At 68.9% G+C, this 55,820-nt stretch carries 55 protein-coding genes and 1 riboswitch (2 of these 56 cut by a window edge); of the genes, 36 read left to right on the top strand and 19 right to left on the bottom strand.

Translation table 11 applies throughout. The annotated features are described in order from the left end of the window. Together FB475_RS34175 and FB475_RS34170 are read right to left on the bottom strand one after the other, a co-directional pair. On the bottom strand, window positions 1-348 hold the 5' end (the start) of the coding sequence (locus FB475_RS34175; protein ID WP_141862275.1) for a hypothetical protein. It extends 504 nt beyond the left edge of the window; 348 of the gene's 852 nt are visible here — the first part of the coding sequence; it begins with the start codon at window positions 346-348; its stop codon lies beyond the left edge, outside the window. Window positions 349-358: 10 nt separating this feature from the next. Next, window positions 359-1,438 (bottom strand): fatty acid desaturase family protein, encoded by a 1,080-nt coding sequence (locus FB475_RS34170; protein ID WP_141862273.1) that lies wholly within the window; start codon window positions 1,436-1,438, stop codon window positions 359-361. Window positions 1,439-1,649: 211 nt separating this feature from the next. Between FB475_RS34170 and FB475_RS34165 the strand changes: the two genes are divergently transcribed. Then, window positions 1,650-3,170: an alkaline phosphatase D family protein gene (locus FB475_RS34165; RefSeq protein WP_141862271.1), complete on the top strand. Its 1,521-nt coding sequence runs from the start codon at window positions 1,650-1,652 to the stop codon at window positions 3,168-3,170. A gap of 18 nt (window positions 3,171-3,188) precedes the next feature. Here FB475_RS34165 and FB475_RS34160 read toward each other — a convergent pair whose 3' ends face one another. The 3 genes from FB475_RS34160 to FB475_RS34150 are packed head-to-tail and all read right to left on the bottom strand — an operon-like array spanning window position 3,189 to window position 6,418. Further along, window positions 3,189-3,875, bottom strand: a complete 687-nt coding sequence (locus FB475_RS34160) for a maleylpyruvate isomerase family mycothiol-dependent enzyme (RefSeq protein ID WP_141862269.1) — start codon at window positions 3,873-3,875, stop codon at window positions 3,189-3,191. Next, complete coding sequence (locus FB475_RS34155; protein ID WP_238332615.1) at window positions 3,872-4,585, bottom strand: mycothiol-dependent nitroreductase Rv2466c family protein; 714 nt, start codon at window positions 4,583-4,585, stop codon at window positions 3,872-3,874. Before FB475_RS34155 ends, FB475_RS34160 begins: the two co-directional genes overlap by 4 nt. A 48-nt stretch (window positions 4,586-4,633) precedes the next feature. Continuing rightward, window positions 4,634-6,418: a helix-turn-helix transcriptional regulator gene (locus tag FB475_RS34150; RefSeq protein WP_185759562.1), complete on the bottom strand. Its 1,785-nt coding sequence runs from the start codon at window positions 6,416-6,418 to the stop codon at window positions 4,634-4,636. Between the two features lie 40 nt (window positions 6,419-6,458). Between FB475_RS34150 and FB475_RS34145 the strand changes: the two genes are divergently transcribed. After that, window positions 6,459-8,513 (top strand): prolyl oligopeptidase family serine peptidase, encoded by a 2,055-nt coding sequence (locus FB475_RS34145; protein ID WP_141862264.1) that lies wholly within the window; start codon window positions 6,459-6,461, stop codon window positions 8,511-8,513. A gap of 13 nt (window positions 8,514-8,526) precedes the next feature. Here the strand turns inward: FB475_RS34145 and FB475_RS34140 are convergent, their stop codons facing one another. After that, a complete protein-coding gene (locus FB475_RS34140) occupies window positions 8,527-9,891 on the bottom strand; it encodes an aminotransferase class V-fold PLP-dependent enzyme (protein ID WP_141862263.1) in 1,365 nt (454 codons plus the stop codon). A gap of 16 nt (window positions 9,892-9,907) precedes the next feature. Then, window positions 9,908-10,021, bottom strand: a riboswitch (SAM riboswitch). Between the two features lie 96 nt (window positions 10,022-10,117). Between FB475_RS34140 and FB475_RS34135 the strand changes: the two genes are divergently transcribed. The 10 genes from FB475_RS34135 (at window position 10,118) to FB475_RS34090 (ending at window position 18,995) form a co-directional block, all read left to right on the top strand. Then, the gene (locus FB475_RS34135) at window positions 10,118-10,486 is read left to right on the top strand and encodes a VOC family protein (protein WP_141862261.1); all 369 of its coding nucleotides are present in this window, start codon (window positions 10,118-10,120) and stop codon (window positions 10,484-10,486) included. Between the two features lie 25 nt (window positions 10,487-10,511). Next, window positions 10,512-11,042: a DinB family protein gene (locus FB475_RS34130; protein WP_141862259.1), complete on the top strand. Its 531-nt coding sequence runs from the start codon at window positions 10,512-10,514 to the stop codon at window positions 11,040-11,042. A 103-nt stretch (window positions 11,043-11,145) separates the two neighbouring features. Beyond that, on the top strand, window positions 11,146-11,376 hold the full coding sequence (locus FB475_RS34125) for a hypothetical protein (RefSeq protein WP_141862256.1): 231 nt from the start codon (window positions 11,146-11,148) through the stop codon (window positions 11,374-11,376). Between the two features lie 51 nt (window positions 11,377-11,427). Then, window positions 11,428-14,055, top strand: coding sequence for an FtsK/SpoIIIE family DNA translocase (locus FB475_RS34120; RefSeq protein WP_185759561.1), 2,628 nt, complete (start codon window positions 11,428-11,430; stop codon window positions 14,053-14,055). Window positions 14,056-14,059: 4 nt separating this feature from the next. Beyond that, complete coding sequence (locus FB475_RS34115) at window positions 14,060-14,626, top strand: hypothetical protein (RefSeq protein WP_141862254.1); 567 nt, start codon at window positions 14,060-14,062, stop codon at window positions 14,624-14,626. A gap of 108 nt (window positions 14,627-14,734) precedes the next feature. Then, complete coding sequence (locus FB475_RS34110) at window positions 14,735-15,496, top strand: helix-turn-helix domain-containing protein (RefSeq protein ID WP_238332614.1); 762 nt, start codon at window positions 14,735-14,737, stop codon at window positions 15,494-15,496. Between the two features lie 119 nt (window positions 15,497-15,615). Further along, window positions 15,616-17,376: a MiaB/RimO family radical SAM methylthiotransferase gene (locus FB475_RS34105; RefSeq protein ID WP_141862250.1), complete on the top strand. Its 1,761-nt coding sequence runs from the start codon at window positions 15,616-15,618 to the stop codon at window positions 17,374-17,376. Further along, on the top strand, window positions 17,373-17,996 hold the full coding sequence (gene pgsA / locus FB475_RS34100) for a CDP-diacylglycerol--glycerol-3-phosphate 3-phosphatidyltransferase (protein WP_141862248.1): 624 nt from the start codon (window positions 17,373-17,375) through the stop codon (window positions 17,994-17,996). Before FB475_RS34105 ends, pgsA begins: the two co-directional genes overlap by 4 nt. Window positions 17,997-18,046: 50 nt before the next feature. Further along, on the top strand, window positions 18,047-18,541 hold the full coding sequence (locus FB475_RS34095) for a CinA family protein (RefSeq protein ID WP_141863120.1): 495 nt from the start codon (window positions 18,047-18,049) through the stop codon (window positions 18,539-18,541). 163 nt (window positions 18,542-18,704) lie between these two features. Beyond that, a complete protein-coding gene (locus FB475_RS34090; protein ID WP_141862246.1) occupies window positions 18,705-18,995 on the top strand; it encodes a helix-turn-helix domain-containing protein in 291 nt (96 codons plus the stop codon). Between the two features lie 8 nt (window positions 18,996-19,003). Here the strand turns inward: FB475_RS34090 and FB475_RS34085 are convergent, their stop codons facing one another. The 3 genes from FB475_RS34085 to FB475_RS34075 all read right to left on the bottom strand — a co-directional run bounded on the left by FB475_RS34085 (window position 19,004) and on the right by FB475_RS34075 (window position 25,016). Continuing rightward, window positions 19,004-19,465, bottom strand: a complete 462-nt coding sequence (locus FB475_RS34085; RefSeq protein WP_141862244.1) for a DUF4262 domain-containing protein — start codon at window positions 19,463-19,465, stop codon at window positions 19,004-19,006. A 123-nt stretch (window positions 19,466-19,588) separates the two neighbouring features. After that, window positions 19,589-20,374, bottom strand: coding sequence for an Fpg/Nei family DNA glycosylase (locus FB475_RS34080; protein ID WP_141862242.1), 786 nt, complete (start codon window positions 20,372-20,374; stop codon window positions 19,589-19,591). A gap of 4 nt (window positions 20,375-20,378) precedes the next feature. Then, window positions 20,379-25,016, bottom strand: coding sequence for an ATP-dependent helicase (locus tag FB475_RS34075; RefSeq protein ID WP_141862240.1), 4,638 nt, complete (start codon window positions 25,014-25,016; stop codon window positions 20,379-20,381). A 120-nt stretch (window positions 25,017-25,136) separates the two neighbouring features. On the opposite strand from FB475_RS34075, the gene FB475_RS34070 reads away from it, so the two are divergent. Both FB475_RS34070 and FB475_RS34065 read left to right on the top strand, forming a co-directional pair. Further along, a complete protein-coding gene (locus FB475_RS34070; RefSeq protein ID WP_141862238.1) occupies window positions 25,137-26,291 on the top strand; it encodes an LppM family (lipo)protein in 1,155 nt (384 codons plus the stop codon). Beyond that, a complete protein-coding gene (locus FB475_RS34065) occupies window positions 26,288-26,482 on the top strand; it encodes a DUF3046 domain-containing protein (RefSeq protein WP_141862236.1) in 195 nt (64 codons plus the stop codon). The genes FB475_RS34070 and FB475_RS34065 overlap by 4 nt, the downstream gene beginning before the upstream one ends. Window positions 26,483-26,516: 34 nt before the next feature. Here FB475_RS34065 and FB475_RS34060 read toward each other — a convergent pair whose 3' ends face one another. Together FB475_RS34060 and FB475_RS34055 are read right to left on the bottom strand one after the other, a co-directional pair. Then, window positions 26,517-27,077, bottom strand: coding sequence for a GrpB family protein (locus tag FB475_RS34060; protein WP_141862234.1), 561 nt, complete (start codon window positions 27,075-27,077; stop codon window positions 26,517-26,519). 40 nt (window positions 27,078-27,117) lie between these two features. Beyond that, window positions 27,118-27,909 (bottom strand): hypothetical protein, encoded by a 792-nt coding sequence (locus FB475_RS34055; protein WP_141862231.1) that lies wholly within the window; start codon window positions 27,907-27,909, stop codon window positions 27,118-27,120. A 251-nt stretch (window positions 27,910-28,160) separates the two neighbouring features. Here FB475_RS34055 and recA point away from each other — a divergent pair, with 251 nt between their 5' ends. The 6 genes from recA to FB475_RS34025 all read left to right on the top strand — a co-directional run bounded on the left by recA (window position 28,161) and on the right by FB475_RS34025 (window position 36,321). Next, a complete protein-coding gene (gene recA, locus FB475_RS34050; protein ID WP_141862229.1) occupies window positions 28,161-29,228 on the top strand; it encodes a recombinase RecA in 1,068 nt (355 codons plus the stop codon). A 1,591-nt stretch (window positions 29,229-30,819) separates the two neighbouring features. Beyond that, on the top strand, window positions 30,820-31,314 hold the full coding sequence (locus tag FB475_RS34045) for a regulatory protein RecX (protein WP_238332613.1): 495 nt from the start codon (window positions 30,820-30,822) through the stop codon (window positions 31,312-31,314). A gap of 280 nt (window positions 31,315-31,594) precedes the next feature. After that, window positions 31,595-31,987 (top strand): MmcQ/YjbR family DNA-binding protein, encoded by a 393-nt coding sequence (locus tag FB475_RS34040; RefSeq protein WP_141862227.1) that lies wholly within the window; start codon window positions 31,595-31,597, stop codon window positions 31,985-31,987. Window positions 31,988-32,144: 157 nt separating this feature from the next. Then, complete coding sequence (locus FB475_RS34035; protein WP_141862225.1) at window positions 32,145-32,486, top strand: antitoxin; 342 nt, start codon at window positions 32,145-32,147, stop codon at window positions 32,484-32,486. Window positions 32,487-34,185: 1,699 nt separating this feature from the next. Further along, a complete protein-coding gene (gene rny, locus FB475_RS34030) occupies window positions 34,186-35,826 on the top strand; it encodes a ribonuclease Y (protein ID WP_141862223.1) in 1,641 nt (546 codons plus the stop codon). A gap of 3 nt (window positions 35,827-35,829) precedes the next feature. Further along, window positions 35,830-36,321 (top strand): GNAT family N-acetyltransferase, encoded by a 492-nt coding sequence (locus FB475_RS34025; RefSeq protein WP_202878677.1) that lies wholly within the window; start codon window positions 35,830-35,832, stop codon window positions 36,319-36,321. Here FB475_RS34025 and FB475_RS34020 read toward each other — a convergent pair. The 4 genes from FB475_RS34020 to FB475_RS34005 all read right to left on the bottom strand — a co-directional run bounded on the left by FB475_RS34020 (window position 36,300) and on the right by FB475_RS34005 (window position 39,168). Next, on the bottom strand, window positions 36,300-36,602 hold the full coding sequence (locus tag FB475_RS34020) for a DUF6458 family protein (protein ID WP_185759560.1): 303 nt from the start codon (window positions 36,600-36,602) through the stop codon (window positions 36,300-36,302). The two genes, FB475_RS34025 and FB475_RS34020, sit on opposite strands and share 22 nt — an antisense overlap. A 67-nt stretch (window positions 36,603-36,669) precedes the next feature. Beyond that, entirely contained in the window at window positions 36,670-37,833 is a 1,164-nt protein-coding gene (locus FB475_RS34015; protein ID WP_141862221.1) for an acyl-CoA dehydrogenase family protein, read from the bottom strand. 45 nt (window positions 37,834-37,878) lie between these two features. Beyond that, window positions 37,879-38,454, bottom strand: coding sequence for a DUF1707 SHOCT-like domain-containing protein (locus tag FB475_RS34010; protein WP_141862219.1), 576 nt, complete (start codon window positions 38,452-38,454; stop codon window positions 37,879-37,881). A 21-nt stretch (window positions 38,455-38,475) separates the two neighbouring features. Then, on the bottom strand, window positions 38,476-39,168 hold the full coding sequence (locus FB475_RS34005; RefSeq protein ID WP_141862215.1) for a type 1 glutamine amidotransferase: 693 nt from the start codon (window positions 39,166-39,168) through the stop codon (window positions 38,476-38,478). An 86-nt stretch (window positions 39,169-39,254) separates the two neighbouring features. Between FB475_RS34005 and FB475_RS34000 the strand changes: the two genes are divergently transcribed. From FB475_RS34000 to trxA, 9 genes are all read left to right on the top strand, one after another. Next, complete coding sequence (locus FB475_RS34000; RefSeq protein ID WP_141862213.1) at window positions 39,255-40,088, top strand: FHA domain-containing protein; 834 nt, start codon at window positions 39,255-39,257, stop codon at window positions 40,086-40,088. Window positions 40,089-40,133: 45 nt separating this feature from the next. Next, a complete protein-coding gene (dxr, locus tag FB475_RS33995; protein WP_141862211.1) occupies window positions 40,134-41,345 on the top strand; it encodes a 1-deoxy-D-xylulose-5-phosphate reductoisomerase in 1,212 nt (403 codons plus the stop codon). Continuing rightward, on the top strand, window positions 41,342-42,649 hold the full coding sequence (locus FB475_RS33990) for a M50 family metallopeptidase (RefSeq protein ID WP_141862209.1): 1,308 nt from the start codon (window positions 41,342-41,344) through the stop codon (window positions 42,647-42,649). Before dxr ends, FB475_RS33990 begins: the two co-directional genes overlap by 4 nt. Window positions 42,650-42,663: 14 nt before the next feature. Continuing rightward, window positions 42,664-43,815, top strand: a complete 1,152-nt coding sequence (gene ispG, locus FB475_RS33985; RefSeq protein ID WP_141862207.1) for a flavodoxin-dependent (E)-4-hydroxy-3-methylbut-2-enyl-diphosphate synthase — start codon at window positions 42,664-42,666, stop codon at window positions 43,813-43,815. Between the two features lie 88 nt (window positions 43,816-43,903). Next, on the top strand, window positions 43,904-44,158 hold the full coding sequence (locus tag FB475_RS33980; protein ID WP_141862205.1) for a DUF2191 domain-containing protein: 255 nt from the start codon (window positions 43,904-43,906) through the stop codon (window positions 44,156-44,158). Beyond that, window positions 44,158-44,577: a PIN domain nuclease gene (locus tag FB475_RS33975; RefSeq protein WP_202878676.1), complete on the top strand. Its 420-nt coding sequence runs from the start codon at window positions 44,158-44,160 to the stop codon at window positions 44,575-44,577. The genes FB475_RS33980 and FB475_RS33975 overlap by 1 nt, the downstream gene beginning before the upstream one ends. 2 nt (window positions 44,578-44,579) lie before the next feature. Then, window positions 44,580-45,128 carry a nucleosidase gene (locus FB475_RS33970; protein ID WP_141862201.1) on the top strand — a complete coding sequence of 183 codons (549 nt, stop codon included), beginning with the start codon at window positions 44,580-44,582 and terminating at the stop codon, window positions 45,126-45,128. Window positions 45,129-45,178: 50 nt separating this feature from the next. After that, complete coding sequence (locus FB475_RS33965; protein WP_141862199.1) at window positions 45,179-45,544, top strand: MerR family transcriptional regulator; 366 nt, start codon at window positions 45,179-45,181, stop codon at window positions 45,542-45,544. Next, window positions 45,541-45,876, top strand: coding sequence for a thioredoxin (gene trxA, locus FB475_RS33960; protein WP_141862196.1), 336 nt, complete (start codon window positions 45,541-45,543; stop codon window positions 45,874-45,876). The genes FB475_RS33965 and trxA overlap by 4 nt, the downstream gene beginning before the upstream one ends. Here the strand turns inward: trxA and FB475_RS33955 are convergent. Together FB475_RS33955 and FB475_RS33950 are read right to left on the bottom strand one after the other, a co-directional pair. Further along, complete coding sequence (locus FB475_RS33955; RefSeq protein WP_141862194.1) at window positions 45,859-46,236, bottom strand: nuclear transport factor 2 family protein; 378 nt, start codon at window positions 46,234-46,236, stop codon at window positions 45,859-45,861. The genes trxA and FB475_RS33955 overlap by 18 nt on opposite strands. 37 nt (window positions 46,237-46,273) lie before the next feature. Further along, window positions 46,274-46,636: a VOC family protein gene (locus FB475_RS33950; RefSeq protein ID WP_141862192.1), complete on the bottom strand. Its 363-nt coding sequence runs from the start codon at window positions 46,634-46,636 to the stop codon at window positions 46,274-46,276. Between the two features lie 49 nt (window positions 46,637-46,685). Between FB475_RS33950 and FB475_RS33945 the strand changes: the two genes are divergently transcribed. Genes FB475_RS33945 through FB475_RS33920 form a run of 6 tightly spaced genes read left to right on the top strand, consistent with a single transcriptional unit; the run spans window position 46,686 to window position 52,629 of the window. Further along, window positions 46,686-46,850: a ribbon-helix-helix domain-containing protein gene (locus FB475_RS33945; protein ID WP_141862190.1), complete on the top strand. Its 165-nt coding sequence runs from the start codon at window positions 46,686-46,688 to the stop codon at window positions 46,848-46,850. Continuing rightward, window positions 46,847-47,479, top strand: a complete 633-nt coding sequence (locus tag FB475_RS33940) for a VOC family protein (protein WP_141862188.1) — start codon at window positions 46,847-46,849, stop codon at window positions 47,477-47,479. The genes FB475_RS33945 and FB475_RS33940 overlap by 4 nt, the downstream gene beginning before the upstream one ends. A 49-nt stretch (window positions 47,480-47,528) precedes the next feature. Then, window positions 47,529-48,785 carry an MFS transporter gene (locus tag FB475_RS33935; RefSeq protein ID WP_185759559.1) on the top strand — a complete coding sequence of 419 codons (1,257 nt, stop codon included), beginning with the start codon at window positions 47,529-47,531 and terminating at the stop codon, window positions 48,783-48,785. A gap of 49 nt (window positions 48,786-48,834) precedes the next feature. After that, window positions 48,835-49,659 (top strand): GNAT family N-acetyltransferase, encoded by an 825-nt coding sequence (locus FB475_RS33930; RefSeq protein ID WP_141862184.1) that lies wholly within the window; start codon window positions 48,835-48,837, stop codon window positions 49,657-49,659. Window positions 49,660-49,713: 54 nt separating this feature from the next. Then, the gene (locus FB475_RS33925; RefSeq protein WP_141862182.1) at window positions 49,714-50,808 is read left to right on the top strand and encodes a M14 family zinc carboxypeptidase; all 1,095 of its coding nucleotides are present in this window, start codon (window positions 49,714-49,716) and stop codon (window positions 50,806-50,808) included. 57 nt (window positions 50,809-50,865) lie between these two features. Further along, on the top strand, window positions 50,866-52,629 hold the full coding sequence (locus FB475_RS33920) for a proline--tRNA ligase (RefSeq protein ID WP_141862180.1): 1,764 nt from the start codon (window positions 50,866-50,868) through the stop codon (window positions 52,627-52,629). Here the strand turns inward: FB475_RS33920 and FB475_RS33915 are convergent. After that, the gene (locus FB475_RS33915) at window positions 52,626-53,756 is read right to left on the bottom strand and encodes a DUF11 domain-containing protein (RefSeq protein WP_141862178.1); all 1,131 of its coding nucleotides are present in this window, start codon (window positions 53,754-53,756) and stop codon (window positions 52,626-52,628) included. The two genes, FB475_RS33920 and FB475_RS33915, sit on opposite strands and share 4 nt — an antisense overlap. Window positions 53,757-53,918: 162 nt before the next feature. Between FB475_RS33915 and FB475_RS33910 the strand changes: the two genes are divergently transcribed. Then, window positions 53,919-55,274 carry an FAD-binding oxidoreductase gene (locus FB475_RS33910; protein ID WP_141862176.1) on the top strand — a complete coding sequence of 452 codons (1,356 nt, stop codon included), beginning with the start codon at window positions 53,919-53,921 and terminating at the stop codon, window positions 55,272-55,274. Here FB475_RS33910 and FB475_RS33905 read toward each other — a convergent pair. Then, window positions 55,238-55,820 carry the end of an RNA polymerase sigma factor gene (locus FB475_RS33905; protein WP_141862174.1) on the bottom strand. The gene runs 653 nt beyond the window's last position, so 583 of the gene's 1,236 nt are visible here — the last part of the coding sequence; the start codon falls outside the window, past its right edge; the stop codon is at window positions 55,238-55,240. The two genes, FB475_RS33910 and FB475_RS33905, sit on opposite strands and share 37 nt — an antisense overlap.

Below are 55,820 nucleotides of genomic sequence, written 5' to 3'. Positions count from 1 at the left end.
CTCGGAGCCCGCCGACAGCCCGAGCAGGCCGAGTCCGAGGCAAACGACGCCAACCGCGAGCCACTCCGTCCGTCCGAGCCGAACACCGAGGGCACGGGCAGCGACCGCGGTCACCGCCAGGCTGGCTGCCAGCGCGGACTGAACGACGAAGAGCGGCAGCACCTGTAGTGCAGCGACTTGCATGCCGAAGCCGACCAGGTCCAGACCCATGCCCACCAGGAAACGCGGCTTGAGTACGACAGCTTCGGCGCCCGCGTCGGGTGAGCTGCCCGCGGCCGACGCCTGCAGGACAGACGCCAGGCCGTACGCAACGGCCGCCGCCAACGCCCCTGCGAGACCCCACCACATGAGCTCCAGCCTATGCCCGGAACTGCCCCATCAATGGACACTGGAACGGGTCGCGGGCTCGGAGGCCGACGTTGTTCAGGTAGTCGACGACGATTCGGTACGACGTGAACAGGCCGACCTCGGTGTACTTCACGCCGTGGAGCTCGCAGTACTCGCGGACGATCGGCTGGACCTTCCGCAGTGTCGGGCGGGGCATGCTCGGGAACAGGTGGTGCTCGATCTGGTAGTTCAGCCCGCCCATCGCGAAGTCGGTGAACACCCCGCCGCGGATGTTCCGCGACATCAGTACCTGGCGGCGGAGGAAGTCGAGCCGCAGCGTCTTCGGGACCAAGGGCATGCCCTTGTGGTTCGGCGCGAACGAGCCGCCGAGACAGATCCCGAAGATCGCGAGCTGCAGCCCGAGGAACGCCCCGGCCTTGCCGATCGGCAGCACCAGCAACAGCACGGTCAGATACCCGGCGATCCGGCTCAGCACGATGGCCGCCTCGATCCGCTCGACGGTGCTCGCGCCTCGGCGGAACAGGTGCTGGAGGCTCGCGACGTACAGGCTCAGGCCCTCCAGCGTGAGCAAGGGAAAGAACAGCCAGCCCTGGCGACCGGTCAACCAGGCCTGGAAGCCTTTTCGGCGGCCGGCCTGCTCGGGTGTGAACGCGATCACCCCGATGTCGAGGTCCGGGTCCTTGCCCAGCTGGTTCGGCGCGCCGTGGTGCCGGCTGTGCTTGGAGCGCCACCAAGCGGCGCTGATGCCGACCAGACCACCGGCGAGCAGACGCGCTGTCCAGTCGTTCCAATGGGCCGAGTCGAAGATCTGCCGGTGTGCGCTGTCGTGGCTGAGGAAGGCGACCTGCGTCAGCACCAGGGCGAAGGCACCCGCCATCAGCAGTTGGAGCCAGGAGTTGCCGAGCAGGCCGACTCCGACCCAGACGGCGGCGAACGCCGTCAGCACCAGGCCGATGCGGACGAAGTAGTACCCGCGGCGCCGCTTGAGCAGGCCGAGCTCGCGGACGGTGCGGAGAAGCTCGGTGTAGAGATGAGCGTGCCGCTCTTGCGGCCGCAGCGGATCATGATCTTCCGCGACAAGGGATGACAAGTCGAACGCCCCAATTCAGGAATGCATCGATCGATGCGCCACCAGTGCGGGGCAGCGCCACGAATGAGTGGCTGACGTTCCCAACGGAACCACGCCAGCTGCTCGTACGCAAGGCGGCCGCGGGTCGCCGTGATCGGACGGCACGGCTGAGTTGAGGCTGAGTTCGCCCGGCGGCCACCTCACCGTCATCCGTGGAGCGCACCTTCGGGTCATGAAACTGAGTCGCCGCCAACTCCTCGCCGCCACCACCGCCGCCGGTGCGTCGCTCGCCGTTCCCGGTGTGGCGTCCGCAGCGCCGAATCTTGTCCGCCGTGACCGGGCCGCGTTGCCCTCCGGGGTCGCGAGCGCCGACGTGACGCCGAACTCGGCGGTCGTGTGGGCGCGCGCCGACCGGCCGGGCCGGCTCGTCGTGCAACTGACCAGCCACGGCCGCTTCGACCGGGCGATCAGCCTGCGCGGCCCGAAGACCGACGCCGGCGACGACTTCACCGCGCGGCTCCCGCTGCGCGGCCTCCGCCCGGGCCAGCGGTACGACTACCGGCTCGGCTTCGAGGATGGAGGAGGCCGGATCGGCGAGACCCTCGACGGGTCGTTCCACACCCCCGGCCGCAACCGCGCGGTGTCGTTCGTGTTCACCGGCGACACCGCGGGCCAGGGGTACGGCATCAACCCGGACCTCGGCGGGATGATCGCGTACAAGGCGATGCACGACACCCGGCCGGACTTCTTCCTGCACTCCGGCGACAACATCTACGCCGACGGCCCGATCCAGGCCGAGCTGAAGGTTGCCGACGGCACCGTTTGGAAGAACGTGGTGACCGAGGAGGTCTCGAAGGTCGCCGAGACGCTGGCCGAGTACCGCGGCCGGTACAAGTACAACCTGCTCGACGACAACGTCCGCGCGCTGTACGCCGACGTACCGCTGGTCGCGCAGTGGGACGACCACGAGACGCTGAACAACTGGTATCCGGGGGAGATCCTCACCGACTCGCGGTACGTCGAACGCCGCGTGGACGTGCTCGCCGCGCGGGCGAAGAAGGCGTTCCTGGAGTACCTGCCGATGGAGCACGTCGCGGGCCGGGACCGGATCTACCGCAAGGTCAGCCACGGGCCGCTGCTCGACGTGTTCTGCCTCGACATGCGCACGTACCGGGGCGCGAACCCGGTGCCGTCGACGGCCGGGCCGGTCGCGATGCTCGGCGCCGAGCAGGCCGCCTGGCTGGTCCGTGAGGCGGCCGCGTCCCGGGCGACCTGGAAGGTGATCGCCAGCGACATGCCGCTCGGCCTGCTGGTACCGGACGGCGACCTGATCGAGGCCGTAGCCAACGGCCGGCCCGGCGCGCCGGGCAGTCGCGAACACGAGATCGCCTGGGTGCTGAGCCAGTTCAAGAAGCACCGCGTGCGGAACGCGATCTGGCTGACCGCGGACGTGCACTACGCGGCGGCGCACCACTACGACCCGGCGCGGGCGGCGTACACCGACTTCGACCCGTTCTGGGAGATCGTGGCCGGCCCGATCAACGCCGGGACGTTCGGCCCGAACACGCTCGACAGCACGTTCGGCCCGGAGGTCGTGTGGTCGAAGGCGGCGGACTTCCCCAGCCAGTCACCGGCAGCCGGCAACCAGTTCTTCGGGCACACCCGGATCGACCCACGCACCGGCGTCTTCACGGTGTCGCTGCGGAACCTGTTCGGCCAGGTCCTGTGGACCAAGGACATCACCCCGGCCTGAGGTCGAGGCCAGTCGGACTCACCGGCTCCGGCGCCTGCGCGGGATGCCGCCCACCGGAGCCGGTGAGGACGACGTGTTGTGCAGGACCTGTACGCCGGGGCCGTCGAGCTGCGGCAGTACGACGGTGCGCCCGGTCAGGAGCAGCAGCAACGCGAGGATCGGCCCGCGTAGCTCGGGGCCTTGGCCGACGCTCCAGGCGATGTCGGTCGCCTGCAGGTTCAGGCCGTCGTACGGGAGTTGGTTGAAGACCTTCGACAGCCTGGTGCCGCGGCAGTCCCACACCCGTTGCGCGGCGACGGCGGCAAGTTGTTGCGGGACGTGCAGCGAACGGCCGATCGGTACGGCGATGTCCTGGCCGTGCACGACGATGTCGATCAGCGTCTCCTGCGCGGTGACGCCGACGTTGTGCCGGCGCGAACCGGCCATCGCGCGGATCTCGGCGATCAGTTGCGCGGTCGGTTGCCGGCTCTTGGCGCGGGTCGAGGCGTGGATCGTCCGGTTGACACCTCCCGGGTGCTTGAGCGCGAGTTTCAGCCCGTCACCGAGGGTCAGTTGCTGCAACGTGAGGTGCGCGGCGACGTCGCGGACGGTCCAGCCGTCGCAGAGCGAGCGGTGCGACCAGTCGTCGTCGATGAGCGTTTCGAGCAGGTCGGCGGTGCGCAGGCGCTGCGCGTCGATCGCGGCCCAGAGTTCGTCGTCGTTCATGCCTCTCCCTTGATCGGACGGTAGCGCACATCGGGCGGCGTGGCCCGGGTTCGTTTGAGCTCGAAGAAGTCCGGTGCGCCGGCGAGCAGCCGTACGCCGTCGAACAGCCTGAGCGCGTCGTCGCCGCGGGGGACCGCGTTGAGCACGGGCCCGAAGAAGGCGGTCCCGTCGACGTGGATGACCGGCGTACCGCCGTCGATGCCGACCGGCCGGGTGCCTTCGTCGTGACTGCGCCGGAGCGCTTCGTCGTACTCGGTGGTGTCGGCCGCTGCTATGAGTTCGGTCGGCAGGCCGGCTTCGTGGAGCGCTGTCCCGCAGGCGTCGTGGTATTCCTCCGGCGTCGGGTAGCGCCATTCGTCGAAGATCAGCTCGCCGAACGCCGCATGCCAGGTCCGGAAGGCGTCGTGGCCGTGAGTCTCGACGATCGCGGTCGCGACCCGAGACGGGCCGACGGTTGTCGTGTACTTGCCTTCGTTGAGCAGTTCGAGGCTCATCACGTGATAGCGGACGTCGATCTCGCGGTGCTCGCTCACCTCACGGAGCCAGCACGCGGCCACCCAGGTGTACGGGCAGATCGGGTCGACGTACAGGTGCACGCCGGGCGTCGTGCGGGCGTCCTTCGTGCGCTGGTTGAAGCCGGCCCGCGGCTCGATGCCTATGCGTTCGGTGAAGTAGGTCGTGGTGACCCGCTCCCAGAGGTCGTCCGTCATGCTCCCAGCGTCGGCTCAGCCGGTGCCGCACCGCATCGTGCGAATTGCTCATTGGCTACTCATCCAGGCCGCGATCTGCGCCCGGTTGGCGAAGTCGAGCTTGGTGAGGATGTGCTGCACATGGTTCTGGGCGGTCCGCTCGGAGATCACGAGTGCGTTGGCGATCTCCCGGTTGCTCATCCCGGCGGCGACGAGCTTGGCGACCTCGTATTCGCGGTGGCTCAGCTTCGACGGCTGCAGCCGCGCGACCCAGGGCGTCATGCCGAGCGTTCGCGCGAGTGGCAGTGTCTCAGCAGCGAGAGCCTTTGCTCGTGCGCTGTGACCTGCCTGCTGGTACGCCGTGGTCAGCAGGCACGCCGACTCGACCGCAAACCCGGGCGCTCCGATCGCACGGCACAACTGTTCGGCCTCGGTCAGCTCTGCGATCGCGGCGTCCCAGTCGCCGAGTGCGGCGGCGCAGATGCCGAGGGACAGTTCGACCGGGCCGAGGAAGTTCGTCCCGCCGGCACCGCCGACGACGTACCGGCCGCGGCGGCTATCCAGTTCGGCGCGGAGTTCGCGGACGTCCTCGGTCGCGCCGACCGCGGCGGCGACCCGTGCGGCGATTGCCTCCAGCAACAATTCTGCAGCGCGCATCCGGGGCCAGGAACCGGGGCGCCCGCAGCGCTGGTACACCGTCGCGGCCTCGTCGATCCGGCCGGCGTCGGCCAGTACGAACGCACGGACGAGCCGGGCGCCGAAGTCCCAGCGAACGTCCGTCCCGAACTGCCAGGCTTCGGTCGAGAGCAGCTCCGCGGTGTGGCCACAGTGGTGACCGATGAGCATCTTGGTCGCGATCTCCGCGCCGTGGACGGCGGGGTGGCCGATTTCGCGGAAGCCGTGCAGGGCTTGGTCGAGCAGGGCCGCCGCGTGGTCGAACTCGGCGCGTGCCAGTGCGAGCGACGTACGGGTCATCAGTACATGCCAGTGACCCTGCGGTTCGTTGAGGCGTCCGGCGCAGCTGTCGATCCGGGCGATCTCGGTGGCGATCGCGGTGAGGTCACCTGTGTACCAGAGCGCGTCGACCCGCCAGAGGCGGCCGCGGAGCTCGACGTCCGCGCGGCCGGTCGACGTACCGAGCTCGATCATCCGGTCCGCGGTGGCCGCCAGCTCCTCCACGTCGTCCGGCCCGCTGGTCGCCAGCTGACGTGCGGTGAGGACCTCTGTGTCGTCGGGTGCTTCTTGCAGCGCGGCCTCGCTCGTTGCCAACGCTTCGGCCCAGCGGCCGAGGTACGTAGCCGCCTGACTCTGCCGCGCCAGCAGCCGCGCGCTCCGTTCATGTGCCAGCGCTTCGGTGCACCACTGGTGAATGTCCCCGTCCCAGGTGGACTCTCCGATGGGCTCCAGCGTCAGTGCAGCCTCAGTCAGCAGCCCGTGGTCCTGTGAGCTCCGCGCGTACGCAACAGCCGCCGTAGTGGCCGCATGCGCCGTCTTGAGCTCGCCTGTCCGCACTGCGGCCTTAGCGAGCCTCAGCCGCAACCGTGCACGTTCGCCCGGGTCCGGTGTGACAGCGACAGCGGCCGACCAGTGCTCTACGTCGTCCAGAGCAGCCGCTGCCCGGCGGCGCAGGTCTGCGCGAGCCGCGAGGGGCAGCGCGGCCTCAGCGTCCCGCCGTACCGTCTCGCTCGGGAACCAGGCCTCACCGCAGTCCGGTGCCAGGACCAGGGCGCCTTCGCGGACCAGTGCATCGACCGCGGCCAGGAACTCGTCGGAGGGCAGGCCGACGAGCTCCCGGAGTACGTCGAGACGCACCCGCTCACCCACCACCGCAGCCGCGCCCAGCAGGTCGGTCATCACGCTCGCAGTGTGACCGCCGATTGCATAAGTTGTCAGCATGACCTACCCGGAAAGCCGCCGCGACGATGTGGTCGAGACGTTGCATGGGCACCAGATCGCCGACCCCTACCGCTGGCTGGAAGACCCTGACTCCGCCGACACCCAGGACTGGGTCGACCGGCAGAACGCGTTCACCGAGGCCGAGCTGTCGGGTTACCCGGAGCGGGCCTGGTTCCAGCAGACCATGTCCGCGATCCTGGCCCGGCCGCGCGCCGGGGTCCCGGCCCGGAAGGCCGGCTGGTACTTCGTCGGCCGCAACGACGGAACGCAGGCGCAGGACGTCATCTACGTGGCCGAGTCGCTCGAGGCGCTGCTCGCCGGCGGCCGGGTGCTGATCGACCCGAACCAGCTGTCCGAGGCGGGTACGGACTCGCTCGGCAGCTACACGGTCAGCCCGGACGGCAAGTACTTCGCGTACGGCATCAACGAGAGCGGCAGCGACTGGACGACGTTCCGGCTGCTCGACATCGCCAGTGGTCAGCCGGTCGACGACGTGGTGACACAGTCCAAGTTCAGCGAGGCCGTGTGGCTGCCGGACAGCTCCGGGTACCTCTACCTGCACTACCCGGTCTCCGACGGCAGCGAGGGCACCGAGACCAGCGGACTGAGCAGTGGCCGGCTGACGCTACACAAGATCGGTACGCCGCAGTCCGAGGATCAGCTCGTGCTGCACTTCGAGGACAACAACACCTTCATCACGACCGACGTCACCGACGACGACCGGTACGTCGTTGCCTCGATCACTCGAGGCACCGATCCCGCGACGAAGCTGTGGCTGCTCCCGATCACGTCGGACGGTCTCGGCGAGCCGGTCAAGGTCGTCGACGAGTTCGAGGACGAGATCGTCTTCGTTCGGATGTCCGGCGACCAGCTCGTGCTGCAGACGGATCGCGACGCCTCCCGCGGTCGCGTCGTCCTCTCGACGCTCGACGGGGTCTTCACCGACCTGGTGCCTGAGGGATCGGCCACGCTGCAGTCGGTCCGGCCGACGGAGCACGGGTTCGTCACGCTGTCGCTCGTCGACGCGCAGTCGGTGCTGACCGTCTACGCCCTCGACGGCTCCGGCGCGCAGCCGGTGGACATCTCCGACGGCGCTGTGGTGGGCCTGAACGCCTCGGCGAAGAACGCGGACGTCTTCGTCGGCCTGTCGACGGTGACGGAGCCCACGCTGTCGTACGTCGTCTCCTCCTCGACCGGCACGGCCCGAGCCCTGCCGTCGCTGGTCCGCGGCTCCAGCGACTTCACCCCGCCCGCGGTGGCCGTCGAGCGGCGCGTGGAACCTGGCCGCGAGGTCCCGTACTTCGTCATCACCCGCTCCGACCTGGACTTCAGCGAACCCCGTCCCACGCTCATGTGGGGGTACGGCGGCTTCCGCATCCCTATCCAGACCGACTACCGTCCCGGCTGGCCCGCCTGGTTGGCGGCCGGGGGAGTGCTGGTCATCACGAACCTCCGCGGCGGCGGCGAGTACGGCAGCGAGTGGCACGACGCCGGCCGGCTCAAGAACAAGCAGAACGTCTTCGACGACTTCATCGCGATCGCCGAGCACCTGGTTTCGACCGGCGTGACGACGCCCGATCAACTGGCGGCGCACGGCCGCAGCAACGGTGGACTGCTGATCGGAGCGGTGATGACCCAGCGGCCGGACCTGTTCAAGGTCGCACTGCCCGGGGTGGGCGTGCTGGACATGCTCCGCTTCCACAAGTTCACCGTCGGCGCGGCATGGGTCTCCGACTTCGGCTCCCCGGACGACCCGGACCAGTTCGAGGACCTGCTGGCCTACTCGCCACTGCATCGGGTCTCCGAGGGGACGGCGTACCCGGCAACGCTCGTCGTCACCGGCGACCACGACGACCGGGTCGTACCGCTGCACAGCCACAAGTACATTGCCGCCCTGCAGCACGCACAGTCCGGGCCCGCGCCGATCCTGACCCGGGTAGAGGTCAACACCGGCCACGGCTTCGGCAAGCCCGCCGCCATGATCGCCGCCGAGTGGGCCGACCTACTGGCGTTCGCTGCTCACCATGTAGGTCTCGTACCTCCTGAGCAGTAGGAAGCGCTGCCGACTACCAGATGCGCGGGGCCTGGAGGTCGCGGGGGTCGTCGGAGGGCTGACAGCCGTGGGCGGTTTCTGCGTACTCCGTGCGCGGGCCGGTCGTGGCCAGTGTGCGGACGGCGTTGACGAGGCGGTCGACGTGCTCGCGCGTCGTACCGAGGCCGAGGCTGGCGCGGACCGCCGTACCGTGCTCGGGGGCGTTGCCGAGGAGGTGGCCGACCAGGAGGTGGGCGCAGAACTTGCCGTCGCGGACACCGATGCCGTACTCGGCGCTGAGCGCCGCGGAGACCAGGGTGGAGGTCAGGCCGTCGACGGTGAAGCACACGGTGCCGACGCGGTCGGCCTCCTCACCGAAGATCGAGTACGTCGTGACGCCGTCGATCTGCGCGAGTCCGGTACGGAGCCGGGCGAGCAGGCTGCGCTCGTGCTGCTCGATCGCATCGCGGTGCTTGCTGATCGCGGCACAGGCACTCGCCAGCGCGATCGCGCCGATGACGTTGGGGGAGCCGCCCTCGTGCCGCGCCGGGCCGGTCGACCAGACCACGGTGTCGCTGGTGACCGCGTGGGTCGCGCCACCGCCGTACAGGTACGGGTCGGCGGCGTCGAGCCAGTCGGAGCGGCCGATCAGGGCACCGGCGCCGTACGGCGCGTAGAGCTTGTGACCGGACACCGCCACCCAGTCGACATCCAGGAGGGTGATGTCGACCGGGCGGTGCGGTGCGAGCTGGGCGGCGTCCAGGCAGACCCGGGCGCCGTGCGCCTTGGCCACCTTGGCGATCTCCGCGATCGGGAAGATCTCACCGGTCACGTTCGACGCGCCGGTGACGACGACGAGCCGCGGGCCCTCGGGCGCCTGACGGAGCGCGTCGGCGACGTTCGTGACGGCCTCGGCCGGGCTGGCCGGGGCCTTCAGCCGGACGGTCCGCTCGGCCGGCCAGGGGAGCAGCGCGGCGTGGTGCTCGGACTCGAAGACGATGACGGTCGCGTCCTGCGGCACCGCGTGCGCCAGCAGGTTGAGCGCGTCGGTCGTCTGCCGCGTGAAGATCACCTGGTCTGTGGGGCGCGCACCGACGAAGGCGTGGACCTCGGCGCGGGCCCGCTCGTACCACTGGGTAGTGATGCGCGAGGCGTACCCGTTGCCGCGGTGCACCGAGGCGTACGACGGGAGCGCTGCCTCGACGCTGGCCCGGACGGACTCCAGACAGGGCGCGCTCGCACCGTGGTCGAAGTTCGCGTAATCGGTGACCCGGCCGTCGGCGAGCGGGACCAGCAGGTCCGAGCCGACCGTGCTCGGGATGGTGCCGGTGACCTGGCGGGTGACGGTCGGTCGGGCGGTCGTCGCGCTGGCCGGTTCGAGGATGGAGAGGATCGACATGGTTCTGCTCCCAGGAAGTCCGCGCTTGCCGAACGGGGTATCCGCACGGCCTGGTCTTCACCCGGGGCACCCCACCGCGGAGGAGGGTTGCCGGCCAGCGAGCCGGGGCTTGTCGCTGACACTCATGACCTGCCGAGAACGGTAACGAACAGGCCACGACCCCCGCCAGTGCGAATCTCACATTCCGGGACAACTGCACGTATCCTGAGACGCGCACAATGAGCACATGATCGGACGACTGCACCACCTCGCGATCGACTGCCCGGATCCGCACGCGCTGGCACAGTTCTACTCGGCGCTGCTCGGCAAGCCTGTGACGTACCAGAGCGACGACTGGGTGGTCGTGGCCGACGACGACCACACCTCCGGCCTGGCCTTCCAGCGTGCGCCTGACCATCAGCGCCCACAGTGGCCGAACCCTGAACGGCCGCAGCAGATGCACCTCGACGTCATGGTCGACGACGTCGACGCGGCTGGGGTGGAGGTGCTCGCGCTGGGAGCGCAGCGGTTGGCCGGGAACGTGTACGAGGATCCGGCCGGCCACCCGTTCTGCCTGGTTCCGCGACCTGGCTGGGCGCCGCCCGTGAACCCCTGACCAGGTCGTCGTGTTGGATGTCCCCATGACGTCAGACCCCGCGGTGTGGACCGCCCCTCAGGTCGAGCGGCCCGACGGCTCGCTGACCCCTCCGGAACGCGAACTGCTGCAGGGATATCTCGACTTCTACCGGACCACGCTGCTGTACAAGTGCGCCGGCCTGACCGCGGAACAGCTGGCCGAACGCCCCTCGCCACCGTCGAACCTCTCGCTGCTCGGTCTGATCCGGCACCTGACCAAGGTCGAGCGGATCTGGTTCCGCATCCACTTCGCCGCGGACCCGGCCGAGCCGCTGTTCGCTCCGGAGCTGGGCAAGGACGCCGACTTCGAGTTGATCGACCCGGCCGACGCGCAGGCGGCGTACGACGGTCTGATCGCCGAATGGAAGCTCTCCGACGAGGCGGCCGCGAACCACTCGCTGGACGACCGGTTCACCTTCGGCGGTACCGAGTCGACGCTGCGGATGATCTACATCCACCTGATCGGCGAGTACGGCCGGCACTGCGGCCACGCAGACCTGCTCCGCGAACAACTGGACGGCGTCACAGGCGCCTGACCGTGCCCTTCACCCTGGCCCACCCCGCGGCCGTCCTCCCGCTGCGGTCTGGCTGTACCGCTGGTACCGCCGTACGCCTCCCGTGGTTGCTCGAGGTGACTCCGTGGCGGCATGGGTCCGGTACGTCGTCCTCGGCGCGCTGGTGGTCTTCGCGATCATCGGTGCGATGGTTGAGCTCGGCCGGGCGGACGGTGGCCTCGGCGGGGAAACCGCCGTACGGCTGGTCCTGTCCGGCCTGATGTCAGGCGGCCTGGCCGCGCTCGGCTGGTACGTCGTGCTGTGGCACCTGGGCCGGCTGCTGCGCAGTCGTGATGCGACGGATGAGCCGGTGTGATCGGCGTGTGACACGTGGGACTCGTGGGGTGATCGGGGTAGCCTGAGGAATATGGCGACCCGCACGTCTTCCCCGGCGCGGGCGCAGAAGTCGGCAGCCAAACGGCCGAGCACGGCCCGTTCGGCTGCTGGTGGACGCTCCCGTCCGACAGGCGCCCAGAAGCGTGGGCAGAGCTCCAAGCGTGGTGGATCATCCGCCGCGCGGACCAGCACGCCCAAGAACAGCGGGCCAGGACCGTTCGCGGCCGCCATGCTCGCGCTCGGACGCGGAGTGGTGAAGGTTTGGATCGGCATCGCCCATCTGCTCGGCAGCATGGTGCGGGGGATCGGCCACAGCGCTCGCGACCTGGAGCCGGAACACCGCCGTGACGGCGCCGGCCTGTTCCTGATCGGCCTGGCGGTCGTGGTGGCCGCCGCGATCTGGTGGGACCTGCCCGGCTCGGTCGGCAACGGTGTACGGACCGTCGTCGGCGGCAGCATCGGCATGCTCGGCTGGGCGCTTCCATTGATGCTCGTGGTGATCGCCGTCCGCACCCTGCGGCACCCGGACCGCAACGGCCCGGCCGGTCGTCAGGTGATCGGGTGGACCGCGGTCTGCCTCGGCGTCCTCGGTCTGATCCACATCGCCAACGGGTTACCGCGGCCGAACAACCCGGCCGACGGCCCGCTCCGCGACGCCGGCGGCGCGATCGGGTACTTCATCTCCTCGTTCCTCTCCGACCTGCTCACGCAGTATGTCGCCGCGCCACTGCTGGTGCTGCTGTCGATCTTCGGCGCGCTGGTGATCACCGGCACGCCGGTCTACGCGATCCCGCTGCGCTTCCGCGCGGCCTTCGACGTACTCATGGGCCGCACCGAGCTGCCGCAGGACGCGCCGTCCGTGCAGGCTGCGCCGACTGACGACACGGTTCGCCTGACTCGCAAACAACGCCGCGCGAAGGCCGAGCTCGACGAGGATGGCGAGCCGACCGTCAGGCCGTACGACTCACCGGTGCTCGGTGACACCCCGAAGCGCGGCCGCAAGATCAAGGGCAAGTCCGCCGACGATGACGCCTACGACGTCGACAGCGCCGACGAGTCCGCGGCCATCGCCGTCGGGCCGTCCATCGAGCCGTCGTTCGAGGCTCCCGTTCCGACCAAGCCGTCGGCGCCCCCCGAGCCGCCACCACACACCCCGCTGCCGCAGCGAGTCGAGCAGCTCAGCCTGTCCGGCGACATCACCTACACGCTGCCCGACGGGCAGATGCTGAAGCCCGGCTCGGTGCACAAGGCGCGTACCAAGGCGTCCGACCAGGTCGTCGACCGGCTGACCGAGGTGTTCGACCAGTTCGGCATTGACGCCCAGGTCACGGGCTACACGCGCGGCCCGACCGTCACCCGGTACGAGGTCGAGCTCGGCTCCGCGGTGAAGGTCGAGAAGGTCACCGCGCTGTCGAAGAACATCGCGTACGCGGTGGCCTCGGCCGACGTACGGATCCTGTCGCCGATCCCGGGCAAGTCCGCGATCGGGATCGAGATCCCGAACACCGACAAGGAGATCGTCAGCCTCGGCGACGTGATCCGGTCGGCGACGGCCCGCAACGACCACCACCCGATGGTGGCCGGCCTCGGCAAGGACGTCGAAGGCGGCTTCGTGGTCGCCAACATGGCGAAGATGCCGCACCTGCTCGTCGCCGGTGCCACCGGCTCGGGTAAGTCGTCGTTCGTCAACTCGCTGATCACCTCGATCCTGATGCGTGCGACTCCGGACGAGGTGCGGATGATCCTGGTCGACCCGAAGCGGGTCGAGCTGAACAACTACGAGGGCATCCCGCACCTGATCACGCCGATCATCACCAACGCGAAGAAGGCCGCCGAGGCGCTGCAGTGGGTCGTCCGCGAGATGGACATGCGCTACGACGATCTCGCGGCGTTCGGGTTCCGGCACGTCGACGACTTCAACAAGGCGGTCCGCGGCGGCAAGGTGAAGCCCCCGCCGGGGTCCGAGCGCGTGCTCACGCCGTACCCGTACCTGCTGGTGATCGTCGACGAGCTCGCCGACCTGATGATGGTCGCCCCGCGCGACGTCGAGGACTCGATCGTCCGGATCACCCAGCTGGCCCGGGCCGCCGGTATCCATCTGGTGCTCGCGACCCAGCGGCCGTCGGTGGACGTCGTCACCGGTCTGATCAAGGCGAACGTCCCGTCCCGGCTCGCGTTCGCGACCTCGTCGCTCGCCGACAGCCGGGTCATCCTCGACCAGCCCGGTGCGGAGAAGCTGGTCGGTCAGGGTGACGGCCTGTTCCTGCCGATGGGCGCGAGCAAGCCGATGCGTATCCAGGGCGCCTGGGTCACCGAGAGCGAGATCCGCGGCGTCGTCACCCACTGCAAGGAGCAGCTGCAGCCGACGTACCGCGAGGACGTCACCGCGGCGCCCGGCCCGAGCAAGGACCTCGACGACGAGATCGGCGACGACCTCGACCTGGTGGTGCAGGCGGCGGAACTCATCGTTTCCACCCAGTTCGGCTCCACGTCGATGCTGCAGCGTAAGCTCCGCGTCGGTTTCGCCAAGGCCGGCCGGCTGATGGACATCCTGGAGAGCCGCGGCGTCGTCGGTCCCAGCGAAGGCTCCAAGGCCAGGGACGTCCTGGTCAAACCCGACGATCTCGAGGACTTCATCAGCACCCTCCGAGGAGAGTGAGACCGTGACCGCCGCGAGCGCACTGCCGAGGCAGGACCGATTCGAGCTGGACCCAGAGCCTGTGCCGTTCACCGTGCGCGCGTCCCAGAAGGTGCACGGCGGACTCGCCGTCGGCGCCGCGCTGGTCGCGATCGGGTTCGCCGCGTCCGGTTCGACCAGCCCGACCGGGATCCTGCGCTGGATCGTGGCGGCCGCGTTCGCCGTCCTCGCCGTCGTCTGCGCCCGCGCACTGACAGTGGGGGAGATGCTGGTCGCCGACAAGGTCGGCATCCGGCTCCGCATCGGGGACGAGTGGGTGGGTACCCGGTGGGAGGACATCGAAGAGGTGACGGTGCTGCAGCGCCGGCATCCGCTCGACGACGGGCGGATCGCCGTACATCTGCAGGATCCTGGGCCTGTCCTCGGCGCGCTGCCGAGCTCGACCCGCAAGCTGACCGACGCGAACCGCCGACTGACAGGGTCCTCACTCGCGATACCGTTCGGGTTGACGGCGCGGCCGTCGAACACCGAAGTGGTGCAGGCGCTGCACATGCTGGCAGACGCCCGGTGCCCGGTCAGGGAACAACTCTGACCCGCGCGTGACCCCGCCGTACCGAGGCCGTTGACCTGTTTGAATCGCGTCGACGGTCCGATGACCGACGACCTGCAGCTCGGACGAATCCAGAGAGGACGGTGGGACGTGAGCATCGGCAGCGATCTCACGGCGGCCCGCGAGCGGGCCGACATGACGATCGAGCAGCTGAGCGCCGCGACCAGGATCAGAACCGGGCTGCTGATCGACATGGAGGCCGACGACTTCTCCCGCTGCGGTGGGAACTTCTACGCCCGCGGCCACATCCGCTCGATCGCCCGCGTGGTCAAGGCCGACCCTGCTCCGCTGCTCGCCACCTTCGACGCCGAACACGCCGTCGAGGAGGAGAAGTCCCGTCGCGAGGAACGCGCCGCGGTCAAGAAACCCAAGCTCAACCCGGCCCGCCCACGCTGGGCCGTCGTCGTCGGCGCGATCCTGGTCAGCCTGATGGGCTGGGGGATGGTCCGCCTGTTCACGCTGCCGAGCGACATCGAAGCGAACGCATCCAAGACGGCGACCACCACGGCGACCGTGACGACGCCGACCCCGAAGGCGACGTCGCAGCCCAGCGTCAAGCCCACCAAGAAGCCGTCCGCGAAGCCGCCGGTGCTGAAAACCGAGCTGACGATGACGGCTCGGAACGATGGCACCTATCTGACGGTGCGCGACCGCACAGACCGCAAGATCTTCCAAGGAAAGCTCAGCCCCGGCATCGCTCAGTCGGTGACGAGCGCCGGCGATATCCGCGTCCAGGTCGGCAACCCGAGCAACCTGATCGTCGTACTGAACGGCAAGCGCATCGCCACGACCCTCACCAAGTTCACCGCGCACCCCGACGGCACCCTCACCAAGACCACCTCCAACGCCTGACCGATCGGTCTCCGAAGTTCGTGTATGTGGGGTGCCCGGACGTGGGTGTGCAAGGTACTGAGTTGTGTGTGAGGTGCTGAGTTAGGCGGGGACGTGTACGGCGCGTCATACTCGTGGGGATGACTACGCAACCCACCACCGTCGCCCTGGTCACGCTGGGCTGTGCCCGCAACGATGTCGACTCCGAAGAACTGGCCGGTCGCCTGGAAGCCGGCGGCTTCCGCCTCGTCGACGACGCCGCCGAGGCAGACACCGTGGTGGTGAACACGTGCGGCTTCGTCGAAGCCGCCAAGAAGGACTCGGTCGACACCCTGCTGGCTGCCGCCGACTACAAGGAGTCCGGCCGCACCCAAGCAGTCGTCGCAGTCGGTTGCCTGGCCGAACGGTACGGCGAACAGCTCGCCGAAGCCCTCCCCGAAACCGACGCGGTCCTCAGCTTCGACGACTACACCGACATCTCGGACCGCCTCCGAGCCATCCTCGCCGGCACCAAGCACCACCCGCACACCCCCCGAGACCGCCGCAAACTCCTCCCCCTGGCCCCCGCCGACCGCCACACCGCCCCACCCGTATCCCTCCCCGGCCACGGCGACACCCCCCAACCCTCCAACGCGCCCACCCCCGACGACGCAGCCGCCACAAACGGGACCGCCAACGGCGCAGCAGCCACCGGGGCCGCCAACGGCGCAGCAGCCACCACCGGCCCGGCCACTGGCGGCCCGGCCACGACCGCCCCAGGTCGTGCGGTTGGTGATCACATCCCCGACGCGCTCCGGCCCGCGGGATCCGCGGCGCCGGCCGGGCTGAAGGGTCGGTTCGTCACCGGCGCCCCGGAAGAGCTGAAGATCGACGCCCCCGACCTCGCCGCCGCCCCCGCCAGCGGTCCGCGCGTCATGCGCCGCCGCCTCGACGGCGGCCCGATGGCGCCGCTCAAGCTCGCCTCCGGCTGCGACCGCCGCTGCGCGTTCTGCGCGATCCCGATGTTCCGCGGCGCGTTCATGTCCCGCCGCCCCGCCGAAGTACTCCGCGAAGCCGAGTGGCTGGCCGAGAACGACGTACGCGAACTGTTCCTCGTCTCCGAGAACTCCACCTCGTACGGCAAGGACCTCGGCGACCTCCGCCTGCTCGAAACGCTCGTCGGCGAGATCGCCCAGGTCCCCGGCATCATCCGCGTACGCGTCTCCTACCTCCAGCCCGCCGAGATGCGTCCCACGCTGATCGCCGCGATGACCGGCACCCCCGGCGTAGTCCCGTACTTCGACCTCTCGTTCCAGCACGCCTCCGGCCCGCTCCTGCGCCGCATGCGCCGCTTCGGTGACTCCGAACGCTTCCTGGAACTCATCGCCCAGGTCCGCGCCGCCGCCCCGACTGCGGGCATCCGCAGCAACGTCATCGTCGGCTTCCCCGGGGAGACGGAGGAAGACGTCGACATCCTGTGCGACTTCCTCACCCGCGCCGGCCTGGACGCGATCGGTGTGTTCGGCTACTCCGACGAGGACGGCACCGAAGCCGAAACCTACGACGGCAAACTCGACGAAGACACCATCGCGGCCCGCCTCGACCGCGTGACCCGCCTGGCCGAGGACCTGACCTCGGCCCGCGCCGAGTCCCGCATCGGCGAACTCATCGAGGTACTCGTCGAAACCCTCGAAGCCCCGTCCAGCGACGCATCCACCGGAATGACCGGCGAAGGCCGAGCGGCGCACCAGGGGCCTGAGGTGGACGGTACGACGACGGTGACGGGTCTTCCGGAGGGAATCCGGGTCGGGGATCTGGTGTCCGCGAAGGTGGTGGCGAGCGACGGGGTCGACCTGATCGCCGAGTTCGCGGCCCTCGTGAACACGCCAGACACCCGCCCGGCAGTTAACCTGACCGCGTGACCAATCCGCCGACCAACCCGGCGCCGCGCGCAGCCGGCGGACCACTTCACGCCCCCAGCGCCTGGAACGTGCCGAATGCGCTGACGGTCCTGCGGCTCGTACTGGTTCCACTCTTCGTCTGGCTCCTGCTCCGCGACGGAGGTCACGCCACCGGCGACCGCCTTCTCGCCACCGCCGCGTTCGTCGTCGCGATCGTCACCGACCGCTTCGACGGCGACATCGCGCGCCGCTGGAACCTGGTCACCAACTTCGGCAAGATCGCCGACCCGATCGCCGACAAGGCCCTGACCGGCGCCGCCTTCCTCGGCCTGTCGTACCTCGGCGAGCTCCCGTGGTGGGTCACCATCCTGGTCATGGTCCGCGAGTGGGGCGTGACCGCACTCCGCTTCTGGGTGATCCGCCACGGCGTTATGCCCGCCAGCCGAGGCGGCAAACTCAAAACCGTCCTCCAAGCGATCGCCCTCGGCCTCTACCTACTCCCATGGCAACACCTGGCAGTAGTCCACTGGCCCGCCATAGCAATTATGGCCGCCGCGGTCCTGGTAACCGTCGCCACCGGCATCGACTACCTCTCCCGAGCCCTCCACCTCCGAGCCGCCGCTAAGCGCCCCCTCGAGTAACCTCCCGCGGCGAAAGTCAGTACGGGTATTGATTCGATGTGGAGGTGACGATGGCCGGGGACGGGATTGATGCCGCGGTCGGGCGGTTGGTCGAGTTGTTGCTGGAACGTGGCGTGACGCTGGCGACGGCTGAGTCGTTGACCGGTGGGATGGTGGGTGCGGTTCTGACGGATGTCCCGGGGGTGTCGGCTGTGTATCGGGGTGGGGTAGTGGTGTACGCGACCGATCTGAAGGCCAAGCTCGCGGGCGTGCCGGAGGATCTGCTGGCCGCTGTGGGCCCGGTCCACCCGGACACGGCTGCGGCATTGGCCAGCGGGGTACGGGAGCGTCTGGAGGCGGATTATGGCCTCGCGACGACCGGTGTGGCCGGACCGGACCCGCAGGCAGGCGTCGAGGCCGGAACGGTGTACGTCGCCGCGGCCGGACCCCGCTCGGTACAGGTGCGGAAGCTGCAACTGGCCGGGGACCGGACAGCCGTCCGGCGGGGGAGCGTGCAGGCCGTCCTGGAACTCGGAGCCGCGGTTGTGGCGGAAGAACTCGACTGAACGGGGTGTTGGTACCAGCATGGTGACAGGTAAGGAAGACTGGCACGGCGCACCGAAGGTGGACATTGCGAGAGGTAGTGACCCAGCAACAGGTACCGTTGGTTCCTACGGCCGAGCTACCGTGCGGGTAGACACGGCTGGACAGGCGGAAGGGAGAAACCTCATGGTGCTGGTTCGTGGCCTGCTGGGCGACGTGCTGCGGCGTAAGCGGCTGCGCCAGGGGCGCACTCTGCGCGAGGTATCCGCCGACGCCCGCGTCAGCCTCGGCTACCTGTCCGAGGTCGAGCGTGGCCAGAAGGAAGCCTCCAGCGAGCTGCTGGCGGCGATCTGCATGGCGCTCGACGTACCGCTGTCGACGGTCTTCGCCGAGGTGAGCGAGGATCTGGCCCGCGAAGAGGCGCTCGTGCTGGCACACCCAGCGATCGAGTCCGAGGTCGTGGCCTCGGCCGCCTGAGTCGCGGTTCATCGGGCTCCTCCGTGCGGAGCCTGCCCACTGCCGGTCGGCCGCATGAGGGCCGTCCGGCTCGGCACGACGAGTTGGAGCGCGGGCAGTGGCGGCTGGCCGGGCTGCCGGAACATCGTGTTCGCTGTGTACAAGTGTGTCGCCGAATCCGGGAATCGCAGGAGTTGGGCGGTGTCCGGCGGTGGGAAGAAGCAGGACAGGTCATCGCCCTCGTCGAACTCGGCGCCGGCCATCACAGCCCAGGCAAGCGGCTTCAGGCTCGGCTGCGCGAAGGCCGGCTCGTCGTCGAAGACGATGATCTCCGGATGCTCGTACAGGCTGAGACCGAGCGTGTACCCGAAGGCCGGATTCCGGGCCCCGTCGCCCGAGACGTAGAACATCGCCCAGCCGTACGTCTGGATCTTGTCTTCGAGCTGCCGCGCAAACAGCTCGTCGGTCAGGCCGCCGCACAGGTCGCACATCGCCGTCTCCTCTCTGCTCGAACGTTTGTTCGATGCGCCAGAGAAGGTATCCGGGTTCGGACGCCGCACGGACGTTGTCCACAGGGCAGTTCCCGGCAGATTCCGGCAGATTCAGGAACTGGGTCAGACCTCGGGCTGGCAGGCAGGGCACCAATAGGTGACTCGTTCGCGGGTCGGTTCCCCGAGCTGCCCGGTGAGGATCGTCGTACCGCAGCGGCGGCACGGCTTTCCGGCGCGTTCGAACACCCAGGAGCGCTGCCCGGGCCGGTCGACACCGGTGCTGACCTGGGTGCCGTTGCGGACATTCGCCTTCATCAGCTTCCGGCTGAGATCGACCGCCGCCGGTACGTCGACCGTCGACACCGGCCGCCAAGGGTGCAGACCGAGCAGGAAGCAAACCTCGATCCGATAGAAGTTGCCGATTCCTGCCAGGTTCCGCTGATCGAGCAGCGCTTCGCTGATCGTCCGTCCGCGGTCGGATTCGATGTTGGAGATCGCCGTCGCGCGGTCGAACGAGGGTGACAGCAGATCGGGACCGAGATGCCCGACCACGCTGTCCTCGTCGTCGGTGCTGACGAGATCAAGCACCGGGAGCCGATAACCGACGGCGGTCCAGGGCGCCGTTTCCAGGACGACCCGGATCTCGTGTGCCGGCCCGCCGCGCCATTTCTCACCAGGCCGGTACAGATGCCAGCTGCCGTCCATCCGGAAGTGACTGTGGAGCGTCAGTCCGCCGGACAGCCGCATCAGGATGTGCTTGCCCCGCGCAACGACCTCCAGGACGGTTCGTCCGCTGAGGTCGGTTGTCGCGAGCGATGGCACGCGGAAGTCCGTGCTGACGAGCTCCTGTCCGGCGAGCGCCCGGTTCAGCCGCTTGCACGCCCGCCAGACGGTGTCTCCCTCGGGCATCTGCTCACGCCCGAAGTCGCAGCCCACGCGGCGTCGCGTGGAAGCCGGCCTTGGCCAGAGCGTCCCCGAATGCCGTGTGCCGGACCTGTTCGCCGTCGGCTGTTTCCACGCTGAGCTTGCCGAGCTGGCCGTCCCGGATCGACAACGCCAGCGCGTCGACAGCCGGCTGCAACAGGTCGGGGTCCTCGGTGAAACTGAGCACGGTCCGCCCGCCACGTTCGACGTACACGATCAGCTGTCCATCGACCATCACGACCAATGCGCCGGCCTTCCGGCCCGGTCGGTGTCCGCCGGCGTTCTCACGTTCGGGCCACGGCAGTGCGGCGCCGTACGGATTGGCGGGATCGGACGCGGCCAGTACGACGGCCCGCGCCGTTAGGTCGTCTTCCTTCCGGGGGCGACTCGTCCCGGCCGCGCCGGGTCCAAATCTCCCCGCTGGACCGAACGGACCTTCCGCTTTGGACGTAGGCAGTTCCGCAAGCGCCCGCAATCGGTCGACCGCGCCGGGCAGGGCGAACTGCGCGGCGCCGAGTCCGGCAACGAAGTACCCGCGTCTGCACCGACCGGACTCCTCGAACGCGCTCAGCACCTTGTAGACAGCCGCGAAGCCGCCCGGCGTGCGCTCGGTGATCACCGATCCACGCGTCACGATCCCATAGCGGTCGAGCAATGTCTCGGCCGCGGCGTGCGCGCGGCGCGTCGCGTCCGAACTACGGGCCGGAAGCAACGACCACCGTCCGCCGGCGGTTGGCGGACCGCTGCGTGACGGCATCGACGGACGCCCCGGGCGCGAGGGGCGTCCCGGCCGCGCGCGCGGCGTCGTACGGCGTGTCCGATGACTGCCGCGGCCCCCGCCGACGAGCGACCGGACCGGCGTCAGGGTGTCGTTCGTGAGATATCCGGCCCAGACGAGATCCCACAGGATGGTGACCAGCGCCTCGTCCTCCACGACACCGGAGTTGGAGCCGACCACATCGCTCAGCTGCCGGAAGAAGAACGCACCGCCGCCCGACAGCGCGTCGAGGACGGCCTGATGCGTCTCGCTCAGCTCGAACGCCGGATCGGGATCCGGCAACGTCAGATCACAGTTGTCCGCCAGGTGCAGCGACACCCAACCGTCCGTGCCAGGCAGTGAACCGGATCCGGCCCACACCACCTCGCCGGTCGCGGTCAGCTCGTCCAACATGGACGGCTGGTACCCGGGCACGCGTGACGGCAGCACGATCGACTCGAGTGCTGATGCCGGTACCGCGCATCCGGCGAGTTGCTCGACGGCGGCGAGGAGTACGTCGTACCCACGGCCGCGGCCGCTCGTGATTCCTTGCCAGGCGGGGAGGAAGCGGGCGAGCGCCGACGGATCGACCGGCTCGACCTCCTTCCGCAGTGCGGCGAGCGAGCGCCGCCGCAGCAGGCGGAGCACCTCGCTGTCACACCATTCGAGCGCCATCCCACCCGGCAGGAACTCGCCTTCAACGACTCGACCGCCTGCGCCCAGTCGTCTTAGCGCCTCGTTGACAACCGCAACGCCGATGCCGAGATGCGTCGCGAGATCGATCGCCCGGAACGGTCCGTGAGTCCGTGCGTACCTCGACACGAGGTCGCCCAGCGGATCGGCGACCGGCTCGGCATGCGCTTCGGCGACCCCGGGCGGCAGCGGTACGCCGAGCGCGTCGCGCAATCGCGCAACGTCCTCGAGGACTGCCCATCGATGCTCGCCGGCGATCCGCACCCGTACGACGCGCCGCGCCGCTGCCAGCGAGGTCAGCCAGGTCTCCGCGTCCGAACCGTCGACGCAGCGCTGGATCGCCTCCGGCAACGACAGCGGCCCGATGATCCGCAGTACGTCGAACAGGCCTTCTGCGTCACGCGCGCGACGGTCCTCGGCCAGGCGTTGCAGCTCGGCCTCGGTCCGCAAGACGACCTCGGCGTCGAGCAGCTCACGGAGCTCGGTCCGGCCGAGCAGCTCCGCCAGCAGGCTTTGGTCCAGCGCGAGCGCTGCGGCGCGCTTCTCGGCAAGCGGGCTGTCGCCTTCGTACATGAACGCGCCCACGTAGCCGAAGAGCAAGGATTTCGCGAACGGTGACGCCTCGGAGGTCTCCACCTCCACCACGGAGATACGCCGCTCGCTGATGCCAGTCAGCAGATCCTTCAACGCAGGCAGGTCGTAGACATCCTGCAAGACCTCGCGCAGGGTCTCGAGCACGATCGGGAACGAGCCGAACTTGCTCGCGACACTCAACAGCTGCGACGCGCGCTGACGCTGCTGCCACAGCGGTGACCGCCGACCCGGATTGCGTCGCGGGAGCAGCAACGCCCGCGCCGCACACTCCCGGAACCGCGCCGCGAACAACGCCGATCCGCCGACCTCCGTCGTGACCAGATCCTCGATGTCGGCCGGGTCGAACAGCACCAGCTCCGCGCCCGGCGGCGCCTCGTCCGTCTCCGGCAATCGCAGCACGATCCCGTCATCACCCGAGACCGACTGTGCATCCATCCCGTACCGATCGCGCAGCCGTGCGGCGATCGCCAGTGCCCACGGGCCGTGCACCTGACCGCCGTACGGCGAATGCACGCAGACGCGCCAGTCGCCGAGCTCGTCGCGGAACCGCTCCACCACGATCGTCACGTCGTCCGGCACTCGACTGGTCGCATCGCGCTGCTCGGCGAGATAAGAGACAAGGTTGTTGGCGGCGTACTCGTCGAGACCCGCGCTTCGCGCACGCTCGACCGCCTTGCCGGCCGGCAACGACGCCATCTTCCGGATGAACGCACCGGTCGCCGCGCCGAGCTCGGCGGGCCGGCCGACGGCATCACCCTTCCAGAACGGCAACCTGCCTGGCTGACCCGGAGCGGGGGAGACGAGCACCCGGTCGTGGGTGATGTCCTCGATCCGCCAGCTGGACGCCCCGAGCGTGAACACGTCGCCCACCCGTGACTCGTACACCATCTCCTCGTCGAGCTCGCCGACGCGATGGTTCGTCGACTCACCGACCAGGAACACGCCGAACAGACCGCGATCAGGAATCGTGCCGCCGCTCGTCACGGCGAGCCTCTGCGCACCTGGCCGGCCGGAGATCTCGCCGCTGACCCGGTCGAACACGATCCGCGGCCGCAGCTCGGCGAACTCGTCCGAGGGATAGCGGCCGGAGAGCATGTCTAGGACGCCGTCGTACGCCGATCGGGGGAGCGTCGCGAACGGTGCGCAACGCCGAACGAGAGCGAAGAGGTCATCCACGTTGATCGAGTCCAGCGACACGATCGACACGATCTGCTGGGCGAGCACGTCGAGCGGGTTCGCGGGAATGTGCAGGCTCTCGATCAGGCCTTCGCGCATCCGCTGGACGACGACGGCGGTGTCGATCAGGTCGCCGCGGAACTTGGGAAACAACACGCCACGCGACACCGCTCCGACCTGGTGACCGGCCCGGCCGACACGTTGCAGCCCGCTGGCGACCGACGGCGGTGCCTCGACCTGGATCACCAGATCGACCGCACCCATGTCGATTCCGAGCTCCAGGCTGCTCGTCGCGACCACGCACGGCAGCCGTCCGGACTTCAGATCAGCCTCGATCAGCGCACGTTGTTCCTTGCTCACCGAGCCGTGGTGCGCGCGTGCGATCAACGGCGGCGCGGCGAGCGATCCCCCCGATTGCGCCATCAGTTGAGCCGGCGAGCCCAGCTCCGGAAGCTCCAGCTCGGCGCGCTCGGCAGCGATCTCGTTCAACCTGGCCGTCAGACGCTCGGCCAATCGGCGCGAGTTGGCGAACACGATCGTGGACTTGTGCTGACTGATCAGGTCGAAGACTTGTTCCTCGACGTGCGGCCAGATCGAGGCGTGCTGCTGCGGGCCTGCCGCCGAACCGGACGTCTCCACCTCGGTCGCAGCGAGCTCGGCCATGTCCTCGACCGGTACGACGACGCTCAAATCCCACTGCTTGGCAAACTTCGGCTGCACCACCGTGACCGGCCGCTCGCCGCCGAGGAACCGGGCGACTTCCTCCACCGGACGCACCGTCGCCGACAGACCGATTCGCTGCGCCGGCTTCGGCAGCAGCTCGTCGAGCCGTTCGAGTGTCAGCGCGAGGTGAGCGCCACGCTTGGTCCCGGCGACGGCGTGCACCTCGTCGACGATGACCGTCTCGACGCCCCGCAACGACTCGCGACCTTGCGAGGTCAGCAGAAGGAACAAGGACTCCGGTGTCGTGATCAGTACGTCGGAGGGCCGGGTGGCGAATCGGCGCCGTTCGTTCGCCGGCGTGTCACCGGAGCGGACGGCCACCTCGACGTCGATCGGCGCCTCGCCGAGCCGGCGCGCGGTCTCGCGGATGCCGATCAGTGGGGCGCGCAGGTTGCGCTCGACGTCGACCGCGAGCGCCTTCAGCGGCGATACGTACAGCACGCGGCAGCGCAACTTCGGATCGTCCGGCGGTGGCGTCGTGGCCAGCCGGTCCAGGGCCCACAGGAAGGCGGCCAGCGTCTTGCCGGAGCCGGTCGGGGCGACCACCAGCGCGTCCCGGCCCGCGGTGATGGCGTCCCACGCCTCGAGCTGGGCCGGGGTGGCCGCCTCGAAGACGTCGCCGAACCACGCCCGGGTCGCGGGCGAGAACCGGCTCAACGCGCTGGTCTTCTTCACGCCGACCATCTTGCCGGGTGCCGCCGACAGTTTTCACACACCGGCTCCGATCGGGTTCGTCGCCGACCGTGAGCAGGCGCTTTCCGTCCGGTGCGCCGATTGTCCCCGTCGTCTGGAATGATCGGCGACATGATGAACCGCGTACGCGCAGCCATCGTCGTGGTGGCCTGCCTGATCGGGTTGACCGGGTGCGTCAAGATCGACGGCGACCTGAAGGTCGGGTCGAACGAGACGGTTTCGGGCTCGATGAAGATCGGCGTGGACAAGCAGCTGCTGCAGTCCAGCGGCCAGTCCCTGGACAAGATCCGCCAGCAGATCGAGAGCAGCATCAAGTCGTCCGCGACCGAGGGCGTCACCTGCAAGTCGTATGAGGACAGCAAGTACGTCGGCTCGGACTGCACCTTCTCGAACGTGCCCTTCGACAAGATGGGCGGCGCGAGCGAGGACGGCGTCGGCTTCAGCAAGGACGGCGACAAGGTCACGGTCAAGGTGAACGGCGGTTCCATCGGCAACAACCTGCCGTCGGGCGGCAGCCAGCCGGACGTGAACCTCAAGATCACCATGCCGGGCAAGATCCTCGAGCACGACGACGGAGCCAAGGTCAGCGGCCGGACGGCGACGTACGACAGTCTCGACAAGCTGGGCAAGATCTCGCTGACCTCTGAGGCCAGCAGCGGATTCCCTGCGTGGGCGCTGATTCTGATCATCGTCGTGCTGTTGCTGGTGATCGCCGCGGTCGTGTTCTTCGTTCTGCGCAGCCGGAAGCGCAAGGGGCAGCAGGGGTACGGCCAGCCGTTCCCTGGGCAGTATCCGGGCCAGTACCCGGGCCAGCCCGGGCAGTACGGCGGTCCGCAGGGGCAGTACCCGGGACAGCCGGGTTACGGGCAGCAGTACGGGCCTGGTGGGCAGTACCCAGGTCAGCCCGGGCAGTACGGCGGTCCGCAGGGCCAGCCCGGTCCGTACGGTGGTCAGCCAGGGCAGTACCCGGGCCAACCGCAGCAGGGTCAGCCGCCGTACGGCGGGCAGCCTGGACAGCCGCAGTACCCTGGGCAGCCTCAGCAGGGGCAGTGGGGTCCGCAGCAGCCACCTCAGCAGGGGCAGCAGGGTGGTTGGGGCCGGCAACCAGGGCAAGGACAGCCCGAGCCGACCCGGCCGCCCCAGCAGGGGTACGGACAGCCGCCGCAGCAAGGTGGTTGGGGTCAGCAACAGGGTGGTCCGTCGGCGCCTCAGCAGGGTCAACAGGGCGGATGGGAACCGCCGAAGGATGACGACGGGCAGGCATGAGACTGACTGAGTTCTGGGCACGGATGGATCACCATCTCGGACCTGCGTATGCACGGACCTGGGCAGAGACCCAGGTGATTCAGGAGCTCAACGGCCGTACGGTCATCGAGGCCCTGGCTGACGGCGAGTCCGCGAAGGCGGTGTGGCGTGCCGTCTGGGCGCACCTCAACCTTCCGCCCAGCGAACGGTGATGCCCTAGGCAACGAATGTGGTGGGCGCCGCCCGCTAGCCGGTCCATCCGGTCCGGGCGGCCCACTCCTCGGCAGGTAGATAGACGAGATCGCAGACCGGGTCCTTCAGGTCGCTGTAGTCGCCGATCTCCAGCCTGAGCGTGGCCGCGTGCTGCTTGAATGCGCCGTACGCGCGAGCCGTCTCCGGATGACTGCGCAGATAGTCACGGAACAGCAGGGCGTACCGCTGGTTGGCGCGGCCGGCCACCCGAATGTGCAGGTTGACCCGCCGCCGGTACATCGGCTCGACGAGCATCCGCTTGACCCACTGGGCATCGTCGGCGGGCAGCCCCGGTACCAGGTGATCGCGCCGCGGCGGGCGAAGCTCCCAGTTCGCGGCGACCATCCGCTGCGCCACCTGATCGAGCTCGGACTCATCGGCCACGGTGACCTGGATGTCGAGGATGTCCTTGGCGGGCAGACCCGGTACGGCGGTGGACCCGATGTGGTCGATCCGCTGCGCGAGGTCGCCGAGCACGCCACCGATCGTATACGCGGTCTTCTGATACTGCGCAGGCCAGGTCTCGTCCGGCCGAACGATGACGATCCCAGTCATGCTCAGAATCATCTCAGGACTACGGTGAGCGGCCCAGCGGTCAGACGGGTTTGACCCGGAACACGCTGTTGGTCAGCAGCTCCGCCGCCTCGTATGCCGCCTTCCTGATGCCCTTGCGCTCGTCGAAGAACCCGCCGACGACTCCGACGCCGGGGAGCTTCCCGATGAACCGGGCGCCGAGACTGCCGCGCGGGCGCTCCTCGAAAACCTCGCTGAGCCCGCCGAACAGCTTGCTCAGCCGCCACACCAGCCGGACGCCCTTGCGCAGTCCCATGTCCCTCGAGATCTCGTCCAGCCCCAGTTGCTCGGCGACGTCCTGACCCGCGACCTCGGGGTCGTCGTACTTGAGCACCTCGTCCGGTGTGATCGGTCGGTCGGTCAGTACCCGGGCGATGATCGCCGTACGGTCGGCGTGTTCCTCCACGCCGTACTCGCGGCACACGGCGCCGATCACCATCGCCTGCACGGCGGCGCCGAGGGTGTCCTTCATCGGTAACCGGTCCGCGGCCGCGCCGCTGAGCCGGGGGAGCCCCGCGACGACCGCGGCGAACCCGCCCAGCCGCTCGACCCACCAGTCGCAGCGCTTGGCCAGCGGGAGGGTCGGCCACTCCTCGTGGCCGGGCACCTTCATCTGCAGGAGGCGGTCGATCGCGAGGATCAGGCCCTTCTCGGCGAGGTTCGGCTTCTCCTGCTCGGAGTACTCGGTGAGGTAGCTTCGGATGCCGAACGGGTCCTGGGTTCGGAGTGCGTCGAGAACGTGGTCGATGCCGAGTTCCACGCGGCTGATCGCGAGGACCACGGCGGAATCGGGGACGTCGGGCCGGTCTGTCACGCCCGCAAGGGTAGGGATTTTCCGGGTCAGAACCGCTGTCCGGTCAGGCTTCGGCGTGTCAGTTGTGATTCGAACACGTGTTCGGGATACTTTGGTCTCCGGAAGGTGCTGTGACAGCCGAGTTTGTCCACAGATTCGAAGTGGCGGCGAAAACTGTCGGAGGTAACGAATACCTTCTCTGGCGACAACGAAGTTTCTTCGGGCGGCCGGTGGGCGGCCCCGGATTATCAGATGGGTCAGGTGGCAGTCACATGGCGGGTGCAGCGAGTGCGGAGCGCGCGGTGGCCGATCGCGAGAAGGCGCTTGCGACCGCGCTGACGCAGATCGAGCGGCAGTGCGGCAAGGGTTCGGTCATGCGCTTGGGGGAGCAGAACAGGCCGCCGATCGAGGTCATCCCGACCGGGTCGATCTCCCTCGACATCGCGCTCGGGATCGGCGGTCTGCCGCGCGGCCGCGTGGTCGAGATCTACGGCCCGGAATCCTCCGGTAAGACGACGGTCGCCCTGCACGCGGTGGCGAACGCTCAGCGCGCCGGCGGGATCGCGGCCTTCATCGACGCCGAGCACGCGCTCGACCCGGAGTACGCGCGGAAGCTGGGCGTCGACACGGACGCCCTGCTGGTCTCGCAGCCGGACTCCGGTGAGCAGGCGCTGGAGATCGCCGACATGCTGGTCCGCTCCGGTGCGATCGACATCGTCGTGATCGACTCGGTGGCCGCGCTGGTGCCGCGCGCCGAGATCGAGGGCGAGATGGGCGACAGCCACGTCGGTCTGCAGGCCCGGCTGATGAGCCAGGCGCTGCGGAAGATGACCGGTGCGGTCAGCGGCACGAACACGACCGCGATCTTCATCAACCAGTTGCGCGAGAAGATCGGCGTGATGTTCGGCTCACCGGAGACGACGACCGGTGGTAAGGCGCTGAAGTTCTACGCGTCGGTGCGGCTGGACGTGCGCCGGATCGAGTCGCTGAAGGACGGCTCCGACGTGGTCGGTAACCGGACCCGCGTCAAGGTCGTGAAGAACAAGGTGGCCCCGCCGTTCAAGCAGGCCGAGTTCGACATCATCTACGGTCAGGGCATCAGCCGCGAGGGCAGCCTGCTCGACCTCGGCGTGGATCAGGGCTTCGTCCGTAAGGCGGGCGCCTGGTTCACCTACGAGAGCGACCAGCTCGGCCAGGGCCGGGAGAACGCGCGGAACTTCCTGCGCGACAACCCCGATCTGGCCAACGAGTTGGAGAAGAAGATCAAGGAGAAGATGGGCATCGGCCCGACCCTGGACCAGCCGGCCGAGGCCGCGGCCGAGGTCGATGTCGACTTCTGATCGACCCTCCGCGGGCGGCAGCGCCCGTCGGCAGCCCTCAGCTGCCGACGACGCTGCCCCCGCGGCGCTGTCTCTACCCCACGACGAACGCCTCGCCCTGGCCCGCAAACTCCTGGCCGAAGGCGCCTCCGCACCGACACCTCCCGCGGAACAGCGCACGTCGTACCGTCCTACGGCAACTCAACGCGCGTCCGCGGAGCGTCGTACGACGGGATCGGCTTCGTCGGCCGAGTACGACGATCCCCCGACGGACTCCTCCGGCGCGACGGCGCGATCCGATTCGTCCTCCACCAAGCGAGGCAAGCGACGTGCGCGCGCCCGCGTAACCGATCCGACGGACACCGACGACTTCTTGCCCGACGACGACACAACACGTCGACGTCCAGGCTCCATCAGACGAACCGTCGGATACGTAGATCCCTGGGACGAGCCATCGCCCCCCGCCTCCGAGAAGCCGAGCCACGATGGGAATGCTCAGACCCGGCGTCGCGAGGATGCTGTTCGCGGGGATGCTGAGGGGGCACAGGAGGACGTTCGGCCGACAGCGCGTTGGGTTGTGCCGAAGGTAGAGCTGACCGACCCGTGGGGCGATGACGACGTCCAGAAGGCGCGAACATTCAAAGCGCAAGCCGACGACCGCCTGGCCGAAGCCCGCGCGTTCGCGGACGACGAGCCGTACTCACCGAGTACCCGCCCGCGCCGCGATACGGCTGAGGCTGCCCGTTCCGGCCAGCCCGAGGTCACGCCATCTACTGAACCGCAGGATGGATCACCCGCAGAGCCCAATGATCCGTGGGGGGAAGCCCTCACCCAGCCCGGGGCCAGCAACTCGCCGTCCCGCATCAGCAGCAACCGATCGCACCGTCCACCGACCGAACCAGCGAACCCGGCAGCCGAACGGCGTGCAGTCGCCCGATCGGCTGACGCAGGAACAGTTGCACCTGCCAAGCCCCGGAACGCTTCATCCGCCCGGGCCGGAGTTGACCGTCCCGGGCAGAAGCCCGAACGTGATCCGTCAACGACGAGCCTCGAAGACGATGCCGTAGACACCCACCGGCTCGCTCCCCTCAACGCCGATCCGTGGGCAGCCATAGACGATTCCGTCGAGGCCGTCGAGGCCGTCGAGGCCGCCGGGACTGCCGAGGCCGCCGGGACTGCCGAGGCCGCCGGGACTGCCGAGGCCGCCGGGACTGCCGAGGCCGCCGGGACTGCCGAGGCCGCCGGGACTGCCGAATCCGCCGGGACCGCTGGGGCTGCCGGGGCCGTTTGGGCCGCTGGAGCCAACGGAGCTGCTGGAGCCAACCGAGCTGCCGGGGCTGCCGGGGACACTGGAGATCCTTGGTCTGGTGGTTCTGTCGACGGCGGGCAGCCCGACAACTCTGCCGGCGCGGAACAGCGACGTCAGCCGAGTCAGGGGCCGACGACCAGCCCCTCGATGCCCACAGCTGCTACGGCGGCTGAGCGGGGTACGGAGCAGCGGGGTTTGGGGCGGCGGCGGGTTGGTGGGGGATTTGGGCGGGGGCGGAAGTCGCGTACCGGGGATGAGCCCGAGTTCGATCCGGGGGTTGATCAGGACGCGGATCCGTATTCGGTGGCTCGGACGATCTTGCTGGACAAGTTGACGGGACAGCCGCGGACTCGGGCCGAGTTGGCTGATGTGTTGGCTGAGCGGGAGATCCCGGACCAGGTTGCGGATGAGGTGCTCGACCGGTTTACCGAGGTCGGGTTGATCGACGACGCGGCGTTCGCGAATGCGTGGGTGGAGTCGCGGCATCGGGGACGTGGGCTGGGGAAGCGGGCATTGGCGCAGGAGCTTCGCCGGCGCGGGGTGGATGACCAGTTGGCGCGGGATGCGCTCGAGGAGCTCGACCCTGACCAGGAGGAGCAGACCGCGCGGGAGCTTGTACGCCGGAAGCTGCGGTCGATGCGTTCGCTCGATCGCCAGGTGGCGATGCGCCGCCTGCTCGGAATGCTTGCCCGTAAAGGGTATCCGGGCGGCATGGCCATGACGATCATCAAACAAGAACTCGACGCCGACCACGACGAAGCACCCCTCCTCGACTCCTCCGGCCTAGAGCTCGAGTAACCAACACGCTCCTTCCCGATCAATCCCTCCTGCGTGAACCCGCCACGAAGCCCCAGCCCGATCACCGGCGCGGACTTGGGCTGGTCGGAGCCTCACAGGGTTGAGCTGTCTGTCGGGAATTGTCGGCCTACGAGGGCGGCGGCCGAACCCAGACTGTGGCGATCGGCGGGCGCCGACTTGCTGCCCTCTCCGACAGTCGCGCCTGCACGCAGCGGGGTAGCACCCTGGGCGCCCGACTCGAGCGCCCTTGGTTCTCGAGGAGTGGGGGTAGCTTGAGGGGATGGTGAGTTTGGGGGATGTGGAGCGGGTGGTGGCGGGGTTGCCGGGGACCGAGGAGGTGGCTCGGCATGGGGCGCGGACGTGGGCGGTTGGGGGGAAGGCTTATGCGTGGGTTCGGCCGTTCAGTAAGGCGGATTTGAAGCGGTTCGGGGATGAGGCGCCGCCGGAGGGACCAATTTTGGCGTTGGCGGTGGAGGATCTGGCGGAGAAGGAGGCTGTGCTCGCGGCGCGGGCGGGGGATGGGTTTTTCACGATTCCGCATTTCAACGGGTATGCCGCCGTACTCGTGCAGTTGGACAAGGTGTCCGAGGGCGTGTTGATGGAGGCGTTGCTCGACGCTTGGTTGGTTCATGCGCCTGCCGCGGTCGCGAAGGCGCACTTGGAGGGGAGGTAGCGCTACGGAGAGTCATCGGTTTGCGCGGGTTGGGTGCGGCGAGGGGCGTTGACGGGTGGGGCGTGACGGTGTGTTATCCGAGGTAGGGCCGGTATTTGGGCTGGTCCGTAGGCTGGGATTTTTCCGTCGATCCGCCCCAGACACCGCGGAGGGTGCAATGAACGATTTCCAGGAACAGGCGAAGAACTGGCTCCGGAATGTCGTCAAGCAGAACCCGGACAAGATCAAGGCCGGCGTCGAGAAGGCAGGCGACCTGATCGACAAGCAGACCGGCGGGAAGTACGCGGAGAAGGTCGACGCGGTCCAGCAGAAGGTCGGTACGTTCGTCGACAAGCAGACCTCCGAGGAGACCCCCGCGGCGGAGTCCGCCGAGCCGGCCGGATCCACCGGCGCCAGCGCGTCCAGCGGCACACAGAACCCCTCCACGAGCCCGGATCCGACCGGCCCGAGCACCACCGGACCGAGCGCCGCCGGTACCAGCGCTGACGACCAGCGCTGACGGAACCAGCGCCACCGCCACCAGCGCTGAGACCAGCTTGACCGGGACCAGCGCTGGCGGCCGGCGAGCGGGATCAGCGCTCGCCCCGAGCGCCACTGGATAGAGCGCCGGCAGTACGAGCGCCGGCAGTACGAGCGCTGACGACCAGCGCCGACGAGCGGCATCAGCGCTCGGCCTGAGCGCCACCGGGTACCGGCGCTACGACCAGCGCTGACGGGACTAGCGCTCGGACCGAGTGCCGCCGCCACCAGCGCGGACGACCAGCTCGCGCGAGACCAGCGCTGGCGAGCGGCATCAGCGCTCGGCCCGAGCGCCACTGGATCGAGCGCGACCCGTACGAGCGCGACCCGTACGAGCGCGACCCGTACGAGCGTCGGCAGTACCAGCGTCGGCAGTACGAGCGCTGACGGGACCAGTTCGCGGACCGAGCCTTGAGCGGAGCGCCGCCGCGACCGGCGGTGGCGACCTGCGGTGACGGCACCTGCGGTCGGACGGTGCGCCACCGGACCGGCCGTCACCACGAGCGCATGACCAGCGCTGACGGGATCAGCGCTCGGATCGAGCGCCGCCGCACCGAGCGTCCACCGGACGGGCGCTGGTTGGGCGGGCGCGGAGGGCAGCCGTGTTGACCGGACCGGCGTTGGCTCGGCGCGCGTGGGGCTGGGCGGGCGCGGAGGGCGGACGCGTTGGCTGGGGCAGGCGGGGAGGGCGGTCGCATTGGCTGGACAGGCTGGGCTGGGCGGACGGTGAGGGCAGCCTTTTCGACCGGGACGGGCGTTGGCCGGACGTGCGCTGACGGCGACCGCGTTGACCGCGTGGGCGTCGTGGGCGGGTGGTGAGCGGGGTCGGCGGTGGGGCGGCGGCGAGGCGGCCGTGTTGACCGGGCGGTGTCGGCTGGGCGGGTGGGGACGGCAGCTGTGTTGACAGGGCCGGGTGTTGGCTCGGCGGGCGCGGAGGGCGGCTGTGTTGAGCGGTCGGTGCTCGCCGGGTTGGCTGGGCGGGCGGTGAGGGCAACCGTGCTGACCGGGCGGGCCCGGAGGCGTTGGTGGGCGGGTGGGGAGCGGTGGCCTTGGCTGGCGCGGGGCGCGAAGGGCGACTGCCTGACGGGCGGGCGCGGGCTGGGCGCGAGGAGTTCCGGCGCGGTGCTGGATGTGCGCTGGCTCCGCGCGGGTGAGCGGGGGCTGCCGTGGAGGCCCGGGGTCTGAGGGACGGGTGGGTGCTGGTTGGGGAGTGGACCAGGGTGGGGAGTGGTATCGGTGGGGGTGTGGGTGAGTGTCCGTTCTTGACCGGGTGAGGGGGCGCGCTTAGCCTCGGCAGCAGGAAGGGATGAATCCATCGATTTGGTGGCGGACATACGGGTGGCGGGCCGGTGAGACGGCCGGCTGGACTGAACGCAAACACGCTCTACCGAGCTGGAGGAAGGGCGACGGCGCCGCGAGCGCCGTCGAATAGAAAAGGAGCCGCGCGCAGCGCACTGCGGGCGGATCCAGCGTGATCGCCGAGGATTTCAGCGGCGACGCACAGTGAGCAAGTAAGCGCGTCAGCGGACGGGGGTCCGCGGGTCGCGCATACCCCGAATCGTGAAGGCGGTTCGGTCACTCAGGCACAGTCGCACCCCCAGTTCGCCGTACCGTCTCCGGATTCCCCTTCGACCGATGGCCACAGTCCCGCGTGGACTCGAAGGAGAGGGGAGACGCCGATGACCGCGATGTACGTTGGCCTGACCCTGATCGGATTGCTGATCGCCGGACTGCTGGCCTGGATCGGCCTCACCCTCTCCCGCCGGAAGGCTCTCGACACCGCCACCGCACATCACGAGGTCGAGGCCGCGGCGGAGCTGGTACGCCGGCAGGCCGAGGAGGATGCCGCCGTACTGCGGGTCCGGGCCGAGGCGGCCGAGCGGCGCGCCGAGGAGATTCGCCGGATCGCGGAGGACCGGGCCTCGGAGGTACGGCGGGACGCGGAGCAGCGGGCGTCCGACGTACGGCGGGAGGCCGAGGCGGAGGCGCAGTCGATCCGGGACGACCTGCGCGAGCAGCGCCTGGAGATGGAGCGCCGCGACCACCGGCTGACCGAACGCGAGGAGCGGCTCGACGAGCAGCACCGCGCGATCGAGGAGCGCCAGCTCGAGCTGACCGCTCAGCTCGCCGAGCTGGAGCAGCGCAAGCAGCAGATCAAGGACCTGGAGGACGAGCGCCGCCGGATCCTCGAAGGGGTCGCGAACCTCACCACCGAGCAGGCGAAGGCCGAGCTGGTCGCGGCGATCGAGGACGAGGCGAAGCGGCACGCGCACGCGACCGTTCGCGAGATCGAGCGGCAGGCGCTCGACGAGGGCGAGACGAAGGCCCGCAAGATCATCACCGGTGCGGTGCAGCGGCTCGCGTCGGAGCAGACGAGCGAGTCGGTCGTCTCGGTGGTGCATCTGCCGAGTGACGACATGAAGGGCCGGATCATCGGGCGCGAGGGGCGCAACATCCGGTCGTTCGAGCAGACCACCGGCGTGAACCTGATCATCGACGACACCCCGGAAGCCGTGCTGCTGTCGTGCTTCGATCCGGTACGGCGGGAGACCGCGCGGCTGACGCTGGACTCGCTGGTACTCGACGGGCGGATCCACCCGAGCCGGATCGAGGAGATCTACGAGCGCTCGAAGGGCGAGGTCGCCGAGCTGTGCGAGCGCGCGGCCGAGGACGCGATGGCCGACGTCGGCATCACCGATCTGCATCCGGAGCTGATCCGGACGATGGGCCTGCTGCGGTACCGGACGTCGTACGGGCAGAACGTCCTCAAGCACCTCGTCGAGTCCGCGCACATCGCCGGGATGATGGCGGCCGAGCTCGGTCTGGATCCGAAGCTGTGCAAGCGCGGCGCGTTCCTGCACGACATCGGGAAGGCGCTGACGCACGAGTCCGAGGGCAGTCATGCGATCGTCGGCGCCGAGCTGGCGCGGAAGTACGGCGAGAACGACGATGTCGTGCACTGCATCGAGGCGCATCACAACGAGGTCGAGGTACGTACCGTCGAGGCGGTGCTGACCCAGGCCGCGGACGCCGTCAGCGGCGGTCGGCCGGGCGCGCGGCGGGAGTCGCTGGAGGCGTACGTGCAGCGCCTCGAGCGGCTCGAGGAGATCGCGATGCACCACGACGGCGTCGAGAAGGTGTTCGCGATGCAGGCCGGTCGCGAGATCCGCGTGATGGTGCTGCCGGACGCGGTCGACGACATCGCGGCACAGGTGATGGCGCGCGACATCGCGAAGCAGGTCGAGGAAGAGCTCACGTATCCGGGTCAGATCCGCGTCACGGTCGTACGGGAGTCGCGGGCCACCGAGGTCGCGAAGTAGCGCGTGGAGATCAGGACAGCCACGTCCGACGACTTCGAGCGGATGATCGCGGAGTTGGCGGATCAGCCGGCTGCGCAGTACCACGTTCGTGATCGTTGGGCTGTCCAACAGCGGGACGAAGGTCTGCTGCTGGTCGCGTTGGAGCGTGACGAGTTTGTTGGGCGGACCATGGTGTTGCGGAGTTCGAAGTACGACGAGGTGCGCGCGGCGCACGATCCGGTCGAGATCAACGCGCTGCATGCGTTCGTCCGAGGCAAGGGCATCGGTACGGCGCTGATCCGGGCGGCGGAGGCGGTCGCGGTCGACTGGGGGCGGGCCGCGATCGGGATGGGGGTCGAGCCCGACAACGTGCAGGCGCGCAGACTGTACGAACGGCTCGGGTACGTGCTGTGGTCCGGGCCGCGCGTCATCGACCGCTGGACCGAGCAAGCGGCCGACGGGACGGTGGTCCGCAGTCACGCGGACGAGTGCGACTACCTCTTCAAGCGCCTGTAGCCCGGGCGGTGCCGCCGCGGGGTGACGTCGATCGGTTCGTCGGCGATGCGTTCGTGCGCCGGCGAGGTGCGGTACTGTCGCTCGACCTCGGGGTCGATGACCTTCGTGTCGGCGCGCCGGCGCTGGTTCGTCAACCGGTACGACAGCCAGATCCCGGCGGCGCCGGCGAGCATGATGATGATTCCGAGCGCCGTCAGGTTGACGGCGCTCCAGCTGTCACGGACCGCGAAGGCGAGGACGGCGCCCACCACGATGAGTGTGATTCCGGGGCCGATCCGCATGATGCTCCCTCCTGGGTACGAAAGTGGTTGCTCACTCCCCGTGCCCAGGATGTACGGATCGTATTCGTCAGCGGAACGCCGACTGGCCGGTCAGGGCCTGGCCGATGACGAGTTGGTGGACCTCCGAGGTGCCCTCGTAGGTCAGCACCGATTCGAGGTTGTTGGCGTGCCGCATGATCGGGTACTCGCCGCTGATGCCGTTCGCGGCCAGGATGGTCCGGCACTCCCGGGCGATCGCGATCGCCTCGCGGACGTTGTTGAGCTTGCCGACCGACACCTGCTCGGGCCGTAGCGCGCCCTTCTCCTTCAGCCGGCCGAGGTGGACGGCCAGCAGGATGCCCTTGTTGAGTTCGACGGCCATGTCCGCGATCTTTGCCTGCGTCAACTGGTACGCCGTCAGCGGTTTGTCGAACACGATCCGCTCGCCGGCGTACACGATCGCTGTCTCGAGGCAGTCCCGGGCCGCGCCCATCGCTCCGAAGATGATGCCGAACCGGGCCTCGTTCAGGCAGCCGAGTGGGCCGGACAGGCCGCGCGCCTCGGGGAGCATCGCGGAGGCGGGCAACCGTACGTCCTCCAGTACGAGCTCTGAGGTGACCGACGCGCGGAGCGACATCTTGTTCTTGATCTCGGGGGCGGAGAAACCGGGTGTCGAGGTCGGTACGACGAAGCCGCGGACGCCGTCGTCGGTCCGCGCCCAGACCACCGCTACATCGGCGACGGAGCCGTTGGTGATCCACATCTTGTTGCCGTTGAGGATCCAGTCGTCACCGTCTCGGCGGGCGTTGGTGCGCATCCCGGCCGGGTTCGAGCCGAAGTCGGGCTCGGTCAGGCCGAAGCAGCCGATCGCCTCGCCGGCAGACATCCGGGGGAGCCACTCGTTCTTCTGGTCGTCGCTGCCGTACTTCCAGATCGCGTACATCGCCAGCGAGCCCTGCACGGAGACGAGCGAGCGCATCCCGGAGTCGGCCGCCTCGATCTCCAGACAGGCCAGCCCGTACGCGACCGGCCCGAGACCCGCGCATCCGTACCCGCTCAGGTGCATCCCCAGAAACCCGAGCGCGCCCAGTTCCTTGGCCAGCTCCCGCGCCGGAATCGAAGCCGCCTCGAACCACTCCGGCAGGCTCGGCCGCAACCGCTCATCAGCAAACCGCCGCGCCGCGGCCCGCACATCAACCTCCTCGGAACTCAACAAGGAGTCGACGTCCACAAGATCCAGCGAAGCACCCATGCGCTCACGCTAGCCGTTGCAGCGCTGCCGAGGCTGTGCAGCAGCTCACTTGCGGTACCAGGGCCACCACCAGTGGCGTTTGCGGGGGTGGCGGACTATGACGCTGGCGTGGTGGGCCCGGCCGGTTACGTGGAGGCGGACTCCGCCGGGGCGGGGGGCTACGGCCTTGTTCTTGGCGCTGCTGTGGTTGGCCTCCACCTGGTCGATGTCGACGCTCCAGCCCTCCGGGATGACCATCACCACCGAGCTGTGGATGGCCTGGGCGTCGACGTGGATGTCGGACCAGTGAACGACGGCGTCGGTGAAGTCGAGCTTGACCGAGGAGTGCTCCGCGATCGCGGTCAACCGTTCCGGCACCACCCAGGCGCCCTCGCGCTTCTGTGCACTGTGCCGAGCCCGCAGCGTGAGCTCCTGGGAGCTGCCGTGCGCGACGGGCACCAGGTCGGCCGTCGCGTTGCGGAGCTCCAGTTGAGTCTTGGCGGAGTAGATCCGGGTGAGTCGCTCGTCGAGTTCCTCGAAGTCCAGCCGCCCGTCGGTGTGCGCTTCCTGGACCACGGCGGCGGCACGCTCACGGTCGTTGTCGGATGCCCGGTGCCCGGGCGGCGGCTGCTCCAGACTCATGAACCCAAAGGTAGCGCCGCATCAGCCGACGAGGGCGAGGAAACGTCCCACCACCGTCGACCAGGTCTTGTCGAGCTCGACGGCGTACTGTTCCGCATCGGCCACTACCCGCGAAGGGTCGAAGCCCAGCGAACGCAACCGCTCCGGATTCCACTGCCGTACCCGTGCAGCCGAGACCTCCGGATGGAACTGCACGCCCCAGCTCTGCCCGATCCGCAGCATCTGGACGGGGCAGCGCTCGCTCGACATCAGCAGCACGGCATCGGAAGGCAGCCGCGTGATCTGGTCCTGATGACTCTCGACTGCCCGGACCACCGGCGGAAGCCCCGCAAGCAGTACGTCGTCCGCGGCCGCCGGCAGCAATGTCAGCGAGGTCACACCCTTCTCCGGCAGCCCGTACTTTCCCCGTACCTCGCCACCGAACGTATGCGCGAGCAACTGCCCACCAAGACAGATCCCGAGCACAGGCACCCGCCCGTGCGCGTCACGCAATAGTGCACGCTCAGCCGGCAGCCACGGCGATCGCTCGTCCTCGTCCGGCAGCATCCCTCCGCCGAGCAGCACCAGCGCCGCATGCGGGTCGACACGAGAGGGTACGGGCTCGCCGTCCCAAGCCCGAACGACGACCGGGGAGAGTGATCGCGCGTCCAGCCACTCCAGCAGCCGCCCCGGGCCGCTCTCGCGGTCGTTCTCGATGATCAGCACAGAACTCACGCCGCAACGGTACGGGCACCGGTGACACGCTGCGGACCGGCGTACCGGAGTCGTGATTGTTGGATACTGAAGCACTGGGGGTGCCGATGGAGCCTGTCAGTGGATTCGTGCGCGCCGTTGTCGGAGATGTGGCGTTCATCTTCGGCAAGGGCATGGTGGCCGCGTACCTGCTCGCTCGCCGCAACGGGTTGCCGCGGCCGCAGCTCGACCTGCTCGTCCGCTCGCACGGTCAGTACGTACCGCTCTCCGTCCCGACCGGCACCGTGCCCGCGGTCGGCCGGCTCGTCGGCCTGGACGAGATCCGTCCGGCGCCGATGATCACCGTCGAGTTCACCCCGGGCGACACCGGGGCTGAGGCGCATCTCACAGCGAACAACCCGGTGTTGATCACGATCACCGACGTGAGCCACCGCGAGTACGACGCGGTCGTACTCACCACCTCGCTGGGCGCAGCGGCGTACGCGCAGCTGCCTCCGGGGTACTACCACGTGTCCGCGGTGGTCATAGACGAGTACGGCGACCTCCTGCAGGGGTACGGCGCCCAGCACAACCTGCACGTGGACAAGGGCGACGACTTGATCGTCTCGCTGTCCATCCGGACCGCGGGCGTATCGGAGATCGCCGCGGCGCTGGAGACCGGCCCACAGCCCGCGCTGGTCGGTGTTGACGGTGACGTCGCACCGCTGCTGGACCTGGTCCGGATCGGTCGCGCCCCGGACTGTGACCTGATTCTCGACCGTCAGGAGATCAGCCGGCATCATGCGGAGTTCCTGCGCATCGACGCGACCAGCTACGAGCTCCGGGACCTGGGCTCCACCAACGGGACCCGGGTGAACGGCGAACCGATCCGGACCGCACCGGTCGGCCACGGCGACGAGATCCGGCTCGGGGCGCTGCCCTTCCGCCTACTGCTCGCCTGACCCGGTCGAAAACCTGGAACATCGAAAACCTGGAACAATGGCGCCGTGAACCCGCGCAGCGTCGTCATCCTCGGCTCGACCGGCTCGATCGGTACCACGGCGCTCGAGCTGATCGGCCGCAACCGGGACCGCTTCCGGGTGCTCGCGCTGTCCGCCGGCGGTGCCAACGTCGCGCTGCTCGCGGAGCAGGCGCTCGAGTTCGGTGTCGAGGTCGTGGCGGTGTCGAAGGCCACGGTCGCGCAGGACCTGCAGTTGGCGTTCTACGCCGAGGCGCAGCGGAAGGGCTACGCGCAGGGCGAGTTCCGGATCCCGAAGATCCTCACCGGGCCGGACGCGGCGAGCGAGCTCGCGGCGATGAAGTGTGACGTAGTACTCAATGGCATCAACGGATCGGTCGGTCTGCACGCGACCCTGGCGGCGCTCGACGCGGGGAACACACTCGCGCTCGCCAACAAGGAGTCGCTGGTGATCGGCGGCCCGATCGTCACCCGGCTTGCCAAGCCCGGCCAGATCGTCGCGGTCGACTCCGAGCACAGCGCGATCGCGCAGTGCCTGCGCGGCGGTTCGCCGGACGAGGTCCGGAAGCTGCTGCTGACCGCGAGCGGTGGCCCGTTCCTCGGCAGGCCGCGCAGCGAGCTGGCGAACGTCACGGTCGAGCAGGCCCTCGACCACCCGAACTTCGCCATGGGCCCGGTGGTCACGATCAACTCGGCCACACTGGTCAACAAGGGCCTGGAGCTGATCGAGGCGCACCTGCTGTTCGGCATCCCGATGGACCGGATCGACGTGGTCATCCACCGGCAGCAGGCGATCCACTCGATGGTCGAGTTCACCGACGGCGCGACGATCGCGCAGGTCGGCGTACCGACGATGACGGTGCCGATCGGCCTCGCGCTCGGCTGGCCCGACCGGATAGCGGACGCGTCGCCGCCGTGGAACTTCGCCGAGGCGAGCACCTGGACCTTCCAGCCGGTCGACCACGCCGAGTTTCCGGCGGTGCAGCTGGCCCGCGAGGCCGGTACTCGCGGCGGCACCGCGCCGGCCGTGTTCAACGCGGCGAACGAGGTCTGCGTCCAGGCGTTCCGGGACGGCCGGCTGCCGTTCACCGCGATCGTCGACACGGTGGGCCGGGTCGTGACCGATCACGACGTACCCTCGTATGAGGAACTGTCCGTCGACGACGTGCTCGCCGCGGACGCGTGGGCCCGGGACCGGGCTCGCGAGATCACGGGCGTACAGGAGATCCACCAGGCATGAGCGTGCTTCTCTCCATCCTCGGCATCGTGCTGTTCGTGCTCGGGGTGCTGATCTCGGTGGCGCTGCACGAGATGGGCCACATGATCCCGGCGAAGGCGTTCGGGATGAAGGTGACGCAGTTCTTCGTCGGCTTCGGGCGGACCGTCTGGTCGTTCAAGCGCGGTGAGACCGAGTACGGCATCAAGTCGATCCCGGCCGGTGGTTTCGTCCGGATCATCGGGATGATGCCGCCCGCCAAGGGGCAGGACCCGAGCAAGGTTCGCAAGGCCAACACCGGCCCGATCCAGTCGCTGGTCGAGAACGCGCGGACCGCGGAGTACGAGACGATCGCGCCGGAGGACAACGGCCGGCTCTTCTACCAGAAGGTGTGGTGGAAGAAGCTGATCGTGATGGCGTCCGGGCCGCTGGTCAACGTACTGATCGCGGCGGTGCTGTTCACCGGTCTGTTCACGCTGTACGGCGACCGCGTGCCGCAGACCACCATCTCCACGGTCACCGACTGCGTGATCCCGGCGAACCAGGCGACCCCGGACCGGAAGTGCCAGGACGGCGACAAGGTCTCGCCGGCCAAGCAGGCCGGATTCCAGGTCGGGGACAAGATCGTCTCGTTCAACGGCACCGCGATCACCAGCTGGGACCAGCTCACTCCGCTGATCCGGGCGAACACCGACAAGGCCGCCACGATCGTTGTCGAGCGCAACGGCCAGCAGCTCACCCTGCACACCAACACGATCGTCAACCAGGTGCTGGACACACCGGGGTCGGACAAGTACGTGTCGGTCGGGTTCCTCGGCGTCTCCCCGGTGAACAAGCTCGAGCGGCAGAGCGTCGGGTACGCGCTCGACAAGATGGGCAACTACACGGTGGCCACCGTGCAGGCCCTCGGCCGGTTCCCGGAGAAGCTCGTCGGCGTCGCGAAGTCGATCGTCGGCGGCAAGCGGGACGCGGACAGCCCGATGAGCGTCGTCGGCGCCAGCCGGGTGGCGGGAGAGATCGCCGCCAGCAACCTCGACGTCGGCGCGAAGGCCGCGACGCTCGTCCTGCTGCTCGCCTCGCTGAACCTGTTCCTTGCCCTGTTCAACTTCATCCCGCTGCTGCCGCTGGACGGCGGGCACATGATCGGCGCGATCTGGGAAGGCATCCGGCGCGGCCTGGCCAAGTTGTTCGGCCGGCCGGACCCCGGGTACGTCGACGTGGCCAAGCTGCTGCCGATCGCGTACGTCGCGGCCAGTGTGATCGTGGTGATGGGCGTGCTGCTCGTCATCGCCGACATCGTGAACCCCATCAAACTCTTCAACGGCTAACGGTTAAAGGACACATGAGCATCAACCTGGGCATGCCCGCACTGCCGCCCCCCACCCTCGCCCCGCGCCGCAAGACCCGCCAGATCAAGGTCGGCAGCGTGCTGGTCGGCGGTGACGCGCCGGTGTCGGTGCAGTCGATGACGACCACGCCGACGAACGACGTCAACAAGACGCTGCAGCAGATCGCCGAACTGACCGCGGCGGGCTGCGACATCGTCCGGGTCGCCTGCCCGCGGCAGGAGGACGCCGACGCGCTGCCGGAGATCGCGAAGCACTCGCAGATCCCGGTGATCGCCGACATCCACTTCCAGCCGTCGTACGTGTTCGCCGCGATCGAGGCCGGGTGCGCCGCGGTCCGGGTGAACCCGGGCAACATCCGCAAGTTCGACGACCAGGTCAAGGAGATCGCGCAGGCCGCGAAGGACCACGGTACGTCGCTGCGGATCGGCGTCAACGCCGGTTCGCTGGACAAGCGGCTGCTGGAGAAGTACGGCAAGGCGACGCCGGAGGCGCTGGTCGAGTCGGCGGTCTGGGAGGCCTCGCTGTTCGAGGAGCACGACTTCCACGACTTCAAGATCTCGGTCAAGCACAACGACCCGGTCGTGATGGTGCAGGCGTACGAGATGCTCGCCGAGCGCGGCGACTGGCCGCTGCACCTCGGCGTGACCGAGGCCGGGCCGGCGTTCCAGGGCACGATCAAGTCCGCGGTCGCGTTCGGCGCGCTGCTGTCGCGCGGGATCGGCGACACGATCCGGGTCTCGCTGTCCGCGCCGCCGGTCGAGGAGGTCAAGGTCGGTCTGCAGATCCTGCAGTCGCTGAACCTGCGGGAGCGCAAGCTCGAGATCGTCTCCTGCCCGTCCTGCGGGCGCGCCCAGGTCGACGTCTACACGCTCGCGGAGCAGGTCACCGCCGGCCTCGAGGGCATGGAGGTCCCGCTCCGGGTCGCCGTCATGGGCTGCGTCGTCAACGGCCCCGGCGAGGCTCGCGAGGCCGACCTCGGCGTCGCCTCCGGCAACGGCAAGGGCCAGATCTTCGTCAAGGGCGAGGTGATCAAGGTCGTCCCCGAGTCCGCCATCGTCGAAACCCTGATCGAAGAAGCCATGCGCATCGCCGAACAGATGGAAACCACCGGCGAATCCGGCGAACCCACCGTCAGCGTCAGCTGATTTGCACCACTACAGGCTGGTAATTGGTGCCTTGCGGCCGCCCGCATATGCACCAACTTGAAGCTCGATTTGGTGTACGCTTTCTGTCATGACGCGCATCTCGGTCGACGTGAACGACGAGTGGCTCGAGGCTGCCCGCGCGGAGCTCGGTACCGACAGCAAGGTAGAGACGATCAATGCCGCGCTGCACGAACTGGCCCGGCGGAAACGTGCCAAGGACCTTATCGCCACGCTCGACGAGGTCGAGTTGGATGTGAGCGGCTCGGACGCGGCTTGGAGGTACGGCGGCGGGCGTGATCTCAGCCGACTGGAGGCCGATGCGCGGGAAGAGCGCAGCGCGTGATGGCTGGAGCCGCCTACCTGGCGGACACTTCGGTCTTCGTGCTGCGTGGCCGCGACATCAACGTCAAGCATCGGTTCGACAGTTTGCTCGTCGAAGGCCGGCTGGCCTTCTGCCAGATGACCCTGCTCGAGTGCCTCAACAATGCTCCCGACCCGAAGACCTACGAACGGCTGTGGTCCGATCTCCAGGGGCAGCGATGGGCGGACGTGAGCACCGAGGCCATGGACCGGGCCCTGAATGTCCATCGGTTGCTGGCGAAGAAAAGCCAGCATCGGCAGTTTCGGCTTCCTGACCTCATCATCGCTGCGACCGCCGAACTGGCAGGGCTGACGGTTCTGCACTACGACGACGACTACGACCGGATCGCGAAGGTCACCGGGCAGCCGGTGGAGTGGGTCATGCCGAAGGGAACGCTCTGACGATGACCGAGTACCTGGTTGTCAGTGCGGTTGCCGGTGAGGCTCGGTATGTGCCGGCGGGGATGCCGGTGGTGGTGACTGGGGTGGGGAAGACGGCGGCGGCTGTTGCGGTTGGTCGGGCGTTGGGGGAGCGGGATACTGCGGATCTGGTGGTTCTGAATGTGGGGACCACGGGGGCGTTGCGGGACGGGTTGTCGGGGTTGTTCTTGCCGAGCACGGTGATCAACCATGACGTGAACGCGGAGGCCGTGCGCGCGATCGGGTTGGATCCGCAGGACGAGTTGGCGATCGAGGGTGGGGACGGGACGGTGCTCGCGTCGGGGGATGTGTTCGTGACCGATCCGGTGGTTCGGGCGCGGTTGGCGGAGCGGGCGGATCTGGTGGATATGGAGGCGTACGGCGTGGTCTATGCGTGCCGCGCGTACGGCGTACCGGTGCGCGTGGTGAAGCACGTGTCGGATTCCGCGGATGAGGCGGCGCTCGACTGGCCGGCGCTTGTCGATGCCAGCGCGAAGGTGCTGGGGGAGTGGGTCACCGAGTACACCCGCTGAACTTGACCTTTACCCTGGGGGCAAGGTTTAGCGTCGGGGTAGGAGGTCGGATGCGGATCAGTGATCTGGCGGCTGCGGCGGGCGTGACCGTGAAGGCCGTGCGGTACTACGAGGCGCAAGGGCTGCTCAAACCGCGGCGCGAAGCCAACGGGTACCGGGCGTACGAAGCGGACGACGTGGTCGTGGTGCGTGAGGTGAAGGCGCTGCTGAGCCTCGGGCTGACCGCGGAGCAGACGTACCCGTTCATCGAGTGTCTGCGGGCCGGCAATGCGCGCGCGGACGTCTGCCCGGCGTCGTTGACGGCGTACCGGACGCGGATCGAGGAGGTGGACCGGCGGATCGCCGAGCTCACCGACCTGCGGGCGCGGCTGACCGACCTCCTGTCCGATGCCGAGAGCTGGAGGAAGAACACATGACCGACCTGCGCAGCGTTGACCAGACCACGTTCAGGGACCAGGTACTGCGGTCCGACAAGCCCGTACTGGTGGACTTCTGGGCGCAGTGGTGCCCACCGTGCCACCAGATCGCGCCGGTCCTCGCGCAGATCGCCGCCGAACGCGCGGACCAGCTGACCGTGGTGAAGCTCAACTCCGACGAGAACCCCACCATCGCGGCGAACTACCGGGTGATGGCGCTGCCCACACTCGCGCTCTTCCATCGTGGCGAGCTGATCTGGTCGGTGGTCGGCGCCCGCCCGAAGCACAAGCTGCTCAAGGAGCTCGACGACGCGCTACTGACCGCCGTCTAACGCCGTCTGCTGGTGGAAGGCGACCAGCCACTCGCCGGAGGCGTTCGTCCAGACGGTGCTCGCGTACGACGGCGCCCGCACTTCGTTGCCGTCGACAAGCACCGTGACGTCGACGTGGTACGTGACGACCGCGGTGTGCTCGTCGACGACGATCATCCGCTCGCCGGTGCGCTCGGTCCTCAGGTACGGGTTGTGGTTGGCGGTGATGCCGGGGACCGCGGTCGCCTTGTCGATCACCCCGAACCGGCTCACCGCGATCGCGTCGTCCCGCAAGTACTTCTGATAGAACGCCCCGTCCCCTTCCCGGTTCGCCTTCCACAGCAGCTCCTCGAGCTCCGAAAGCTCCTCGTGCACAGACATAGCAACACTGTGCCGACGCCCTAGGACAACCGGGGTCCTAGTTGAACTTGTAGATCTCCACCAGTACGCCGTGCGGCCCCGCGACGTACGCGGACGTCGTCCCCCAGTCGGTCTCGACCGGCTCCAGCACGATCTTCCCGCCGCGCCCCCGGATCGCCTCGATGTCGGCCCGTACGTCGTCGCTGCTGAACTGCAGCAGCGTGCCGCCGAGCGGCTCGAACTCGGTCATCGCCCCGGTGTGCAACGCGATCGTCATTGCCCCCGCGGCGACCTCGGCATATCCCTCGCCGGCGTCGCCCGAGACCTCCAGGCCGAGGACGCCGGAGAAGAAGTCGGCGATGTCCTGGTTCTTGGTGCGGCTGTCGGTCAGCAGACCCAGGTGGTCGAACCGGATGCCCATGCCAGCTCCTTGTTGACTAGTAGGTTTCTAGGATGCTAGCAATATAGCTATGGTGGACGAGGGCGGCAAGAAGGTGCAGTTCAACGTTTATCTGCCGGTCGGGTTGGTGCGGCGGGTGAAGCACAAGGCGATCGACGACGGGGCGAGTTTGTCGGCGTTGGTGGAGCAGGCGTTGGTGGAGTATCTCGAGACTCATGGGGAGGCCAGGGGATGAGTGGCGTGGTGGTCAGGCCGTTGCGGTTCACCGATGACGTGGACGCGATGCGCGCGTTCCTGGAGGCGCTCGGGTTGCGGTCGCGGATCGAGTCCGAGCGCGGTGGCTGGGTGGACATGGTGACCGGCAACGGGATGGTCGCGTTGCACGACGCGGCGTCCAGTTCGACCGGTGGCAAGGCGGGGCAGACCACTCTGTCCTTCGAGGCGGACACGATCGACGACCTGGTCGAGCCCCTCGAGCAGGCCGGGTTCGGCGACGCGACGGTGTTCGACGAGGCGTACGGGCGGGTGCTGTCGGTGACCGCGCCGGACGGCGTCGTGATCTGGATCGACGAGCGCACCGAGGACCTCTACGGTTACAAGCTGCACACCGCGAACCCCGACGAGCGCTGGTCCGTCACGCCGTACCTGGCCGGCGCGGACGAGCCCGCCTGGCAACGGTTCCTCACCGCTCTGGGCGTCACTCCGACCGTCCGGTTCGGCTCGGGCGCCGAGTTCGCCGTACGTCTCGACCTCACCACCACCGAGGACCTCGACGACGTCCAGACCCGCGTCCCGGGCACTCGCATCGACGGCGGGCTGGAGCTCACCGATCCCGACGGTCAGCTTGTCCTGGTGCACGGATGATCCCGCGCGACTTGACCTCGACCGCACCTGAGGTTGCAGGATGCACGGCATGACGACGGGGGCGCCTCAGCGGCTGCGGGACGACGCGGACTTCCGGCGGTACTGGCTCGCACGGGCGCTCTCGATCACCGGCTCGATGGTGACGGCGATCGCGCTGCCGGTCCTGGTGTACCGCCTCAGCGGGTCGACCGTGCTGACCGCCGTGGTGACCGCGCTCGAGTCGGCACCGTACCTTCTCGCCGGACTCTTCGCGGGCGCGCTCGCGGATCGCTGGAACCGCCGCCGCACGATGGTGACCGCGGACTGCGTGAACGCCGTACTCGTCGGATCCGTGCCGCTCGCGCACCTGCTCGGCGTACTGACCGTCGCCCAGGTGCTCGTGGTGGCGTTCACCGTGCAAGCCGTCTACACGTTCTTCGACGGCGCGAACTTCGGCGCGTTGCCGGTTCTGGTCGGCCGTGCCCGCGTCGCGCAGGCGAACTCGGCGGTCTGGACGGCGTCGAGCCTGATCGAGCTGTTCGTCCCGCCGCTGACGGGCCTGATGCTCGGCGTCCTCGATCCGGCCAGCCTGCTCACGCTCGACGCGCTGAGCTTCGCGGCATCCGCGTTCGCGGTCCGCGGGATCGTCCGAGCCATGTCGGAGCCCCGCGACGGACAGCCGCCGCTCCGCCCTCGGGTGGTGCTGAACGACATCGCCGATGGTCTGCGGTACCTGGTCCGGCACGCCGGCGTCCGGACGATGACGATCATAGGCAGCATCCAGTCTTTCGCGGGCGGCGGTTTCATGGCGCTGATCGTGGTGTGGTGCGACCGCGTCCTGCACATCGGTACGTCGGGACTCCGGTTCGGGCTGGTCTGGGGAGTCTGGGGGATCGGCGGGCTGATCGCCGCGCTCAGCCTGCCGCGGTTGCTGAAGCGGATGCCGCCCGCGGCGATCACGCTCTACGCGCTGCCGATGTCCGCCCTGCTCGGGGTGCTCGCTCCGTTGTCGCCGCACTGGATCGTCGCGGCGCTGGCGCTGCTCGTCTGGGGCTCGGCGTACGTGCTGGTGATCGTGAACGCCGTGTCCTACCGGCAGCAGGTCACCCCGGAGCACCTGCTCGGCCGGGTGAACACGGCCGGCCGGATGCTGTCCTGGGGCGTCGGCTGGACGCTCGGATCGGTCCTCGGCGGACTGCTCGGCAACGCCTTCGGCCCGCGGACCGGGATGGTGCTGATGGGACTGTGTGGCTGCGTCGGCGTGGTCGTCGCCTGGACCTCGCCGCTGCGCCGGATCGCCGCCGGTCACGAACCACAGGTGGCCTGACGCGGCCCCGTTGCATACGGGACGGCCGAACATCGGCTAGGTTCTGCGCGTGGGAGTACGGGTTCTCGGTCCTCGTGACCTCGCGGCGGCGCGCGCGGTCATTGCCCGCGATCCGGTGGTGAACGTGTTCGTGGACAGCCTGGTGCAGGCGTCCGGACTCGACCCGCGACGTGGTGCGGAGGTCTGGGGGTACGTCGAGAAGGGCGCCCTCGAGGCACTGTGCCACGCCGGCGGCAACATGGTCCCGGTCGGTGCCGACGACGCGGCGCTCCGGGCGTTCGCGGCGTACGCGATGCGCCGCGGACGGAACTGCTTCCAGATCCTCGGCCAGGCACGCGCGGTCGATCAGCTGTGGCAGATCCTCGAGCCGCACTGGGGCCCGGCCCGCGAGGTGCGCGACGACCAGCCGTTCATGGTCATCGAGGGCCCGCCGGCGATCGCCCCGGATCCGCTGGTCCGCGCGGTGGAGCCGGTCGAGCTGCCGATCCTGTACCCGGCCTGCGTCGCGATGTACACCGAGGAGGTCGGCGTACCGCCGCAGACCGGCCCGGACGGGACCTTCTACCGGTCCCGCGTGGCCGAGCTGATCCGGGCCGGGCGGGCGTTCGCGCGGATCGAGGACGGCCGGGTCGTGTTCAAGGCCGAGGTCGGCTCGGTCGGCACCGGCGTCTGCCAGATCCAGGGCGTCTGGGTCGATCCGGAGTACCGCGGCCGCGGCCTGGCCGCTCCGGGGATGGCTGCCGTGGTGGAGTTGGCGCGGGAGATCGCGCCCGTCGTCACGCTCTACGTGAACGCCTTCAACCTTCCGGCGCGGGCGGCGTACGAGCGGGTCGGGTTCCGGACGATCGAGACGTTCGCGACGATTCTGTTCTGATACCGCTCTGATACTGGGCACTCCGTGTAACGGCAGTAGGACAGGCTCGTCTGCGTGCGAACCCTCGTCGTTCTGCTCTGGAGCTCAGCGCTCCTGCTGATCTCGTCGGCCACTTCCTGGTCGGCGACCTCGGTGACGTACTACGGCGGCTATCACACGACCGCGGGGCACGAGCAGCACAATGCGGCGGTCGCCGCGGCGCACCCGGAGCTGGTGAAGCTGTACGACATCGGCGACTCCTGGAAGAAGGCCCAAGGACAGGGCGGCCACGACATCCAGGCCCTGTGCATCACCAAGCTGACGCCCGGCGACTGTGCGTTGAACAGCACCGGCAAGAAGCCCAAGTTCGTCCTGCACGCGCAGATCCATGCGCGCGAGATCGTCACCGGCGAGATCGCGTACCGGTGGATCGACCTGCTCGTCTCGTCGTACGGCGTTGACCCCGAGATCACCGCGCTGCTGAACACCCGCGAACTCTGGGTGGTGCCGATCGCGAACCCGGACGGAGTGGACGTGGTCGCCTCGAACCCGGCACAGCCCTTGCTGCAACGGAAGAACGTCGACGACAGCGCGGGCGGATGCGCGTTCGGGTACGCCGGGGTCGACCTCAATCGCAACTCGTCCTTCCAATGGAACCCAGATGAGGGCGGTCCCTGTACGGAGATGTACCCGGGCGCAAAGCCCGCGTCCGAACCGGAGACCGTGGCGATCCAGGGCTTGCTGGACACGATCTTCCCCGACACGAAGGGCGCCGTGGACGAGCCGGCGGCTCGGAGCACGACGGGTGTCTTCCTGACCCTGCACAGCTATGGCGACGACATCCTGGCCCCCTGGGGATATACCCGCACGGCCGCGCCGGACCGGGCGGCGTTGGTGGCCCTAGGCAACAAGATGGGCGCTGTGACGGGTTATCCGGTCTCGACCGGGGACGGCGGGATCGGGTACTTCACGCCCGGCTCGACGACCGACTGGCTGTACGGAACCCGCGGCGTGCCGTCGTACACCTTCGAGATCGGGCCGCGCGCTGGGTGGTGCAGCGGATTCCAGCCGGCCTACTCGTGCGTCTCCTCGACGTTCTGGCCGTTGCTGAAGCCGGCGCTGGTTTATGCCGCGCAGGCCGCGGCGGCGCCGTACGGGCGGTTACCCTGAGGACCGTCGGGTAAGCTGTGGCGTCTGTTCTCGACTTTTGCACGCTTGGAGACTCCCGTGATTTTGCGCATGTCGTCGCTGTTCCTCCGCACCCTTCGCGAGGACCCGGCGGACGCGGAGGTCCCGAGCCACAAGCTGCTCGTCCGCGCCGGCTACATCCGCCGCGCCGCGCCCGGGATCTACACCTGGCTGCCGCTCGGGCTGCGGGTGCTGCGCAACGTCGAGCGGATCGTCCGCGAGGAGATGGACGCGATCGGCGCCCAGGAGCTGGTCTTCCCGGCGCTGCTGCCCCGCGAGCCCTACGAGGCGACCGGCCGCTGGACGGAGTACGGGCCGAACATCTTCCGGCTGAAGGACCGCAAGGGCGCGGACATGCTGCTCGGCCCCACGCACGAGGAGATGTTCACCCTCGTCGTCAAGGACCTGTACTCGTCGTACAAGGACCTGCCGCTGTCGATCTACCAGATCCAGAACAAGTACCGCGACGAGGCGCGGCCGCGGGCCGGCGTGCTGCGCGGGCGTGAGTTCGTGATGAAGGACTCGTACTCGTTCGACGTCGACGACGAGGGCCTGGCGAAGTCGTACGAGCTGCACCGGCAGGCGTACATCAAGATCTTCGACCGGCTCGGCTTCGACTACGTGATCGTGCAGGCGATGTCCGGCGCTATGGGTGGCTCCCGGTCCGAGGAGTTCCTCGCGATCGCGGAGAACGGTGAGGACACCTTCGTCCGCTCCCCGGGTGGGTACGCCGCCAACGTCGAGGCGGTCGTGGTGCCGCAGGCCGAGCCGGTGGACTTCTCCGGCGTACCGGCTGCCGAGGTCGTGGACACGCCGGACACCCCGACCATCGACACGCTGGTCGACGCGCTGAACGCGAAGCACCCGCGCACCGACGGCCGGGAGTGGACCGCCGCGGACACGCTGAAGAACGTGCTCGTGATGCTCGTGCACCCGGACGGGACGCGTGAGCCGCTCGCGATCGGCGTACCGGGGGACCGGGCGATCGACGAGAAGCGGCTCGGCGCGCAGGTGGAGCCGGCCGAGGTGGTCGCGTTCGAGGAGGCGGACTTCGTCAAGTACCCGTCGCTCGCCAAGGGCTACATCGGCCCGGGCGTGCTCGGGTCGGAGAACACGTCGAAGATCCGGTACCTGCTCGACCCGCGGGTGGCCGAGGGATCGGCGTGGGTGACCGGTGCGGACAAGCCCGGATTCCACGTGATCAACCTGGTGCACGGCCGCGACTTCACCGCCGACGGCACGATCCAGGCGGCCGAGGTGCGCGACGGCGACCAGTCGCCGGACGGATCCGGTCCGCTGGAGACCGCGCGCGGTATCGAGATGGGCCACATCTTCCAGCTCGGCCGTAAGTACGCCGACGCGCTCGACCTGAAGGTCCTCGACCAGAACGGCAAGCTCGTCACGGTCACCATGGGCTCGTACGGCGTCGGCGTCACCCGCGCGGTCGCCGCGATCGCCGAGGGCAACCACGACGAGCTCGGCCTGGTGTGGCCGCGGGAGATCGCGCCGGCCGACGTCCATCTGGTTGCCACCGGCAAGGACTCCGAGGTGTTCGAGAAGGCTGCCGAGATCGCCGCCGAACTCGAGGCGCGCGGGCTGAGCGTGATCTACGACGACCGCGAGAAGGTGTCTCCGGGCGTCAAGTTCAAGGACGCCGAGCTGATCGGCATCCCGACCATCGCCGTGGTCGGCAAGGGTCTCGCCGACGGCACCGTCGAGGTCAAGGACCGCCGCTCCGGCGACCGCGCCGACATCCAGGTGGCCGACGTCGTCGACCACCTGGTCAGCACGGTCCGCGGCTAGCTCAGACAGACCCCGCTGAAGACGGGGGCGGTGTCGTACGGCGGAGGGCTGCCTACGTTGATGGACACCGCCTTGTCCTGGTAGTTCGGGTTGGCTCCGAACACCGGGAAGATGGTGAGCGAGATGAGGTAGTCCGCGCCGACCACGAAATCGGTGTTGTTGAACGAGATGAACGACTGGTTCCCAGGTGCGCTGGTCGGCGACGGGCACCCGCCACTGCCGAGGTTGGCGCATCCCATGACATAGCTGAATGTGCCCGGTGCGAGCGTGGGTGCGGCCGGGTTGATCAGGTTCACCATCGACGGGGTCCAGGTGACGGTGACCGTGGGCGGGCACACGTCCAGGGCACCCGACGGGCCGGTGAGGACCGGCAACAGTGGTGCGGGCTGGGACGCTTCGGACGCCGAGGCGGTGTTGTTGGCGCTGTTCGGGTCGAACGTTGCCGCGGTCACGGAGGCGGTGACGGTCTGCAGACCCGCGGCGACGTCCCCGGCGAAGCCGGAGATCGTCAGCGTCGCGCTCGCACCCGGGGCCAGCGATCCGATCGTCCATCGGCCGGCCGCGTAAGCACCGGTGCTCGGTGTCACCGTCGGAGTCACGACCGCCCCCGGCAGATTCACCGACGCTGCCACGCCGGTTGAGGTCGTCGTGCTGCTGGTGTTGGTGACTGTGGTGGTGAAGGTGATCGGCGCGTAGTAGTACGGCGAGGCGTCGCTGACGGTCTGAGTTGTCGCCAGATCGGCCTGCGCAACCGTCAGTGTGGCGGTCCCGCTGATCTTCTTGACCGTTCCGGTGACGGTGTGGGCGCCGAGCGTGGTCGCGGTACATACATTGGCCGTGCAGCTACCGGCCGGGCTGATCGTGAACGTGGCCTGCGACGTCAGGTCGCCCAACGAGTTACCGGCCGCGTCGAATCCCTGCACGCTGTAGGCCTGCTTGGCGCCCGGATTGATCGTCGCCGTCGCCGGGCTGAGTACGACCGTGGTCAGCTTCCCCGGTCTCGGCTTCGGCGCGGCCGCCGCCGCGGTGCCCGCCGTGATCGTCAGCGCCGCTGCCAGCGCGAGCACCGTCGCCGCGGCAACCACCCGGCGGCCCGCAGTTGCGTAGAAACGCGACATCCTGCCCATGACCCACCCCCACGACGTGCAGCAGAACCCCCGAGCACTTCTTCAGGTCTACGCCCGGCGAAACATCCGGTCAACGGCGTGCGGATCGGATGTCGAGGATCCGTGGCCGGCTGCGATCTGGGGGTGAGGCGCCAGAGGGGGCGCCGGGATCGAGGGAGTGAGATGCAGGAACTGGAACTGCGTGGGGTTGTCGCGGGGGATGTACTCGTACCGGGTGACGACGGGTTCGAGACGGCCGGTCGGACGGTGGTCGCGGTGGGCCGGCCGGCCGTGGTCGTCCGGTGTGTGACGGCGGCGGACGTGGTGGCGGCATTGAAGTACGCCGAGGCGCAGGACCTGCCGATTGCGGTCCGGAGCGGCGGGCATCACGCGGCCGGATTCGGGACGAGCGACGGCGGGGTCGTGATCGACGTCCGGCCGCTGGACGAGGTGCGGGTGTTGCCGGACGACGTCGTCCGGGTCGGCACCGGGGCGACGTGGGGAGACGTTGCCGCGCGGTTGGGCAAGCTCGGGTTGGCGATCTCGTCGGGTGACACGGCGAGCGTCGGCGTTGGCGGGTTGATGGCCGGCGGCGGGATCGGGTGGATGGTCCGCAAACACGGGTTGGCGATCGACAACGTGGTCTCCGCCGAAGTGGTGACCGCGGACGGGGCCGTCCGGCGGGTCGACGCCGCCACCGAACCGGAGTTGTTCTGGGGCGTCCGCGGCGCGGCGGGCAGCCTCGGCGTGGTCACGTCGTACGACATCAGCGCCGTCCGCCGGTCGAAGGTGTACTTCGGAACCTTGCTGTACCCGTGGACGCAGGCGAAGCAGGTGATCCGCGCGTGGACGGAGTACATGGCCGACGCTCCCGAGGAACTGACGGCGAGTCTGCAGTTGGCGCCGACGATGATGGCGGACGGGCAGGTCCCGGTCGCGATCCAGGTGTGTGCGACCACCGCATCGGTCCTGGAACCGCTGCGGCACCTCGGCTCGCTGATCAGCGAGCAAGTGGCGGGGGTCCTGTACGCCGAGGTGTTCAGCGACATGACCATGCCGCCGGACTGGCGCCCGCGGATCCGCAACGGCTTCTACAACACCTGGCCTGGCGGTCTGACCGAGAAGCTGCTGGACGCCCGCCAGAGGATCCCCGGTCTCGCGATCGAGATCCGGTCACTAGGTGGTGCGTACGGCGCGATGCCCGCGGACGCCACGGCGTTCGCCCATCGCGACGCGCGGTTCCTGGTGAACTCGGTGCTGATGGGGACGCCCGAACAGCAAGGTACGCAGCCCAAGGACTTCGACGCGCTGTGGCGATCGCTCGAGCCGAACGGCGCGTACCTGAACTTTCTGTCCCACCCGACCGACGCCGACCTCGACGCCTGCTACCCCGAAGCCCATCGCAAGCGGCTGGCCGCGCTCAAGCAGGCGGTCGATCCAGGCCATGTGTTCCGCAACGCGCTCAGCGTCCCGCCGCGTCCCGAGTGGACCGGCGGTCGCCGTCATGTGATGAGGTGGGCGATGCGCTCGCGGAGGTAGTTCTGCTCGGCCGCGTTCCGGGTGCGCTCCAGTGCCGCGAGGTAGTTGGAGCGCGCCAGGTCCGGGCGGCCGGCGAGCTCGTGCAGGTGGGCGAGGACGGACAGCCGGCGGTGGTGGTTGCCGACGTACTTGTCGTCGGCGAGTTCCTCGACGATCGCGATGCCGGCGTCGGGCCCGTCGGTCATCGCGATCGCGACCGCCGAGCCGAGCCTGACCATCGGGCTCGGGTCGACGCGTTCGAGGAGCCGGTAGAGGCCGGCGATCTGCGCCCAGTCGGTCGTCTCGACCGAGTCCGCCTCGCTGTGCACGGCCGCGATCGCCGCCTCCAGTTGGTACGGGCCGACCGCCCCGGTCCGCAGTACGCCTTCGACCAGGCGGATCCCTTCGGCGAGTTCGTCGGCGTGCCAGCGGGAACGGTCCTGCCGGTCGGCCGGGATGAGGTCGCCGCCCGGACCGGTCCGCGCGTCCCGGCGGGCGTGGGTGAGGATCATCAACGCGAGCAGCCCGGTGACCTCGCCGTTGTCCTTGTCGTTTGCTCCGACAGCG

The organism is Kribbella jejuensis, from assembly GCF_006715085.1.
In the GTDB taxonomy this organism is placed as follows: domain Bacteria; phylum Actinomycetota; class Actinomycetes; order Propionibacteriales; family Kribbellaceae; genus Kribbella; species Kribbella jejuensis.
Note: the sequence above shows the minus strand (reverse complement) of the source record. Positions and strands in the feature narration are given on the sequence as shown.

Excerpts from the sequence above, each read along its gene's own strand:
- FB475_RS34165 (WP_141862271.1), top strand. The coding sequence starts at position 1,650 with ATGAAACTGAGTCGCCGCCAACTCCTCGCCGCCACCACCGCCGCCGGT.
- FB475_RS34160 (WP_141862269.1), bottom strand. The coding sequence starts at position 3,875 with ATGAACGACGACGAACTCTGGGCCGCGATCGACGCGCAGCGCCTGCGC.
- FB475_RS34155 (WP_238332615.1), bottom strand. The coding sequence starts at position 4,585 with ATGACGGACGACCTCTGGGAGCGGGTCACCACGACCTACTTCACCGAA.
- FB475_RS34150 (WP_185759562.1), bottom strand. The coding sequence starts at position 6,418 with ATGACCGACCTGCTGGGCGCGGCTGCGGTGGTGGGTGAGCGGGTGCGT.
- FB475_RS34145 (WP_141862264.1), top strand. The coding sequence starts at position 6,459 with ATGACCTACCCGGAAAGCCGCCGCGACGATGTGGTCGAGACGTTGCAT.
- FB475_RS34140 (WP_141862263.1), bottom strand. The coding sequence starts at position 9,891 with ATGTCGATCCTCTCCATCCTCGAACCGGCCAGCGCGACGACCGCCCGA.
- FB475_RS34135 (WP_141862261.1), top strand. The coding sequence starts at position 10,118 with ATGATCGGACGACTGCACCACCTCGCGATCGACTGCCCGGATCCGCAC.
- FB475_RS34130 (WP_141862259.1), top strand. The coding sequence starts at position 10,512 with ATGACGTCAGACCCCGCGGTGTGGACCGCCCCTCAGGTCGAGCGGCCC.
- FB475_RS34120 (WP_185759561.1), top strand. The coding sequence starts at position 11,428 with ATGGCGACCCGCACGTCTTCCCCGGCGCGGGCGCAGAAGTCGGCAGCC.
- FB475_RS34105 (WP_141862250.1), top strand. The coding sequence starts at position 15,616 with ATGACTACGCAACCCACCACCGTCGCCCTGGTCACGCTGGGCTGTGCC.
- FB475_RS34095 (WP_141863120.1), top strand. The coding sequence starts at position 18,047 with ATGGCCGGGGACGGGATTGATGCCGCGGTCGGGCGGTTGGTCGAGTTG.
- FB475_RS34090 (WP_141862246.1), top strand. The coding sequence starts at position 18,705 with ATGGTGCTGGTTCGTGGCCTGCTGGGCGACGTGCTGCGGCGTAAGCGG.
- FB475_RS34085 (WP_141862244.1), bottom strand. The coding sequence starts at position 19,465 with ATGTGCGACCTGTGCGGCGGCCTGACCGACGAGCTGTTTGCGCGGCAG.
- FB475_RS34080 (WP_141862242.1), bottom strand. The coding sequence starts at position 20,374 with ATGCCCGAGGGAGACACCGTCTGGCGGGCGTGCAAGCGGCTGAACCGG.
- FB475_RS34075 (WP_141862240.1), bottom strand. The coding sequence starts at position 25,016 with ATGGTCGGCGTGAAGAAGACCAGCGCGTTGAGCCGGTTCTCGCCCGCG.
- FB475_RS34070 (WP_141862238.1), top strand. The coding sequence starts at position 25,137 with ATGATGAACCGCGTACGCGCAGCCATCGTCGTGGTGGCCTGCCTGATC.
- FB475_RS34065 (WP_141862236.1), top strand. The coding sequence starts at position 26,288 with ATGAGACTGACTGAGTTCTGGGCACGGATGGATCACCATCTCGGACCT.
- FB475_RS34060 (WP_141862234.1), bottom strand. The coding sequence starts at position 27,077 with ATGACTGGGATCGTCATCGTTCGGCCGGACGAGACCTGGCCTGCGCAG.
- recA (WP_141862229.1), top strand. The coding sequence starts at position 28,161 with ATGGCGGGTGCAGCGAGTGCGGAGCGCGCGGTGGCCGATCGCGAGAAG.
- FB475_RS34040 (WP_141862227.1), top strand. The coding sequence starts at position 31,595 with ATGGTGAGTTTGGGGGATGTGGAGCGGGTGGTGGCGGGGTTGCCGGGG.
- FB475_RS34035 (WP_141862225.1), top strand. The coding sequence starts at position 32,145 with ATGAACGATTTCCAGGAACAGGCGAAGAACTGGCTCCGGAATGTCGTC.
- rny (WP_141862223.1), top strand. The coding sequence starts at position 34,186 with ATGACCGCGATGTACGTTGGCCTGACCCTGATCGGATTGCTGATCGCC.
- FB475_RS34020 (WP_185759560.1), bottom strand. The coding sequence starts at position 36,602 with ATGCGGATCGGCCCCGGAATCACACTCATCGTGGTGGGCGCCGTCCTC.
- FB475_RS34015 (WP_141862221.1), bottom strand. The coding sequence starts at position 37,833 with ATGGGTGCTTCGCTGGATCTTGTGGACGTCGACTCCTTGTTGAGTTCC.
- FB475_RS34010 (WP_141862219.1), bottom strand. The coding sequence starts at position 38,454 with ATGAGTCTGGAGCAGCCGCCGCCCGGGCACCGGGCATCCGACAACGAC.
- FB475_RS34000 (WP_141862213.1), top strand. The coding sequence starts at position 39,255 with ATGGAGCCTGTCAGTGGATTCGTGCGCGCCGTTGTCGGAGATGTGGCG.
- FB475_RS33990 (WP_141862209.1), top strand. The coding sequence starts at position 41,342 with ATGAGCGTGCTTCTCTCCATCCTCGGCATCGTGCTGTTCGTGCTCGGG.
- ispG (WP_141862207.1), top strand. The coding sequence starts at position 42,664 with ATGAGCATCAACCTGGGCATGCCCGCACTGCCGCCCCCCACCCTCGCC.
- FB475_RS33980 (WP_141862205.1), top strand. The coding sequence starts at position 43,904 with ATGACGCGCATCTCGGTCGACGTGAACGACGAGTGGCTCGAGGCTGCC.
- FB475_RS33975 (WP_202878676.1), top strand. The coding sequence starts at position 44,158 with ATGGCTGGAGCCGCCTACCTGGCGGACACTTCGGTCTTCGTGCTGCGT.
- FB475_RS33970 (WP_141862201.1), top strand. The coding sequence starts at position 44,580 with ATGACCGAGTACCTGGTTGTCAGTGCGGTTGCCGGTGAGGCTCGGTAT.
- FB475_RS33965 (WP_141862199.1), top strand. The coding sequence starts at position 45,179 with ATGCGGATCAGTGATCTGGCGGCTGCGGCGGGCGTGACCGTGAAGGCC.
- trxA (WP_141862196.1), top strand. The coding sequence starts at position 45,541 with ATGACCGACCTGCGCAGCGTTGACCAGACCACGTTCAGGGACCAGGTA.
- FB475_RS33955 (WP_141862194.1), bottom strand. The coding sequence starts at position 46,236 with ATGTCTGTGCACGAGGAGCTTTCGGAGCTCGAGGAGCTGCTGTGGAAG.
- FB475_RS33950 (WP_141862192.1), bottom strand. The coding sequence starts at position 46,636 with ATGGGCATCCGGTTCGACCACCTGGGTCTGCTGACCGACAGCCGCACC.
- FB475_RS33945 (WP_141862190.1), top strand. The coding sequence starts at position 46,686 with ATGGTGGACGAGGGCGGCAAGAAGGTGCAGTTCAACGTTTATCTGCCG.
- FB475_RS33940 (WP_141862188.1), top strand. The coding sequence starts at position 46,847 with ATGAGTGGCGTGGTGGTCAGGCCGTTGCGGTTCACCGATGACGTGGAC.
- FB475_RS33935 (WP_185759559.1), top strand. The coding sequence starts at position 47,529 with ATGACGACGGGGGCGCCTCAGCGGCTGCGGGACGACGCGGACTTCCGG.
- FB475_RS33915 (WP_141862178.1), bottom strand. The coding sequence starts at position 53,756 with ATGGGCAGGATGTCGCGTTTCTACGCAACTGCGGGCCGCCGGGTGGTT.
- FB475_RS33910 (WP_141862176.1), top strand. The coding sequence starts at position 53,919 with ATGCAGGAACTGGAACTGCGTGGGGTTGTCGCGGGGGATGTACTCGTA.